Below are 56,402 nucleotides of genomic sequence, written 5' to 3'. Positions count from 1 at the left end.
GCATGACCAGGATCAAATTCTTCAAAATAGTCAACTCCTTACATTGATGGACGAACTAACCTGTCCTGTTTGAGCCACACCGCCACGTTCAAATTAATCTACGAAAACCCTTCAACGTTACCTCGGTCCGACTTCAACCGGTAGCCCACTTTTCCGCCACCCTTGCATGTGCCCCTCAAGGGAGTATACCTGCTTGAAATCCTGAAAATAGAGACTGATCCCGGCAAGCCCGGCTCTCGGGCCATGTTCACAGTAGATCACGACCGGTTTTTCTTTCGGAAAGGCACGCTGTTCCAGGCCTGAAGCAATGGCGTAGAAAGGTATATGAATCGCGCGGGGGATATGACCGGCGTTGTACTCGCCTTCGGTACGGACATCGACAACCAGCGGTGCAGGACTCTCCAGAAGTTTTTGCTGCAGTTCCGAGCGCACGATTGTAGTGGAACACGCCGTCAGAAACAGGGCTGACAGAACTGCCAGCAACAAATATTTATCTAATCGCATGAAGGTTTTCATGATGTTCCTGATGCTCTGTACCGTATCTGCACACAGCTGGTTCGCCGCTGGTTATGCACTAGATTCATTGAGCCTTTCCCCACACAATGGGCAATAATTTATTCCATAAGAATGCAAGGACATGACTTCTCCTATGTCTTCAGCTTCGCCATCATAAACTTCTTGTTCATCAGCCAGCCAAATGTGAAAATATCCCCAAGTTGGGTCAGTTTTCTCGTATGAATTATAGAATATAGCCGCATCTTGAGTAATTAATTGATTTTGACATATTTCGTCTTTACACCAATGTCGTTTGAAAATCTCACAGCCAAACCATTCTTCCCAGCATTTGTTATCGTTTTTCATTTCCGTTAGTTTTGAATGCTCAACATATTTGATTCGCAAGCTTTGATCTCCTTATGCATAACGGGGCTGAGGCACCACCGGCTTGACCGGTGTTGCCGATGGTTGGAACTCACTCTTTCTCCATGGCACACCTTACGCATAACACATCTCTGGCAGGTGTGTCATGCAAAACTCCGTTGCGCCATACAGCCCGCGCAATCCCCGGTTATCCGACTATTACCGCTGTGTTGAGGATTATTTCGAGGAGCTGGAGCGGGTACACGAGGAGCGGTATCAGTCCCGTTTCGGGTATCTGAGACCTGAAATCAGGTTAACGATCTTTCGTTACCTAGACTGCGGCTGTCTGCACAATGGTTTCGCCCGTGTGAAGTGCGATGACTGCGGTCACGAATATCTGGTCGCTTTTTCCTGCAAGCGCCGTCACTTCTGCCCGTCATGCCATCAGAAACGGGTGGTGGAGTTCGGCGAATGGTTTCTCGATGATCTTGCCGTCACCGTACCACATCGTCACATTGTCTTCTCCATCCCCAAGCTGATCCGCCGCTGTTTCCTGTTTGATCGCACACTTCTTGCCGATCTAAGCCGCACCGCCTGGGAGACGCTGAGAGAGTACATGACAGGCACAGACAACTCCATGCCCGGCTGCGCCTGCTCCATCCAGACCTTCGGCGACTTCCTCGGTTTCAACCCTCACTGCCACATCATAATATCCGATGGCACCTTTGACGAGCATGGCATCTTCCACATCACTCCGTATTACGATTTCCACGCACTGGAACAGCTCTTCCGGCACAAGGTCTTGAAGATGCTGCTGGATAAGGGTGCCATCACCCAGTGGCACATTGATCTGCTCATGTCCTGGCATCACAGCGGCTTCAACGTACATATCTGCGAGCCGATAGCGGCTGATGACCGCGACGCCTTGGAGAAGCTGGCCCATTACATCATCCGCTGCCAGTTCTCGCAGGAGCGGATGACCTACATTGAACAGAGCGGCACGGTCATCTACCGCTCAAAAGACGGCCACACGACCAAAAGCTTCAGCGCCCTTGACTGGCTGGCTATGATCATCAGCCACATTCCGCGGCATGGCGAGCAGATGGTGCGCTACTACGGCTACTACAGCAACGCCGCCAGAGGCAAGCGCAGGAAGCTAGGGATGGACGACAACGACACACCGCAGATTGTCGAACAAGAGGCCGACACACCATATCGCAAAAAGTGCCGTGCCAACTGGGCCAGGCTGATCCAGAAGGTCTACGAGACCGATCCGTTGACCTGCCCGAACTGCAAAGGTGTCATGCGGATACTGGCGTTTATCGAAGAAGAGCCGGTGATCCGCAGGATTCTGGATCATCTGGGGTTGTGGGATGTCCCGAAGCGGCAACCGCAATGTGGCAGGGGGCCGCCGGTAATAGTGGAAGCTGAACCAGCGCTGGTGTACGCCGACAGCCAGATTATTGAGTATGAAGAGGCGTACTTCATCCCGGAATACCTGTGAAGCCGGATAATACGGGGCGTTGCAGCAGGAATGGTGTGTGTTGAAAATGGCGAAAATGTGGTTTTTTGCTGGTCAGGCGGCGGCAATTGCAAACAATGATGCAGATTGAACCGTCATCAGGCCAGAATCTCCCCGGATAGTTCCCGATTTCCCCCCAAAAGTCCCGATAATCCATTGACGTAATCCCATTTCCAGTGGTATACAGTCTGCATCGAAAAAGCAAATTCCTATTCCTCGGTGGTGGTAATAATCTTAAAAGATAGGATAGATTAACTTGCCAAATTGATTTTTAGCAAATAGTCTATTGTTTTTTTTCGTAAATACGATGCCAGTAAAAAATTGATGTCCATAAACTCTTCGGGGAGTTGACCGTTTTGTCGGCTTTCGTTAATTCGCTTTTCAAGATATTTGATTTCATCCGGAGTAAGATTTATCTCTTCTTTCTCAATAACAGAATTTATCATAAGTTCCCAGAGAATCCTTCTGGATGCCTCTTCCTTACATTCGGCCAGCAATTGGTCTGCGGTTATTTTTCTATGGATCAAATATTCCATAAGTTCCATATCATCAACTATTTTGAGTTCTTCAGTAAATTTCTTATATAAATCTTCAGCAGCTGAATCCAATTCTTCTTCATCAAATTCATACTTACATTGTTTAACTAAAGCTTGAAAAATCAAGAGAATATTTGCCTCCCGTTCCTTCCCCTCTTTTTCGTGAGTGATTTTTAGGGCAAGCATATTTTTTAAGTCTTCCAGGTTTTTTAGATCAGGTTCAACTTTCCTAATTAATTCTTCAGTCAATTCTGGTTTCTTCACCACAAAAACGCTCTTAATCTTAACGGTAAATGTAAACTCGCTTCCCCACCAACGCTGAAATTCTAAGGCATCGGGCTGAATAACAGTCTCAAAGGTCACTGTGTCGCCCATTTTCTTCCCTAGGAGATTTGCACTAACTTCTCGAAATACACCTTCACTGCCGACTATTAATTTTGTATCGATGTTTCTTATAACCGGTACTGTTGCATCCTTTTCATAACCGTCAATATCCACGATTACATAATCGTTTGTTTTAATAGGCTCATTTCTTTTTTCTTCTTCAATTTCATCAAAAGAGCCTATGATATAATCTAAGGCTTGCTGAATCTCCTCTTCTTGGACTGTTGTATCAAAACGCTTCACATTTAGACCCTTATATTGTCCAAGTTCGAACTGCTTCATTATCACGATTCCTCCCTCATTATGTCTACTTGATACGCTACTTTCTCAGGAAAATTTCAACGGTCAGCCCTGAGGATTCCCACTGACTGAAGCATTACAAAAAAATGAGCGATTGCGAAAATAAGGATCAGGAGTGTGAAGACAAGGTCTCTTGTTTTTCCTTTTTTTTGCGCTTCAATCGATCTAATCTCTGTTTTCATATTCTTACCTCCTTATTTCGCCAACGGTTAAGCAAATTGTAAATAAATCCTACCGGACAGAAGAATTTACAATAAAAACGGCTAATAAATAAGCTCATAAACAAGAAGATTGGTAACATCAACCACATTAACCATACCGATTTGAACAGGAAAAGCGCGCCAAAAGGCTGGTAATCCAATGTCCCATAGTCACCCAGTAATGTGCCCAGCAGAAGTGCAACCCATAAAATGGTCGGAGCCACCAGCCTGAGTATTTTAATAGTCTTCTGGGAAATATTCAGAGATTTGAACCCTGCAGCCTTGTTAAGAATCTCTTGTACTGCTCCAAAAGGACAAATCCAAGCGCAATACAGATTTTTTCCCAAAAGGATAATAAATCCGAGAGACCCGGCCATAAGCACATACCATTTCAGGTTAGTTATCCTGGGAATCTGCAACGTAATTGCTGAAAGAAGCAAGCTGCCTGTCACAAACTGATTAACGAGAAAACCAAGCACCACGACACTAACCAGCAGGAATGCCAGACGTATTTTTACGAGCTTCTTGATAAAGGCTGAGGCAAACGCAATTAAAAACATCGCAATCATGGCCATATCCTTCCAGCTAAGCTGGAATAAATCGTAAGGGTTGGCCCATTGGGTGTTAAAAAATTGCCCTGATAAATAAGAATTCCCTTTGTTCACAGCCTCAGCCACAGCATGTGACGACACTGTTGAACCTGTTACCGCGTCAATATAATTATTTGTTTTTATACTACCCAGATATCCCGAATATCCATATGCTCCTCCCAAATAAATAGGCTCCTTGATTGCAAGACCTTGAAAGCCGTCAAAATACTTTTGGTTTGTGAGCCTTTCAAAAAAAACCGGAGTCTCTCCCTGTTTCGTAATAATAACTTTCTCTATAAGGCCCTTTTCGTTGACGATAGTCATAGCCTCAACTTTGGATTGATATCCTATAGCCGAATCACATACTGCATAGAAACGTCCCTGTGCCGTATCGATTTTATAGGCATGCTGATTCCCCATCATTTTTTCTATGGATATAACGCCGAGAACATTTTTTTGGATGATTCCCTTGTAATCAACCGATTGAGGAGCCCAGAACACACCATATAAAATAGCTATTATGGCAGTGAGAAGTAAAGAAAATTGATAATAGTATTCCCATCCTCTTCTATTTTCCAACACTGCTTTATTTTTCTTTGTTTTCACAGCTTATGAACCTCTTAAAAAATTATGAAGATTATAGAGATGAGCCAGTAAGTATCTGAAGAGACACTTACTGGCCTCATTAACCCTATGGCTTGATACTCTAATTGCTAAGCAGAAATAGAATCCGAACTTTCTCTGATTTTTTTTGCCGGATGGTTAGCCAGCCTGTAAGTAATAATCGCAGGAATAAGTGCCGTGCCTCCGAAGAAGATAAATCCCATGCCAATAGCTTGGTATTCACGCTCCGAAAAGCTGGAATATCCCCAGGCCAAAGCAAATATAAAGAAAAAGTTGGCGAGGAACCCGCAGATTTGAAGAGGTATGGTATCTTTGCCCTTCCCTTTCAGATACCGCCAGATTCCGTATTGGATAAGCAATGCAATCATACCCAGTGCCATCCAAATCAGCACATCATATATATTCATAATACCTTTCACTCCTTATAATAATTTTCTTTTCTTTGTTTTCACAGCTTATGAACCTCTTAAAAAATTATGAAGATTATAGAGATGAGCCAGTAAGTATCTGAAGAGACACTTACTGGCCTCATTAACCCTATGGCTTGATACTCTAATTGCTAAGCAGAAATAGAATCCGAACTTTCTCTGATTTTTTTTGCCGGATGGTTAGCCAGCCTGTAAGTAATAATCGCAGGAATAAGTGCCGTGCCTCCGAAGAAGATAAATCCCATGCCAATAGCTTGGTATTCACGCTCCGAAAAGCTGGAATATCCCCAGGCCAAAGCAAATATAAAGAAAAAGTTGGCGAGGAACCCGCAGATTTGAAGAGGTATGGTATCTTTGCCCTTCCCTTTCAGATACCGCCAGATTCCGTATTGGATAAGCAATGCAATCATACCCAGTGCCATCCAAATCAGCACATCATATATATTCATAATACCTTTCACTCCTTATAATAATTTTCTCCTTATGATTAATATATTTGACATTGAAATCACTATTGTTTTATAGACTCAGGATTATTCCAGAAGTCTTTGACCATGTTCTGAACATAACCCGATGCAAGTCTTTCATCAGGGTTTACAGGCCCGCCATAGCCGAACCATTCATCAAACTTGCGGGCTGCATCCTGAAGCAATGGTATTCGAGTGGCTATTCTGGCCACATCGTGGTTCCAGCTCTCGATTTTGTTATACGAACATACAGCTACACAATTTTCGCAGAGACCACCGTTATAGGCCCAGTAAGAGCCGCAACGCTTGGAATCAACATGCCATTTTTCAGTATATGGATTTTCGGATTCCTCACAATCCTCTGGCTGCAGAACCTTAGGGTCTGTCTCATGGGAGATGGCCTGGGCGGGGCAGGCATCCGCACATTTTTTGCACAGGCGGCAGAACTCGCGTACCCCGAATTTTCTCGGCTTGTCCGGAGCAAGTTCCAGGTCGGTGTAGACTTTGGCGATGCGATTTCTCGGACCGAATTTCTGGGTAATTAAAAGTCCGTTTCTGCCTGCTTCTCCAAGCCCGGCCTGAACGGCCATAGGAACATTCAATCCGGTATCGTTTCCTGACGGCGCTGCATAATAGCCAAGCTTCCTCAGAAAAACCGCGATTTTGTAAGATACTCCTCCCAGACTGGAGTAAACTTTCCCCGTCGCGGCATTGGCAATGACTGACGGTGAGGTGCGCAAAGCTTCGTAATCCTCTTCAAGAACGAAGACAATCACACTTTTTGGTTTGAAACCTGCATACTTCTCCCAATCAGGTTCAAGTTTTGCATGTCCGAAAACTTCTACTCCCCCGCCTGACAGCGCCTTTGGCAAATCCCATGGCCATAATTTGGTTCTGCCGTTGGGCATTTTACAAGGTTTTGGAATCTTCCTGCACCAGGTAGAATAGGTCCAACGCTCGTCATAGGGTGCGATGCCGACCAGATCGGCTCCCAGGAAACAGGCTGCCTTTTTAACCATTTTACTGGCTTCTTCCTTTGATTTGAATTTCCACTGTTGGCCTTGTTGTCGCACACTTTCAACATCGATATTGTCCCAGTTGTACAAACCGGGTACCACGACAGGCTCATTAGCTATTTCATTGGTCATAGGATTTATGGGATAACGCGTGATTACAGTTCCCGGACCACCATCTGTTGCGTTAAATCCGTGAAAATCAAATTCTACAGCCCAGACTCCGGCTTGCAAGGCGTAATCCAACAAGGTATTGCCTGTTTCTTTACTGCGCAGGTTGCGCAGGTGTGGCATGACACCCGTATGCGCACCTAACCAAAGAACGCCTGTTTCTGTATGTGTCGCCGGACGCCCTTTGATCCCAAGTCTTTCCGCATTAAGCGTGGGCAGGTCTTTCCCCGTATCTTTCTTGCCTGTGATTTTGGAAACATCGTCGTTATGAAACTTAATAGGAGTCTTGTTTTCTTCCGGATCGAAAATCTTTTCAAAGAAGTTCTTCATACAATTGTAACGCTGGTACTTTGCATCCACCTTGTATGGAAATTCTGAGGTTTCCGTGATCGGAGCCACGATGTCCGCAGCATCAGCCACCAAGGGACTAACGACCCCCTTCACCACAGATGCCGAGGCTACAGCAGCTGCAGCTGCTCCAAGCATCGAGGCTTTTAAAAAATTCCTCCTGTTGATTTCTCCCATTCGAATCTTCCTCCTTAATAATAATTGCACGTGCCTTATAATTATTATAAAACTACTCTATTGATAGTGTCAAGAAATGTTCGCAAAAACCATCAGAACCCCTTAAGGCTAAATGTTTTATGTAAAAGCGTAAGTTGGGAAGAGTGTCAAGGGTGATGCGAGGGATACCGGAGGCCGTCAGGCCGAGGATATGCTCGGCATCATCCCATTGACACGTGCACCCTACCAAAACGCTTGAAGACGGCAAAGTCTCTTTCACCCCAAAGAGTAACCCTAAATCAAAGAGAGTTTGCTTGGCTAGCGCCGAGCGTCATGCTTTTCTGAATTAATGATTAAGGCTTACGCAGCTTTTGAACGTTCCTGCTCAATCGAAGTGATGATTTTTGGATTGATATAGGATCGGCCACTGCACCAGTCTTCGCTATACTCAATAAGGTAGCTGGTTACTAGCCGAATATAGGAATCCATACTTGGGAATATCCCAACCACCCGGGTTCTTCTACGTACTTCTCGGTTGAGTCTTTCCAGCAGGTTGGTTGACGCGATCTTTCTTGAATCAATCTCTGCAAAGCTGAAAAACTGTAGTGAGTCTTCCAACCCTTCTTCCAGAGTTTTAATGGCTTCAGGATATTTGGCCTCAAACTCATCCATCAGAGAATTAGCGTATTTCTTTGCACTGCTATTTAATCAAGTTCAACGGGGCTGAGGCACCACCGGCTTGACCGGTGTTGCCGATGGTTGGAACTCACTCTTTCTCCATGGCACACCTTACGCATAACACATCTCTGGCAGGTGTGTCATGCAAAACTCCGTTGCGCCATACAGCCCGCGCAATCCCCGGTTATCCGACTATTACCGCTGTGTTGAGGATTATTTCGAGGAGCTGGAGCGGGTACACGAGGAGCGGTATCAGTCCCGTTTCGGGTATCTGAGACCTGAAATCAGGTTAACGATCTTTCGTTACCTAGACTGCGGCTGTCTGCACAATGGTTTCGCCCGTGTGAAGTGCGATGACTGCGGTCACGAATATCTGGTCGCTTTTTCCTGCAAGCGCCGTCACTTCTGCCCGTCATGCCATCAGAAACGGGTGGTGGAGTTCGGCGAATGGTTTCTCGATGATCTTGCCGTCACCGTACCACATCGTCACATTGTCTTCTCCATCCCCAAGCTGATCCGCCGCTGTTTCCTGTTTGATCGCACACTTCTTGCCGATCTAAGCCGCACCGCCTGGGAGACGCTGAGAGAGTACATGACAGGCACAGACAACTCCATGCCCGGCTGCGCCTGCTCCATCCAGACCTTCGGCGACTTCCTCGGTTTCAACCCTCACTGCCACATCATAATATCCGATGGCACCTTTGACGAGCATGGCATCTTCCACATCACTCCGTATTACGATTTCCACGCACTGGAACAGCTCTTCCGGCACAAGGTCTTGAAGATGCTGCTGGATAAGGGTGCCATCACCCAGTGGCACATTGATCTGCTCATGTCCTGGCATCACAGCGGCTTCAACGTACATATCTGCGAGCCGATAGCGGCTGATGACCGCGACGCCTTGGAGAAGCTGGCCCATTACATCATCCGCTGCCAGTTCTCGCAGGAGCGGATGACCTACATTGAACAGAGCGGCACGGTCATCTACCGCTCAAAAGACGGCCACACGACCAAAAGCTTCAGCGCCCTTGACTGGCTGGCTATGATCATCAGCCACATTCCGCGGCATGGCGAGCAGATGGTGCGCTACTACGGCTACTACAGCAACGCCGCCAGAGGCAAGCGCAGGAAGCTAGGGATGGACGACAACGACACACCGCAGATTGTCGAACAAGAGGCCGACACACCATATCGCAAAAAGTGCCGTGCCAACTGGGCCAGGCTGATCCAGAAGGTCTACGAGACCGATCCGTTGACCTGCCCGAACTGCAAAGGTGTCATGCGGATACTGGCGTTTATCGAAGAAGAGCCGGTGATCCGCAGGATTCTGGATCATCTGGGGTTGTGGGATGTCCCGAAGCGGCAACCGCAATGTGGCAGGGGGCCGCCGGTAATAGTGGAAGCTGAACCAGCGCTGGTGTACGCCGACAGCCAGATTATTGAGTATGAAGAGGCGTACTTCATCCCGGAATACCTGTGAAGCCGGATAATACGGGGCGTTGCAGCAGGAATGGTGTGTGTTGAAAATGGCGAAAATGTGGTTTTTTGCTGGTCAGGCGGCGGCAATTGCAAACAATGATGCAGATTGAACCGTCATCAGGCCAGAATCTCCCCGGATAGTTCCCGATTTCCCCCCAAAAGTCCCGATAATCCATTGACGTAATCCCATTTCCAGTGGTATACAGTCTGCATCGAAAAAGCAAATTCCTATTGACAACCTCCAAGTTCTGGCTGGTGGTTCTCAATGAGCTGAAAAACCGATCGGAAAGGGCTCAAAGTTATCTATTGTAAAGGAGATTAATAGCTAAAAGCACAAAATAATTGACAGACCCCGAAATGACCTATAGTGGTGTTACAAATCTAATTGACTATTTCACTATTTGATCTACTCTTTCATGTCTGTTAACATACCATTGGCATGGAAATAAGTTAGTCCCCAATTCCCCATAGAGCTTATAACATCACAAAATTTCTCTCCAAGAGGTGTTAATGAATACTCAACTTTCGGAGGAATAATTTGATAGACTTCACGATGAACGATTCCGTCTAGCACAAGCTCCTTCAGTTGACTGTTTAATGTTGCTTGAGTGCAGGGGATGAGTCGATTTAACTGACTGAACCTTTTAGTTCCTTGTTGAAGATGCCAGAATATCAATAATTTCCACTTTCCCATAATAACTTTTTGTGCCATGCAATATGGACACAGTTGCATTTTTACATCATTACTGATTTTACATTCGGAACATTCTTCTAAGTATTTAGAATTCATAAGCACTCCTTAATGAAAAGATATATACTATCAATTATGATAGTATATATCTTTATTAATAGTATTTGCATAATTTGTAATGCATGCTATGATTATATCATGTTAAAGATAAATAACAAGTTTATCTATCAAGAAAAGGAGAATGATCATGGAAAATGTTAATGTAGTAGCAAAGTATTTGCAGGACAGCAAAGTGTGGTATCTGGCAACGAATGGTGAAGCCGGTCCTGATGTAAGACCAATGGGTATTGCTATACCTTACAATGGAAAACTGTACTTCATCCTCGCTAAGCCAATGAACCTTCACAAACAGCTCCAGATCGATGGCAAAGTAGCAATATCTGCTTATTATGATGAGAAAATATTAAGACTTTATGGAGCTGCAGTCCTTGATGATACTGATGAGACAAAGGATGCTTTCATCAGTATGAGTGAACAGATTGAACAGATGTTCCCGAAAGAAGTCATTGCACCTTACTATCTAAAAGATACTAAAGCAAGCATTGGTTCCATGGGCGGAGAATCAGAAAGCTACGAATTTTAAAAACAATCAACCGTTTTATGACTGTCAGGAGTCGAATCAAACTAGCAAGTGCGATTCGGCTACCTGACTTCATTGATTCTAATCCAACAATATAAGGAGAATAAATATTTTGCTTGGCTAGCGCCGAGCGTCATGCTTTTCTGAATTAATGATTAAGGCTTACGCAGCTTTTGAACGTTCCTGCTCAATCGAAGTGATGATTTTTGGATTGATATAGGATCGGCCACTGCACCAGTCTTCGCTATACTCAATAAGGTAGCTGGTTACTAGCCGAATATAGGAATCCATACTTGGGAATATCCCAACCACCCGGGTTCTTCTACGTACTTCTCGGTTGAGTCTTTCCAGCAGGTTGGTTGACGCGATCTTTCTTGAATCAATCTCTGCAAAGCTGAAAAACTGTAGTGAGTCTTCCAACCCTTCTTCCAGAGTTTTAATGGCTTCAGGATATTTGGCCTCAAACTCATCCATCAGAGAATTAGCGTATTTCTTTGCACTGCTATTTAATCAAGTTCAACGGGGCTGAGGCACCACCGGCTTGACCGGTGTTGCCGATGGTTGGAACTCACTCTTTCTCCATGGCACACCTTACGCATAACACATCTCTGGCAGGTGTGTCATGCAAAACTCCGTTGCGCCATACAGCCCGCGCAATCCCCGGTTATCCGACTATTACCGCTGTGTTGAGGATTATTTCGAGGAGCTGGAGCGGGTACACGAGGAGCGGTATCAGTCCCGTTTCGGGTATCTGAGACCTGAAATCAGGTTAACGATCTTTCGTTACCTAGACTGCGGCTGTCTGCACAATGGTTTCGCCCGTGTGAAGTGCGATGACTGCGGTCACGAATATCTGGTCGCTTTTTCCTGCAAGCGCCGTCACTTCTGCCCGTCATGCCATCAGAAACGGGTGGTGGAGTTCGGCGAATGGTTTCTCGATGATCTTGCCGTCACCGTACCACATCGTCACATTGTCTTCTCCATCCCCAAGCTGATCCGCCGCTGTTTCCTGTTTGATCGCACACTTCTTGCCGATCTAAGCCGCACCGCCTGGGAGACGCTGAGAGAGTACATGACAGGCACAGACAACTCCATGCCCGGCTGCGCCTGCTCCATCCAGACCTTCGGCGACTTCCTCGGTTTCAACCCTCACTGCCACATCATAATATCCGATGGCACCTTTGACGAGCATGGCATCTTCCACATCACTCCGTATTACGATTTCCACGCACTGGAACAGCTCTTCCGGCACAAGGTCTTGAAGATGCTGCTGGATAAGGGTGCCATCACCCAGTGGCACATTGATCTGCTCATGTCCTGGCATCACAGCGGCTTCAACGTACATATCTGCGAGCCGATAGCGGCTGATGACCGCGACGCCTTGGAGAAGCTGGCCCATTACATCATCCGCTGCCAGTTCTCGCAGGAGCGGATGACCTACATTGAACAGAGCGGCACGGTCATCTACCGCTCAAAAGACGGCCACACGACCAAAAGCTTCAGCGCCCTTGACTGGCTGGCTATGATCATCAGCCACATTCCGCGGCATGGCGAGCAGATGGTGCGCTACTACGGCTACTACAGCAACGCCGCCAGAGGCAAGCGCAGGAAGCTAGGGATGGACGACAACGACACACCGCAGATTGTCGAACAAGAGGCCGACACACCATATCGCAAAAAGTGCCGTGCCAACTGGGCCAGGCTGATCCAGAAGGTCTACGAGACCGATCCGTTGACCTGCCCGAACTGCAAAGGTGTCATGCGGATACTGGCGTTTATCGAAGAAGAGCCGGTGATCCGCAGGATTCTGGATCATCTGGGGTTGTGGGATGTCCCGAAGCGGCAACCGCAATGTGGCAGGGGGCCGCCGGTAATAGTGGAAGCTGAACCAGCGCTGGTGTACGCCGACAGCCAGATTATTGAGTATGAAGAGGCGTACTTCATCCCGGAATACCTGTGAAGCCGGATAATACGGGGCGTTGCAGCAGGAATGGTGTGTGTTGAAAATGGCGAAAATGTGGTTTTTTGCTGGTCAGGCGGCGGCAATTGCAAACAATGATGCAGATTGAACCGTCATCAGGCCAGAATCTCCCCGGATAGTTCCCGATTTCCCCCCAAAAGTCCCGATAATCCATTGACGTAATCCCATTTCCAGTGGTATACAGTCTGCATCGAAAAAGCAAATTCCTATTGACCAGGAACCCTGACTGCCAGCGGCGGCGGTAAGCAAAGAACTTTCAACTTCGAGATCTCGCCTTTCGACAAGGCTCTGGTCCTTGCTGGAGGCTGGGTTGATTACGCCGATCAGAAATACTGATCTCACAACGGTTCTGAATAAGAAAAGCCCCGTTTCGGGGGCTTTTCTTATTCAGAACCGTTTACTCAATCCCAGATGAAAAGTAACATCCGGTGCGGTGGCAACCGCCACATCCTCCGCAACACCAATGTCCACCAGATACTCTCCTGGAAGCCTGAGATCTCCACCGAAAATCAGCATCATCGAATTTTTCCCAAGCTCATCCAGCGAACTGTCCCGATACATGGGAGTGTTCGCGTTCAACTGCACCTTAAATGATATCCATGATGCCGGCCCCCAGCCCAAACCGAATGTGCCAAACCCCGCGAGCGTTCTATGCTGATCCCTCAGCACATCACCTTTTGACATGACCAGAGCACCGGCGGAACCGTACACCCCCAGAGAGCCCCACTCGCTGTAGTTGGTTGAACTTCCGCACAGTTGCAGCATGGCGTCAGTCCCCCCGCTGCCGCCGAGGTATGAGCTGTCTCCGGTGGGAAGCTTGATAGCTCCCTTAAGCGCCAGGCTGTCATGACGATCTTCATCGAGAACATCATACAGTCTGGCGCCGCCTGTCAGGCTGATATCACCGATCCCTGACCCTGAATGGTCTACCTGCAGCTTCTGGACGCCATCCTTGCGGTAGCTGTAATTCATAAGGTTTTTGGGAGCGCTGTCACGTCCCCCCTTCGGTAGCCCGAAGGTGTTGTGCCAGTCGATGACAAAACTGTCGAGGAAACCTCCTCCCTGGAAAATGTAGGGAATTTCGACCCCGACCTCCCATCCGGGAATTATGCCGTAACGAGCCGCAAGGGCCAGTCGGTAGCTCTCACCATCGAGCGTTATCTGTTCACGCTGGTTGCTATTGACTGTGTAGTTGCTGGCAAGATCCTGGTTCAGGGCGATGTGGAACTTTCCGGCCGGGGTGATGTCGGCGCCAGTATCATGAGGAAGCCCGTAGATCATGACCAGCGGACTCTGATTGAAGGTACTGAAGGGGGTGATCTCCATATCCCCGGCCGCGGCGACCCCTGCGGAACAGAACAGGATTAAAATCGAAAGTACACACTTTCCCATAAGCATCAGATCTCCATAACGTTCTCTGCATGAATCCGCACATCAGCGGTCTTGCTGCTGCCCGGTTGTATTCCGATATTAAAAAGCGACCGGTTGAGTCACGCGTCGCCGCACTTGATTTTTTTTCACGTCAATGCGATAGTGCCCAAAGTCTGTACACACTTGCTGCAGAGGAGGCACAATGTTTGGTTTTGGCATGCCGGAATTAATAATCATACTTGTCATCGTCCTGGTTGTTTTCGGGGCTGGGAAGCTCCCCGAAATCGGCGGAGCACTTGGCAAAAGTATCCGCAACTTTAAAAAAGCGTCGGATGGCAAGGATGAGATCGAAATTAAACCCAAGAACGATGACAACGACAAGAAAGCCTGATCAGTCCACATTTTAATTGCAGAAAAACGGGGGTGAGGCATATACATCACTCCCATTTTCCTTCATCCGGTCACAAATCCTCAGGAACTCAGGTACTCCCCTATTTTCTCCGCCAGTGTGCTGTAAATACGGCGGCACTCATTCTCGTTCTTCTCCAGCAGCGTCACCCGGAAACCCTGCAACGGTGTCGAAAAGGAAGACAGTGGCACTACACAGATGCCGGTAGTTGCCAGGATCTGGTATACAAAGCGTTTATCAGGGGATACTCCCGGCTGGTTGATCAGCCCCTCAACAAGTTCCCGGACCTCCTGATTTGCAATCGGAATTGACTGCCTGCTGTTCAATAGGCCATCCTTGAATGCCACGGCCATGTAAAAGGCCCCATTGGTGCGATTCACTTGCAGCGCGGGCACCTGGCTGAGACAGTCGTAGGTAATACGGCTCATCCGTTCGTAACTGGCGATACGCTGGGCAAGATAAGCGGCATATTCCGGATGGCTGACTATTTCGGGGATGACCGTCTGCGGCAGAGTCGTAGAACAGACCTCGTTCATCTTCCCGGTGAGTATCAGGTTGATATATTTTTTGAAGCGCTCGTCTTTATCGCCGTTATATACTTCAATCCAGCCGCAGCGTGACCCGGGCCACGGGAACTCCTTGGAGATACCTTTCAATGAGATGGCAGGAACATCGCCGATCACATCACTGATCGGCACCGTGCTTTTGCCGTTATAGACGATATTGATGTAAACCTCATCAGCAATGATGAAGAGATCGTTTTCACGGGCTACCGCAACGATTTCTGAAAATCTCACAGCCAAACCATTCTTCCCAGCATTTGTTATCGTTTTTCATTTCCGTTAGTTTTGAATGCTCAACATATTTGATTCGCAAGCTTTGATCTCCTTATGCATAACGGGGCTGAGGCACCACCGGCTTGACCGGTGTTGCCGATGGTTGGAACTCACTCTTTCTCCATGGCACACCTTACGCATAACACATCTCTGGCAGGTGTGTCATGCAAAACTCCGTTGCGCCATACAGCCCGCGCAATCCCCGGTTATCCGACTATTACCGCTGTGTTGAGGATTATTTCGAGGAGCTGGAGCGGGTACACGAGGAGCGGTATCAGTCCCGTTTCGGGTATCTGAGACCTGAAATCAGGTTAACGATCTTTCGTTACCTAGACTGCGGCTGTCTGCACAATGGTTTCGCCCGTGTGAAGTGCGATGACTGCGGTCACGAATATCTGGTCGCTTTTTCCTGCAAGCGCCGTCACTTCTGCCCGTCATGCCATCAGAAACGGGTGGTGGAGTTCGGCGAATGGTTTCTCGATGATCTTGCCGTCACCGTACCACATCGTCACATTGTCTTCTCCATCCCCAAGCTGATCCGCCGCTGTTTCCTGTTTGATCGCACACTTCTTGCCGATCTAAGCCGCACCGCCTGGGAGACGCTGAGAGAGTACATGACAGGCACAGACAACTCCATGCCCGGCTGCGCCTGCTCCATCCAGACCTTCGGCGACTTCCTCGGTTTCAACCCTCACTGCCACATCATAATATCCGATGGCACCTTTGACGAGCATGGCATCTTCCACATCACTCCGTATTACGATTTCCACGCACTGGAACAGCTCTTCCGGCACAAGGTCTTGAAGATGCTGCTGGATAAGGGTGCCATCACCCAGTGGCACATTGATCTGCTCATGTCCTGGCATCACAGCGGCTTCAACGTACATATCTGCGAGCCGATAGCGGCTGATGACCGCGACGCCTTGGAGAAGCTGGCCCATTACATCATCCGCTGCCAGTTCTCGCAGGAGCGGATGACCTACATTGAACAGAGCGGCACGGTCATCTACCGCTCAAAAGACGGCCACACGACCAAAAGCTTCAGCGCCCTTGACTGGCTGGCTATGATCATCAGCCACATTCCGCGGCATGGCGAGCAGATGGTGCGCTACTACGGCTACTACAGCAACGCCGCCAGAGGCAAGCGCAGGAAGCTAGGGATGGACGACAACGACACACCGCAGATTGTCGAACAAGAGGCCGACACACCATATCGCAAAAAGTGCCGTGCCAACTGGGCCAGGCTGATCCAGAAGGTCTACGAGACCGATCCGTTGACCTGCCCGAACTGCAAAGGTGTCATGCGGATACTGGCGTTTATCGAAGAAGAGCCGGTGATCCGCAGGATTCTGGATCATCTGGGGTTGTGGGATGTCCCGAAGCGGCAACCGCAATGTGGCAGGGGGCCGCCGGTAATAGTGGAAGCTGAACCAGCGCTGGTGTACGCCGACAGCCAGATTATTGAGTATGAAGAGGCGTACTTCATCCCGGAATACCTGTGAAGCCGGATAATACGGGGCGTTGCAGCAGGAATGGTGTGTGTTGAAAATGGCGAAAATGTGGTTTTTTGCTGGTCAGGCGGCGGCAATTGCAAACAATGATGCAGATTGAACCGTCATCAGGCCAGAATCTCCCCGGATAGTTCCCGATTTCCCCCCAAAAGTCCCGATAATCCATTGACGTAATCCCATTTCCAGTGGTATACAGTCTGCATCGAAAAAGCAAATTCCTATTCCTTGCATCGAAAAAGCAAATTCCTATTCCTAATTCCTATTCCTTGAAACCGGCTGGAGTGATCTGCGAGATCATGAACGAGGACGGCAGCATGGCCCGCATGCCGCAGTTGAAAGAATTTGCCCTGCGGCACGGCATCCGAATCTGCTCGGTGGCTGATCTGGTGGCCCATCGCCTGCATCACGAATCACTGGTGCGGCCGGTGGCTGAGGCAAAACTGCCCACCTTTGCCGGGCAGTTCCGCGTGATCGCCTTTGAGAATGATATTGACGGCTTGGAACATCTCGCCCTGGTCAAGGGCGAGATCGACCCGGATAAGCCAGTACTGGTCAGGGTGCATTCGGAGTGCCTGACCAGTGACGTGTTCGGTAGCATCCGCTGTGACTGCGGTGGGCAGCTGAGCCGGGCCATGGACCAGATCGAGCAGGAGGGTTCAGGAATCCTGTTGTATATGCGGCAGGAAGGCAGGGGGATCGGCCTGATCAACAAGCTTAAAGCCTATGAACTGCAGGATCAAGGCTGCGATACCGTTGAGGCCAACGAGGCACTGGGATTCAAGGCTGATCAGCGTGATTACGGCATTGGCGCCCAGATGCTGAGGGCGTTGGGAGCCAGAAAGATCCGCCTGATGACCAACAACCCCAAGAAGATGATCGGGCTGGAAGGGTATGGCCTGAATATTGTTGAACGGATACCGATCGAGATGAAGGCGTTGAGTACCAATATCCGCTACCTGCAGACGAAACGGGAAAAGCTCGGGCACCTGCTGGCTGCCTGCTGAAGAGATGGGGGAAGTCATGGCCGTCCGCAACCAGCAGTTGTTCCAAGGGTTGTTTCTGATCAACTTTCTGATCTCGCTGGGGTTCGGTGTCAGCGACGCCTTTTTCCCGCTCTATTGCCAGAGCATCGGGGCCCGGGGCCTGCTGCTGGGTGTAGCGGTTGGCGGGTATGCGCTGTCCAAGATCATCTTCAGCCCGATCATGGGGTCGCTGGCAGACCGTTTTGGACGACGACAGCTGGTTATTACCAGTCTGCTGGTGTACCTGCTGGTTTCATACAGTTACCTGGTGACCGACAACCTGGTTGTGGTGGTCTGCCTGCGCCTGTTGCAGGGTGCCGGTTGCGCCATGTTCCGCCCGGTGGTGCAGACCCTGATTGCTGATCATACCAGCAGCCAACAATGGGGCAAGGCCATGGGCAGTTTTGACATCTCTTTCTACGCCGCACTCAGCTGCGGCCCGATCATCGGCGGCATCATCATGGATCAGGCAGGCTTTCAGGGGCTGTTCAGCGCCCTGATCATCTGCAGCATGGCCGCGCTGGGACTGGCCCTTGCCATAATCCCGCGACAGTTGAGACCATCTCAGACATCTGCAGAGATTCCTGTACAGCCTGGAATCAGCGCCCTGTACCGCCAGAGCGGCACGCTGCAGGGGCTACTGCTGTTCATCTTCGGCAGGGCCTGCGGTATCACGGCCTGCGGGACATTTCTGCCGATCCTGCTTTCATCAAAATTGGGGATGAGCGGGGTACAGGTGGGGATCATCATGGCCTCAGCCACCCTGATCATGACGTTGCTGCTGCGCCCGGCAGGCCGGATTGCCGACCGGGTTCCCCGCAGACTGCTGGTGATCTGCGGCGGTACGGTGGTACCCTTACTCTATATGCTGCTGCCCGTTGCAGCCGACTTCATGCAGATGCTCGGCGTAACGCTGGGGATCGGCGCCTTCAGCGCCCTTTCACAGCCAGCCACCAGCGCCCTGCTGGCTGAAGAGGGACAGCGGCTGGGGATGGGGACCTCGATCGGCACCTTTCATGCCTTTTTAAACCTGGGATTTGTAGCGGGTCCGCTGGTGGGGTCACTATTACAGAGTTCAGCAGGGCTGCAGGGGGTGTTTATCGCCATCGGCCTGATCGGACTCTGCACTGTTGCCGGGTTTATCCTGAATAAGCCGATGCGAAAACTGGCTGTTGCGCGAGTTTAACGCCTGAATTCGCACGGTTCCAGACCGTACAGCCAATCACCGGTAACTGACCGTCCCCTACAATTGCTCCACAATCAGCTGCCGCGCCAACTCTAACTCCTCATCCTTTGACGCGATCAAACCATCTAGCCGCGCTGCCAGCAATCGCTCTTTCATGGTGCGGATGGCTGGCCCCCGTGGCACTCCCAAGGCTTGCAATTCTGTACCGCTTACCAGCGACTTTACTTCAGCAAGTCTGGTCAGGTAGTGGGACACCAACCGCCGCAACTCGTCCTGACCACTGCGGGCCAGACCGTACAGCAGCAGCTCGAGCGGCATGCCATGCAGTAGGGTATAAAGCTGGCTATTGGAGATTTCCTGCCCACGCCCCACAGCCTGCCGTAAGTGCTGCAACCGTTTCAAGGCCTTGTGCCGATGACCGAAGATCCGCTCCATCAAGCGTTCCGGCATCATCAACCGCTGGCAGACCTCCAGATACTGAGGAGAATCAAGGCGATCCATCAGTGCCAGAAACCAGACGGTCCACGGTTCAAGCGGCGTATCCAGATAAAGCAGCTGGTACCAGGCCAGTACCCGTTCCAGCTCTGCAAACAGTTGCTCACTGTCTGGTCCAAACCGCAGCCCGCTATGGATGCAGGGCAGCAACCCCAGCTGGGCCATCCGCTTGACCGCCAGGGTCGGTTCCTGCTCTTTCAGGATCTGGATCAATTCCCCCATCAAGCGCTTGCCACCAACCCGCTCAACCAGTCCGGCCCGCACTGCAGAACGCAGCAGACCTTCGGTGTGGGGATCAAGCTGAAAGCCCAGTCGCTGCTCAAAGCGGATCGCCCGGAAGGCACGGGTCGGGTCTTCCACAAAGGAGAGGTTATGCAGCACCCGCACTGTCTTTTCCTGCAGATCTTTTTGGCCACCGAAAAAATCAAGCAGGATACCGAAACGATCCTGATTCAGACAGAGCGCCAGGGTGTTGATGGTAAAATCACGGCGATAGAGATCGTGACGCAGTGAGGCCCGCTCCACCGTAGGCAGTACGCCGGGTGAATCATAGTATTCCAGCCGGGTGCTGGCCACATCCAGCTTGCGGCCATCGGGAAAGACCACCACTGCGGTGCCAAAGGCCTGGTGGGGTCGCACCCTGCAACGGTGCTGCTCGCCAAAGGTCTCGGCAAAAAAGATCCCATCCCCCTCTATCGTAATATCAAGATCAAGGTTGGGCAGATCCAGCAGCAGATCCCGCACAAAGCCGCCCACCGCATGCACCGCCACCCCTTGTTCATCACCACTGTTACCCAGCAGTTCCAGCAGTTGGACCGAATCAGCGGGAAGACGTCTTCTGAGCAGGGTGGCCAAATCCCGCTGCTTTGGTTCAGGAGAAAGTCGCTCCAGATCGTAGAGGGTCTCGCCATCCCTGCTGCTACCGTGCAGATGACGCAACAGATCAGTGCGAGTCACCACTCCCACCAGCTGGTCACCGTCAAAGACCGGCACAAAACGGCGGTCACCACCCACCATATGGTCCATGACCGTTGTCAGCGGTGTATCAGGGGTGGCATGCATCACTGCGGTGTGCATCACCTCGGTTACCGGACGATCACCCAGGCCATGGTAGACGGTCTTTTCCGCCACCTTGCGGGTGATGATCCCCAGCAGTTGTTCACCCTGCAGCACCGGCATGGCGCTGTAGTTGTAGCGCACCAGCAGATCCCGGGCCCCCAGTACTGTGGTTTCTGCGGGCAAACTACGTACCGGTGATGACATAATCTGTCCCACCGTCTTGCGGGGATGCACAATCAGCAGTAGATTACGTTCAAGACGCTCCAGCACAGCAGACAACGGCTCGCCCTTAACCGTTGCCGAGGCAGCAGAGGCATGGCCACCGCCGCCAAAGAGACGCAGCAGCTCCCCCACATCCACCTCAGGCACGCGGCTACGGGCCACCAGATAGATCCGGTCTGCCATGGCCACGGCCAGCACCAGCAGATCCAGGTTTTCCATATCCCGCATCATATGGGCCAGACCGGCAATATCCCCCACGTACCAGGGGCGACTGGCATGGGCCACAGAGATCCGCACTCCGCTGACCTCACTGGTCTTCAGGGTTGAAAGCAGATCATGCAGCAGCTCTACCTGCGGTGTAGTCAATTCCGGCGACAGGATCTCATCAGCCAGATGCAGCCGTGCGCCCCGCTCCAGCAGCCAGGCAGCAGCCCGATAGTCCTCTGGCGTGGTCGTGGGGAACAGCAACCGTCCGGTGTCTTCATGGATGCCCAGCAGCAACAGGGTTGCCTCTGCAGGGGTTGGCTCTATTCCCCGCTCACGCAGCAGCTCAGTCATAATGGTGCTGGTGGCACCAACAGGTCGGACAATGCCGTCTGAAGCCGTAATACTGTCAACAGTGGCTGGATGGTGATCATAGAGGTGGACTGTCAGGCCGGGACGTTCCAGCAGTTCTGCAAAACGACCAATACGAGAGGGCTGTTGGCAGTCAACAATAATCAGACGGGTGATGCTGGAGAGATCAATATCTTTGGAACGAACAAGCAGCGGAAGCAGATCAGGATGACGGGCAGAAAAATCGCGCAGATTTTTTTCCTGGGAACCGGGAAAGGAAAGCAGGGCTCCAGGATACAGCCGCCCGGCAGCTGCCAGGGAGCCCAGACAGTCAAAATCAGCATTCAGATGTGAGATGACCAGATCCATGGGCTTCACCGCTTTTCTGTACTAAAAACATAAATCAGCGCCAAGAAAGTTACCATTAAGCAAGACAGAGAAGCTGTAGAACTTATTCCCCAATCAGTATCAGCTCGTACCCGGTGCTGCGACCTGCCGCCTCTGATCTGCGGAGTAATCCATGTTCCAGCAGCTGGGTAATATCACGCAGGGCAGTATCTTGAGAGCAGTTGGCCAGTTTGGCCCATTTAGAACTGGTCAGCTTGCCTTCAAAACCATCCAGCAGGCGATTCAGCAGCATGATCTGACGCTGGTTGAGACTACGCGTTTTGCACTGTTCCCAAAACCGGGCTCTAATCAATACCTGAGCCAGAGTTATTTCAGCCTGTTGTAGCGCCTGGCCCAGGGTTTTCAAAAACCAGTCAAGCCAGCGAGTGATATTCAAACCACCCTTCTGGGTCTGTTCAAGCATCCGGTAGTAGCCGCTACGGTTATAACGAATCCGAGCTGACAGGCTGTAAAAACGACGATTGGTTCCTTCGGAACGGGCCAGCGCCATGTCGCCAATGGCCCGTGCAATTCTGCCGTTGCCGTCTTCAAAAGGGTGTAGCGTGACAAACCAGAGGTGAGCTAACCCGGCTTTTAGCACCGGGTCAATCCCTGAGTCTTCTGAATTAAACCAGACAAGAAAGCGATCCATTTCAGCGTCAAGGCAGGCGGCAGGCGGGGCTTGATAATGTACTTTTTCATGGCCAAAGGCACCTGAAACAACCTGCATCGGACCTGCTGCGTCATCCCGCCATTGCGCTACACGCAGTACAGTCAGACCGCTGCGTCCAGCAGGGAAAAGGGCGCCGTGCCAGGCAAACAGGCGTTCTTTGGTAAGCGGTTGTGCATACTGACGGGTGGCATCAAGCATCATCTCAACCACGCCATCAATGTGACGATCAACCGGTGCCAGCGCCCCGATTTCAACCCCCAGACGGCGTGCTAACGAGGAGCGCACCTGTTCTGCATTGAGTTGCTCCCCCTCTATTTCACTACTTTTTATGACATCCTGGGTCAGTGTGGAAAGTTCTGCCTGATCTTGCAGAGGAAAGCCCAGTGCTTCCATCCTGCCGATCAGACGTCCCTGAACATGCCGCGTGTCGGCCAATGCTCCGGCAAGACGAAGCATATCAAACTGCCAATCAGGCCACTGTGGTAACTCCCAGATATACATACACAGAATCTTTCACCGCAATTTTTGCGGCGATACTAACCTCTATTCACCGCAGGAGCAAGGGTTTTCAAGACCGGGCACCCCGAAACCAGATCTCTACATCTTCGCCAGTTTACTCTCCCAGCGCCAGGCATCTTCGACAATAGTCTGCAGTGAATCAAAGCGTGGCCGCCAGTCAGTCAGCTGCTTGATTTTTTCCGCCTGGGCAATCAAACAGGCTGGATCGCCGGGGCGACGCCCCTCTTCAACCACCTTGAAGTCAACACCACTGACCTGTTTAACCATGGCCAGCACCTCCCGCACGCTACCGCCTTTGCCATAGCCCACATTGATGGCAGTGGACTCACCACCCTTGTCCAGGTAGCCAAGGGCTGCCAGGTGGGCTGCGGCCAGGTCTTCAATATGGATATAGTCGCGGATACCGGTACCGTCCGGCGTGGGGTAGTCCGTACCGTAGATGGCGGCCTGCTGACGCTGGCCAAGGGCGGTCTGGCAGGCGATCTTTATCAGGTGGGTAGCTTCAGGCGTACGCTGACCAATCCTAGCCTGGGGATCAGCCCCGGCAACGTTAAAGTAGCGCAGGGCCACATATTTAAGGCCGTGGGCTGCAGCGGTATCTCGCAGCATCCACTCGCTCATCAACTTGGAGGTGCCATAGGGGTTGATCGGTGCCAGCAGGGTCTCTTCCGAGGCACTGCCCCCTTCAGGAAAACCGTAGACCGCAGCGGTACTGGAGAAGATAAAGCGCTCAACGCCGTGTCGCACACAGGTCTCCAGCAGCCCGAGGGTATTACGGGTATTGTTGCCGTAATATGTAAGCGGCAGAGAGACCGATTCCGGCGCCACAATGGCGGCGGCAAAATGCAGCACAGTCTTAAAGCAGTGCTTTTGAAAAGTCGCTTCCAGAGTTGCATGATCGGCCAGTTCAGCCTGAATCAGCTCTTCACCATGCAGCAGGGCATCCCTGAATCCGGTGGATAGGTTGTCATAAACCACCACCTGGTGGCCTGCCTCGGAAAGCTGTCGCACGACATGGCTACCAATATAGCCACATCCACCGGTTACCAGAATTTTGTCTGACATACGTTGTCCTATAGATAGCGTTGAATTGCCTGCATTGATCGTTCTAAACGTTCACGACTGTGGGCCTCAAGGGTCCAGACCGCCTGGGGAGCATACTGTTTCAACAGGTCGGTTACCTTCTGGAAGTCAATTTCCCCTTCCCCAACCGGCAGGTGTTCATCAGCCACGCCATGATTATCATGCAGATGGCTTTCAATAATAAAGCTGCCCAGGGAAGTGAACCACTCTTCCAGCGACACGGTACAGAACATATTAAAATGGCCGCTGTCAAAACAATGCCCAAAGAGGGTCCTATCAAGCTGGTTCAGAACCTGCACCAGGGTTGAGGGTTCTTCTTCAAAGATATTTTCCAGGGCCACCTTGCAACCGGCCTGCCGGATGCGGGGCAGTTGCTGTTGCCAGAAGGAGACCGTATTGGCAACCCAGGTAGCAACTGCAGAACCATAGGACAGCCGACTATAACCGGGATGAAACACCACCACCCGGGCCTTGAGTATTTCCGCACAATTCAGAGTCTGTTCAACCCGTTGGCGGGTGGTTTCACGCACTGCCCGATCAACCGAGCCGGGATTCAGATCCATAAAGGTGGCGTGGATGGTACAGGACAGGCCATGGCTGACCAGGTCACTGGCCAGGGTCTGCAGATCCGCTGCATTCAACGTATCCAGGGAATCTGCCGGCAGGTACAGCTCCGGGTTGATCCGTTCATCCAGCAGGTATGAACGGTGTTCTTCAAGACGGGGCCAGGGTATATGGGCGCAAAGCAGGCTAGGCATGGGTAGCATCCCCCTGTTTACGACGGGCGCTATGGCCCGGCTCTATCCTGCGTTTAACCAGTTCCTCAAGTTTATCCACCGACTCAGGATCTCCCAGCACAATCAGAGTATCCCCTTCATCAATGGCAGCCTGAGGGTTGGGGTTAAAGACCATGTGGCCATGGGATTTCTTGATGCCGACAATAATGACACCGGTCTCTTTGCGAAAGCCGGTGCTTACCAGGGTGTGGCCGGCAAACTCGGAATCATGGGGGATGCTGATCTCTTCCATCTGCAGATCGAGGTGTTCACTGGCGGTGGCAATCTCGATAAAATCAACCACGTTGGGACGCAGGATTGACTGGGCCATCCGCATACCGCCAATGGCATAGGGAGAAACCACCTTGTTGGCCCCGGCGCGCTTCAGTTTCAGCTCTGTCCCTTCTTCACCGGATCGGGCCAAAATATGCAGATCCGGGTTCAACCCCCGGGCGGTCAAGGTAATATAGACGTTCTCAGAATCCGAGGTGACCACCGAGACCAGACCTGTGGCCCGCTGAATACCGGCCCGGATCAGGGTTTCATCAAGGGTGGCATCCCCCCTCATCCAAAGGTACCGATTATCCTCAATCTGCTCCACCACATCGGTATTGCGCTCTACAATCACAAACGGGACGTCATTGGCAGCCAGCTCGCGACAGATCATGGAGCCGATCCGGCCAAAACCACAGATGATGTAATGGTCCTTGAGAGCATCTATCCTTTTTTCCACCTTTTTCCTCCCGATGATCCGCTGAATCTGCCCTTCAAACATCAGCTGGGCCACGCTACTGACCAGGTAGCCCAGGGTACTGACTCCAAACACGATCAGAACCATGGTAAAAAGTTTGCCCTGATCAGTCAGATCATGAACCTCTTTAAATCCAACAGTAGCCAGCGTAATTACGGTCATATAGAGAGCGTCCAAAAGACTCCAACCCTCAATAACCGTATATCCACTGGCCCCCATGGTCAGCAGCAGCAGCAGTATACCAATCGATATTTTAAGCCGTCGGACCGGATCCATGCACAAACCTCTACCTGATTCAGATGCTGCACCCTACTACCTGAACCAGTAAAATTCAAGCGACTTTGGTGCATTCAGCACCATAACAAACCAGCTTTACAGGCAGAACTCATGAAAATGAAATCGATTCAATTGACAAACAGTGCATACTGTATACAATAATACCACTATCTTTGGGAGCTGCCACCGGACACCATGAAACGATTAAAAGAAAAACACCTGACTCTGCGGGAAAAGATTCTTGAAACCATCCGAGATGCCATCATCTCCGGCACCATAAAATCAGGTAGCCGCGTATCAGAACCGGATCTTGCCGAGCGATTCGGCATCAGCCGGACCCCGATCCGGGAGGCATTCCGACAGCTTGAGTCAGAAGGCTATCTTACCGTGATCCCACGCAAGGGAGCGGTGGTCAGTGCCTTTACCCAGAAGGATGTAGAGGAATTTTACGCCATTAAAAGCATCCTGGAAGGGTATGCTGCCCGGCTGGCCTGCAGCAAGCTAAGCGCCAAGGAGATCGACCGGCTCCAGACCATCAATGAACGCCTTGCAGAGCTGTGCGAACATGCTGACATCAAACAGTTCTTCAAGGTCCACAACGATTTTCACGATCTTTTTATCAAGGCGGCTGACAACGACAAACTGCGGGAGATGATTAACCTGCTGGTGACCCGTTTCCAGCGGCTGCGTCTGATGTCGCTCTCGCAACCGGGACGGATGGCGGTTTCCGTACAGGAACACGCTAAAATCATCAGCGCCTTCCGTGAACGCAACTGTGAGGCTGCCGAACTGCTGGTACGTAAAAACGCCGAGTACGGCGGCAAGGTACTGTTGGACGAAACCGCCTGCCAGCCAGGCGAGGCAATGGATCTGTAGGGTACATACATGAGCGGATCATTACTGGATACCAGACGTAAGCTGCCCAAAATGGACAAGGTACTGTCCTGGCCTGAAATAGCGTCACTGAGATCGCTAACCAGTCATGTAGGCCTGAAAAATGCAGTCCGTAACGTGCTTGATCAGCTTCGCAGTTCACTTGCCGCCAACCCGGCAACCGATCTCACCCCCAACTCCATCAGCCATCTGGTACGCAACCAGATTCGCATAGCGGAGACCCCCAGCTTACGTCGGGTCATCAACGGCAGCGGCGTAGTGGTACATACCAACCTGGGACGCTCGCCACTGGCCCATACAGCAGAAGCAGCACTGCGTGACACTGCCTGGGGTTACAGCAACCTTGAATTCGATCTTGAACAGGGAGAACGTGGCGAGCGTTACAGCCATGTGGAAAACCTGATCTGCGAACTGACCGGCGCTGAAGCTGCTCTGGTGGTTAACAACAATGCTGCTGCCGTGATGCTGGCCCTCTCAAGTCTGGCATCCGGGCAGGAGGTAATCGTATCCCGTGGTGAACTGGTTGAGATTGGCGGGTCATTCAGGATTCCCGATGTCATGCGCCAGAGTGGTGCGACGCTGGTTGAGGTGGGCACCACCAACCGGACCCACCCCCGTGATTACATCGGGGCAATCAGCGAGCAAACCGCGCTGATGCTGAAGGTCCATACCAGCAACTTTGCCGTGGTCGGTTTTACTGCAGAGGTAGCTACTGACGCCCTGGTACGGATCGGCCGGGAAGCAGGAGTCCCTACCATGGTGGATGCCGGAAGCGGCTGCTTGATTGATCTTGCCCGTTTTGGCATCAATGGCGAAGCCACGGTTCAGCACCATCTACAAGCTGGAGCCGACATCGTTACCTTCAGTGGCGACAAGCTGCTGGGTGGCCCCCAGGCCGGGCTGATTGCAGGACGCCGCGATCTGGTTGAGAAGATGAAACGGCATCAGTTGTTACGGGCACTACGGATTGACAAGCTGACCCTGGCTGCGCTTGAGGCAACCCTGCGACTGTATCGGGATGAGCAGGTGGCGCTGACTGAAATCCCAACCCTGCGAATGCTGACCATGCCGGCGGATAGTATCTCCAGCCAGGCACGCCGGATGCTACGTCGCTTACGCGCCCTCCTACCCCAACAGCTTACCCTGGCTCTACAGGATGGCTTCTCAAGTCCGGGAGGCGGCACCTATCCGCTCCTGCAGCTTCCCAGCCGTTTGATAGAGGTAAGCGCTGAGGGTGTGCCGGCAAAGCGTCTGGAAGAGCTGCTACGCAGCACCACCCCACCGGTAGTGGGACGGCTCCAGAAAGACCGCTTTCTGCTGGATGTACGCACCCTGACTTCTTGAAAAACTGTCCGGCGTGCGGACGTTTGACGGCAGCCCCTACTTTTTTACGCTGATTCGTGGCGAGAGCATGGAAAAGGGCTGCCTGCGCTGCCACAGCATCCCGGACAAGGCGCCGGGCAAGATGGTTGCAACCTACGGTGCCACGCGCAGCTTTAACCGTACGGATGGCGAACTGGTTTCGGCCATATCGATCAGGATTCCGTTACACGAGGCCTACCAGGATGCCAACCGGTTTTCCGCCCAACTATCGCTGCTGCTGCTTGGCATCCTGATGGTGACCTATTACCTGCAAAACCGGCTGATAACCGGTCTGGTCATCGCCCCGCTTGACCGGTTCCGTTCCCAGGCCGAATCTATTGCGCAGAATACTGAACAGGTCGGCGCCCAGATACCGGATGAGCATTCATTGGAGATGAACGATATCGCCCGCTCCTTCAACAACATGTCAACCCGGATCAAGTCATTTGTTGACCGGCTTGAGCAGACAATTCAGGAACGCACCGCACAACTGGCTGAAAGCGAGGCCAAGTTCAGGCTGTTATTCGAGAACATGACCAACGGTTTTGCCCTGCACCAGATGCTGTATGATGAGCAGGGCAAGCCGTCGGACTACCGCTTTATTGAGGTAAACCCGGCCTTTGAAACGCTGACCGGTCTGTCGGCATCCGGGGTGATCGGCAAGACCGTGAAGGATGTTATCCCTGAAACAGAGGACTACTGGCTGGAGATCTACGACACGGTTGCCGGTTCCGGCGCACCGGCCTCGTTTGATCATTTTTCAGAAGGACTGCAGCGCTATTACAAAGTATGGGCCTTTTGCCCCCAGCCAGGCTACTTCGCTACCATATTCAACGATATTTCCGATCTGGTTCAGCTTGAAGACCAGCTTCGGCAGTCACAGAAACTTGAGGCGATCGGACGTCTTGCCGGCGGTGTTGCCCATGACTTCAACAACAAGCTGATGGTGATCCTCGGCAATGCCGAACTGATCCAGATGGCACTGCCCGACACCGGCAAACTGCCGGAACGGTTGCAGCACATCATCCAGGCTGCTGAGCAGTCGCGGGACATCACGACTCAATTGCTGGCTTTTTCACGACAGCAACTGACCTCCCCCCGCCCGGTTGAACTGAACCCGATTGTCCAGTCAACGGTTACCAGTCTGGCGGTGTTGATCGGTGATGCTGTCCGGATGACCTTCATCCCGGGACAGGAGTCAGGGCGGGTTCACATGGATCCGGTCCAGCTTGACCAGATCATTATGAATCTGGTCCTGAATGCCCGCGATGCCATGCCGGACGGCGGTGCTATCACCATTACGACAGCACGGACAACCATTGATACGCAATCACGCCTCCCGTGCAAAGAAGCGGTGCCGGGCGAGTATCTGCTGCTGGGTATCAGGGATGACGGCGCAGGGATTGAAACAGAGACCCTTGAACATATCTTTGAACCGTTTTTTACCACCAAAGAGGTAGGCAGCGGCACCGGACTCGGCCTTGCGACCGTCTACGGGATAGTCGCTCAAAACAAAGGCTTCATCGACGTCAGCAGCCAGGTCGGCGTCGGGACGGTCTTCACTATTTACCTGCCTGCCCTTCCGGCTGCGCTGGATTGACGGCAATCAGGGCTTCGTGTAGTGTTGCTGCTGCTGAAATGCTCAGCAACTGCAGGACCGAAAGGGGTATCATGTCAGAGAAGATTGCAATAGATACCGACTTCATCAAGCTGGACAGTTTTCTGAAGCTTGCCGGTGTCGTGATGAGTGGCGGCGAAGCCAAGGAGATGAAACTCTGCTCCCCGGCATAACGCACCCAGTCATGCGCTACAAATCCAGGAATGCTTGTCCAAGGTGCTGGGTACATTCTATGGTCGGCGCCCATACCGGGCAATGCATGGATCATAAAGTTACCGGTTAACGGGGCTGAGGCACCACCGGCTTGACCGGTGTTGCCGATGGTTGGAACTCACTCTTTCTCCATGGCACACCTTACGCATAACACATCTCTGGCAGGTGTGTCATGCAAAACTCCGTTGCGCCATACAGCCCGCGCAATCCCCGGTTATCCGACTATTACCGCTGTGTTGAGGATTATTTCGAGGAGCTGGAGCGGGTACACGAGGAGCGGTATCAGTCCCGTTTCGGGTATCTGAGACCTGAAATCAGGTTAACGATCTTTCGTTACCTAGACTGCGGCTGTCTGCACAATGGTTTCGCCCGTGTGAAGTGCGATGACTGCGGTCACGAATATCTGGTCGCTTTTTCCTGCAAGCGCCGTCACTTCTGCCCGTCATGCCATCAGAAACGGGTGGTGGAGTTCGGCGAATGGTTTCTCGATGATCTTGCCGTCACCGTACCACATCGTCACATTGTCTTCTCCATCCCCAAGCTGATCCGCCGCTGTTTCCTGTTTGATCGCACACTTCTTGCCGATCTAAGCCGCACCGCCTGGGAGACGCTGAGAGAGTACATGACAGGCACAGACAACTCCATGCCCGGCTGCGCCTGCTCCATCCAGACCTTCGGCGACTTCCTCGGTTTCAACCCTCACTGCCACATCATAATATCCGATGGCACCTTTGACGAGCATGGCATCTTCCACATCACTCCGTATTACGATTTCCACGCACTGGAACAGCTCTTCCGGCACAAGGTCTTGAAGATGCTGCTGGATAAGGGTGCCATCACCCAGTGGCACATTGATCTGCTCATGTCCTGGCATCACAGCGGCTTCAACGTACATATCTGCGAGCCGATAGCGGCTGATGACCGCGACGCCTTGGAGAAGCTGGCCCATTACATCATCCGCTGCCAGTTCTCGCAGGAGCGGATGACCTACATTGAACAGAGCGGCACGGTCATCTACCGCTCAAAAGACGGCCACACGACCAAAAGCTTCAGCGCCCTTGACTGGCTGGCTATGATCATCAGCCACATTCCGCGGCATGGCGAGCAGATGGTGCGCTACTACGGCTACTACAGCAACGCCGCCAGAGGCAAGCGCAGGAAGCTAGGGATGGACGACAACGACACACCGCAGATTGTCGAACAAGAGGCCGACACACCATATCGCAAAAAGTGCCGTGCCAACTGGGCCAGGCTGATCCAGAAGGTCTACGAGACCGATCCGTTGACCTGCCCGAACTGCAAAGGTGTCATGCGGATACTGGCGTTTATCGAAGAAGAGCCGGTGATCCGCAGGATTCTGGATCATCTGGGGTTGTGGGATGTCCCGAAGCGGCAACCGCAATGTGGCAGGGGGCCGCCGGTAATAGTGGAAGCTGAACCAGCGCTGGTGTACGCCGACAGCCAGATTATTGAGTATGAAGAGGCGTACTTCATCCCGGAATACCTGTGAAGCCGGATAATACGGGGCGTTGCAGCAGGAATGGTGTGTGTTGAAAATGGCGAAAATGTGGTTTTTTGCTGGTCAGGCGGCGGCAATTGCAAACAATGATGCAGATTGAACCGTCATCAGGCCAGAATCTCCCCGGATAGTTCCCGATTTCCCCCCAAAAGTCCCGATAATCCATTGACGTAATCCCATTTCCAGTGGTATACAGTCTGCATCGAAAAAGCAAATTCCTATTGACTAAAAGGGACTCCTGTACCCGCAGACCATGGGCCTCCAGCAGACGGCAATCAGCAGGAACCACGCTACCAGCCTCCAGCAGCACAACATCTCCCGGTACTAGCTGGCTGGAAGGAATATCCTGTACCGTCATATCCCTTCGCACCCGCACCAGCGGCACGGCCATCCGCTTCAGGGCGGCAATGGCCCGCTCAGCCCGAAAATCCTGGGCAAACCCCAACAGCGCAAACAGGATCACGATCGCAAAGATGGTGCCTGCATCCTTGAACGATCCCACCAGACCGGAAACCACGGCAGCAGCGGTCAGGATCAAGGCCATGGTAGAGGTAAACTGTTCCCAGAGGATCTGCCAGGGGCTACGTCCGGCCTGCTCGGTCAGCTCGTTCTGCCCGTACTGCTGCAAACGCCGGTCAGCCTGCTCTGCTGTCAAACCGCTTTCGACAACCGTTTGCAGCTGCTCAAGTGCCTGATCCACGCCAAGGGTATGCCATATTGTCTTTTGTTCACTGTTCATGTCTGCCAGTATACCACCAATGCTTCACTTTTCAGCCTGATGACAAGGGAATTATCTACTACACCGCAATACAAAAAGGGAGAGCCGATACCGACTCTCCCTTTTGTCAAATCCAGATTGTGCAACAAACCACTGGCAACTCTATCTCATAGCTACCAGCCTGTGGTCAAAAGGAATACTGTGCGCTAACAACCGGCCCGCCGCCTAGTCCCACCAGTTTTTTATTATGCCTGTCACCGGCATTGGTATAGGCCGCCACCAAGGTCAGATTCTTATTGACAAAATACCCGGCATGCACATTCCAGTAATCAGCATCTTTCCACGCCCCGTAGTCAGGCCCCTGCTTATATTCAAACCCGAGAGCCAGCCAGCTGACCGGGATCACATCGATGTTACCAAAGAACACTTCTTTCCTTTTGTTGTCAAAGCCCAGGATACCGTTGACATAGCCCTGTGTCGTGAGGACACCGGCAGAGAAAATCAATGGCACAGGTGTTTGCGTGATGGTTTTGGAGGCAACCAGATAGGCATCAAAACCGTTCTTGTCTGAACCTACGACCTGACCGGTAGTCTGCTTAAAGACGGCACCAACAGAGACCGCTGGTATCCAAGCCTGGCCGAAGGCATTTTCATCCAGGACACATACTTTAGCGCCAACGTTGCTCTTGTGGATGTTCTTTACCCCGCCGATTGCAATTAGCTCATAGCCATACGACACCTCAACTCTCTTGTTGATGGCCGTAGCGATTCCCATTGTACCCCAGTCAATGTCCTTATCGTTGAGGTTTACATAGAAAGCGCCGATCCTGGGCTTGGCAATCTCCACCACAGAACCTGCCTTGAATCCAGGTTCATCGGCCGGAGCCGCAACATATGCCAATGGGTTGAAGGCGATGCCGCCATACCCCTCAAGGCTGACAAAAGGCGCCCCGGCAAATGCAACGCCGCCGCATAACGTCGCTGCCAGAGCTACAGCCATTGCCACTATAATTTTATTCATTTTTTTCATCATGTTTGTGTTTCCCCCTCCTTCTGAATTTCAATCGTCATTATGCAACCAGATAGGCCCGTAAGTTCTTCAGACTATTGTAACGTTGGTACTTTGCATCCACCTTGTATGGAAATTCTGAGGTTTCCGTGATCGGAGCCATAATGTCCGCAGCCTCAGCCACCAAGGGACTAACGGCCCCCTTCACCGCAGATGCCGAGGCTACAGCAGCTGCAGCTGCTCCAAGCATCGAGGCTTTTAAAAAATTCCTCCTGTTGATTTCTCCCATTCGAATCTTCCTCCTTAATAATAATTGCACGTGCCTTATAATTATTATAAAACTACTCTATTGATAGTGTCAAGAAATGTTCGCAAAAACCATCAGAACCCCTTAAGGCTAAATGTTTTATGTAAAAGCGTAAGTTGGGAAGAGTGTCAAGGGTGATGCGAGGGATACCGGAGGCCGTCAGGCCGAGGATATGCTCGGCATCATCCCATTGACACGTGCACCCTACCAAAACGCTTGAAGACGGCAAAGTCTCTTTCACCCCAAAGAGTAACCCTAAATCAAAGAGAGTTTGCTTGGCTAGCGCCGAGCGTCATGCTTTTCTGAATTAATGATTAAGGCTTACGCAGCTTTTGAACGTTCCTGCTCAATCGAAGTGATGATTTTTGGATTGATATAGGATCGGCCACTGCACCAGTCTTCGCTATACTCAATAAGGTAGCTGGTTACTAGCCGAATATAGGAATCCATACTTGGGAATATCCCAACCACCCGGGTTCTTCTACGTACTTCTCGGTTGAGTCTTTCCAGCAGGTTGGTTGACGCGATCTTTCTTGAATCAATCTCTGCAAAGCTGAAAAACTGTAGTGAGTCTTCCAACCCTTCTTCCAGAGTTTTAATGGCTTCAGGATATTTGGCCTCAAACTCATCCATCAGAGAATTAGCGTATTTCTTTGCACTGCTATTTAATCAAGTTCAACGGGGCTGAGGCACCACCGGCTTGACCGGTGTTGCCGATGGTTGGAACTCACTCTTTCTCCATGGCACACCTTACGCATAACACATCTCTGGCAGGTGTGTCATGCAAAACTCCGTTGCGCCATACAGCCCGCGCAATCCCCGGTTATCCGACTATTACCGCTGTGTTGAGGATTATTTCGAGGAGCTGGAGCGGGTACACGAGGAGCGGTATCAGTCCCGTTTCGGGTATCTGAGACCTGAAATCAGGTTAACGATCTTTCGTTACCTAGACTGCGGCTGTCTGCACAATGGTTTCGCCCGTGTGAAGTGCGATGACTGCGGTCACGAATATCTGGTCGCTTTTTCCTGCAAGCGCCGTCACTTCTGCCCGTCATGCCATCAGAAACGGGTGGTGGAGTTCGGCGAATGGTTTCTCGATGATCTTGCCGTCACCGTACCACATCGTCACATTGTCTTCTCCATCCCCAAGCTGATCCGCCGCTGTTTCCTGTTTGATCGCACACTTCTTGCCGATCTAAGCCGCACCGCCTGGGAGACGCTGAGAGAGTACATGACAGGCACAGACAACTCCATGCCCGGCTGCGCCTGCTCCATCCAGACCTTCGGCGACTTCCTCGGTTTCAACCCTCACTGCCACATCATAATATCCGATGGCACCTTTGACGAGCATGGCATCTTCCACATCACTCCGTATTACGATTTCCACGCACTGGAACAGCTCTTCCGGCACAAGGTCTTGAAGATGCTGCTGGATAAGGGTGCCATCACCCAGTGGCACATTGATCTGCTCATGTCCTGGCATCACAGCGGCTTCAACGTACATATCTGCGAGCCGATAGCGGCTGATGACCGCGACGCCTTGGAGAAGCTGGCCCATTACATCATCCGCTGCCAGTTCTCGCAGGAGCGGATGACCTACATTGAACAGAGCGGCACGGTCATCTACCGCTCAAAAGACGGCCACACGACCAAAAGCTTCAGCGCCCTTGACTGGCTGGCTATGATCATCAGCCACATTCCGCGGCATGGCGAGCAGATGGTGCGCTACTACGGCTACTACAGCAACGCCGCCAGAGGCAAGCGCAGGAAGCTAGGGATGGACGACAACGACACACCGCAGATTGTCGAACAAGAGGCCGACACACCATATCGCAAAAAGTGCCGTGCCAACTGGGCCAGGCTGATCCAGAAGGTCTACGAGACCGATCCGTTGACCTGCCCGAACTGCAAAGGTGTCATGCGGATACTGGCGTTTATCGAAGAAGAGCCGGTGATCCGCAGGATTCTGGATCATCTGGGGTTGTGGGATGTCCCGAAGCGGCAACCGCAATGTGGCAGGGGGCCGCCGGTAATAGTGGAAGCTGAACCAGCGCTGGTGTACGCCGACAGCCAGATTATTGAGTATGAAGAGGCGTACTTCATCCCGGAATACCTGTGAAGCCGGATAATACGGGGCGTTGCAGCAGGAATGGTGTGTGTTGAAAATGGCGAAAATGTGGTTTTTTGCTGGTCAGGCGGCGGCAATTGCAAACAATGATGCAGATTGAACCGTCATCAGGCCAGAATCTCCCCGGATAGTTCCCGATTTCCCCCCAAAAGTCCCGATAATCCATTGACGTAATCCCATTTCCAGTGGTATACAGTCTGCATCGAAAAAGCAAATTCCTATTGACAACCTCCAAGTTCTGGCTGGTGGTTCTCAATGAGCTGAAAAACCGATCGGAAAGGGCTCAAAGTTATCTATTGTAAAGGAGATTAATAGCTAAAAGCACAAAATAATTGACAGACCCCGAAATGACCTATAGTGGTGTTACAAATCTAATTGACTATTTCACTATTTGATCTACTCTTTCATGTCTGTTAACATACCATTGGCATGGAAATAAGTTAGTCCCCAATTCCCCATAGAGCTTATAACATCACAAAATTTCTCTCCAAGAGGTGTTAATGAATACTCAACTTTCGGAGGAATAATTTGATAGACTTCACGATGAACGATTCCGTCTAGCACAAGCTCCTTCAGTTGACTGTTTAATGTTGCTTGAGTGCAGGGGATGAGTCGATTTAACTGACTGAACCTTTTAGTTCCTTGTTGAAGATGCCAGAATATCAATAATTTCCACTTTCCCATAATAACTTTTTGTGCCATGCAATATGGACACAGTTGCATTTTTACATCATTACTGATTTTACATTCGGAACATTCTTCTAAGTATTTAGAATTCATAAGCACTCCTTAATGAAAAGATATATACTATCAATTATGATAGTATATATCTTTATTAATAGTATTTGCATAATTTGTAATGCATGCTATGATTATATCATGTTAAAGATAAATAACAAGTTTATCTATCAAGAAAAGGAGAATGATCATGGAAAATGTTAATGTAGTAGCAAAGTATTTGCAGGACAGCAAAGTGTGGTATCTGGCAACGAATGGTGAAGCCGGTCCTGATGTAAGACCAATGGGTATTGCTATACCTTACAATGGAAAACTGTACTTCATCCTCGCTAAGCCAATGAACCTTCACAAACAGCTCCAGATCGATGGCAAAGTAGCAATATCTGCTTATTATGATGAGAAAATATTAAGACTTTATGGAGCTGCAGTCCTTGATGATACTGATGAGACAAAGGATGCTTTCATCAGTATGAGTGAACAGATTGAACAGATGTTCCCGAAAGAAGTCATTGCACCTTACTATCTAAAAGATACTAAAGCAAGCATTGGTTCCATGGGCGGAGAATCAGAAAGCTACGAATTTTAAAAACAATCAACCGTTTTATGACTGTCAGGAGTCGAATCAAACTAGCAAGTGCGATTCGGCTACCTGACTTCATTGATTCTAATCCAACAATATAAGGAGAATAAAAAATGAAGGTTAACATCATCGTATTTTCGCAAACTGGAAACACCAAAAAAGTTGCCGAAGTTATGGCCAAAGAGATGCAACAGCATGAAAATGTTGATGTCAGCTTAATTCCGTTTAAAGAACTGAGTATGGATGATTTTCAAAATGCGGATCTGATCGGTGTGGGTTCTCCCTGCTTTGAAAGTCAGGCTCCGACTCCTGTACGACAATTCCTTGCGAAGATTTCCTCTATGAAGGGAAGGGATGTTTTTGTTTTTTCCACGTCGGGCGGTGCTCCAGGCCGTGTTTTGCGAGATCTGGCTAAGCCACTTGAAAAAAAAGGAGCGAATGTCCTTGGAGCGTTCATTTGCAAAGGAACCAATGCTCATCCCCTCCCATGCATTAATGGGCAAAGCCCCGGCAGGCCAAATCAAAGCGATCTGGAAAAGGCTAAGAGCTTTGCAGGTTCTTTAATTGAAGACATACATAATGGAGCCTTAATCACAACGAAAGAGGCTAGAAACGATCTCTTAAAACCCAGCTTAAACCTGTATAGCGTTGCTGGCCTATTACTGAAAGAACCCCTGCTCAGATTGTTGCTCCCCAAACCAAAAGCACAAGCAGGGCGCTGTAATCAATGTCAATGGTGTGTTCACGAATGCCCGACACAAAGCATAACTGTCCGCTCGGAACCTGAAATTAAAAGCACCTGTATCAGATGTTACAGATGCATGAACGGCTGTCCACAGCAAGCGTATTCAGTCAAGTGGGGAATCAGCAATTTCGTTGTTTGGAGTCTGTACAACGAAACCTTTGCCCGCACTTTCGGGAATCTTAAGGATAACGAATAAAACATTCACCAAGTATGACAATGAAAAAGTTATGAGCATAGAACAAAAATCAACCTGATTAGCACTAATCTTCCGCCGGGTCATGGTTGTGACGTAATCTGACATACGTGGAAGGTAAATTCATGGCACTACTCTCAGGGAGGCATGCCATGAAGATGAATCGAATTCAGTTTCAGACCGGGATGAGCCTGAACCAGTTTCTGGCCAATTATGGCACCGAGTCCCAATGCGAGGACACACTTGAAAGATCTCGATGGCCTCAAGGGTTCCAGTGTCCGAAGTGCAAAACAAAGGAGCACTCACTGTACCGTCGAGGTCGCGTGAAGATTTTTCAGTGCCGTGTCTGTCGAACCCAGACAACGCTGACCGAGGGAACGATTTTTCACTCGACAAAGTTATCGCTAACCCGGTGGTTCCAAGCCATGTACTTTCTCAGCCAAACCAAAAATAACGTTTCTATTCTGGAGCTGCGACGCCTGACGGGCCTTAGTTATCCGGCAGCCTGGCGGATGAAGCACAAGCTCATGCAGGTCATGGTTGAACGAGAAAATTCCACCCGACTCTCAGGCCGCGTTGAAGTGGACGATGCCTACCTGGGTGGCGAATATCCCGGCGGCAAGGTAGGTCGCGGATCCGAGAACAAAGTTCCGTTCATTGCTGCCGTTCAGACCAACGACAAGAACAACCCTTTGTACGTTGTCTTCTCCAGAGTCAAGGCATTCAGCAACGATGAAGTCAAGGCGTGGGTCCACCGGACACTGGTCCCGTCAACGACGGTTGTTGAATGCCCGCGATGCCATGCCGGACGGCGGTGCTATCACCATTACGACAGCACGGACAACCATTGATACGCAATCACGCCTCCCGTGCAAAGAAGCGGTGCCGGGCGAGTATCTGCTGCTGGGTATCAGGGATGACGGCGCAGGGATTGAAACAGAGACCCTTGAACATATCTTTGAACCGTTTTTTACCACCAAAGAGGTAGGCAGCGGCACCGGACTCGGCCTTGCGACCGTCTACGGGATAGTCGCTCAAAACAAAGGCTTCATCGACGTCAGCAGCCAGGTCGGCGTCGGGACGGTCTTCACTATTTACCTGCCTGCCCTTCCGGCTGCGCTGGATTGACGGCAATCAGGGCTTCGTGTAGTGTTGCTGCTGCTGAAATGCTCAGCAACTGCAGGACCGAAAGGGGTATCATGTCAGAGAAGATTGCAATAGATACCGACTTCATCAAGCTGGACAGTTTTCTGAAGCTTGCCGGTGTCGTGATGAGTGGCGGCGAAGCCAAGGAGATGAAACTCTGCTCCCCGGCATAACGCACCCAGTCATGCGCTACAAATCCAGGAATGCTTGTCCAAGGTGCTGGGTACATTCTATGGTCGGCGCCCATACCGGGCAATGCATGGATCATAAAGTTACCGGTTAACGGGGCTGAGGCACCACCGGCTTGACCGGTGTTGCCGATGGTTGGAACTCACTCTTTCTCCATGGCACACCTTACGCATAACACATCTCTGGCAGGTGTGTCATGCAAAACTCCGTTGCGCCATACAGCCCGCGCAATCCCCGGTTATCCGACTATTACCGCTGTGTTGAGGATTATTTCGAGGAGCTGGAGCGGGTACACGAGGAGCGGTATCAGTCCCGTTTCGGGTATCTGAGACCTGAAATCAGGTTAACGATCTTTCGTTACCTAGACTGCGGCTGTCTGCACAATGGTTTCGCCCGTGTGAAGTGCGATGACTGCGGTCACGAATATCTGGTCGCTTTTTCCTGCAAGCGCCGTCACTTCTGCCCGTCATGCCATCAGAAACGGGTGGTGGAGTTCGGCGAATGGTTTCTCGATGATCTTGCCGTCACCGTACCACATCGTCACATTGTCTTCTCCATCCCCAAGCTGATCCGCCGCTGTTTCCTGTTTGATCGCACACTTCTTGCCGATCTAAGCCGCACCGCCTGGGAGACGCTGAGAGAGTACATGACAGGCACAGACAACTCCATGCCCGGCTGCGCCTGCTCCATCCAGACCTTCGGCGACTTCCTCGGTTTCAACCCTCACTGCCACATCATAATATCCGATGGCACCTTTGACGAGCATGGCATCTTCCACATCACTCCGTATTACGATTTCCACGCACTGGAACAGCTCTTCCGGCACAAGGTCTTGAAGATGCTGCTGGATAAGGGTGCCATCACCCAGTGGCACATTGATCTGCTCATGTCCTGGCATCACAGCGGCTTCAACGTACATATCTGCGAGCCGATAGCGGCTGATGACCGCGACGCCTTGGAGAAGCTGGCCCATTACATCATCCGCTGCCAGTTCTCGCAGGAGCGGATGACCTACATTGAACAGAGCGGCACGGTCATCTACCGCTCAAAAGACGGCCACACGACCAAAAGCTTCAGCGCCCTTGACTGGCTGGCTATGATCATCAGCCACATTCCGCGGCATGGCGAGCAGATGGTGCGCTACTACGGCTACTACAGCAACGCCGCCAGAGGCAAGCGCAGGAAGCTAGGGATGGACGACAACGACACACCGCAGATTGTCGAACAAGAGGCCGACACACCATATCGCAAAAAGTGCCGTGCCAACTGGGCCAGGCTGATCCAGAAGGTCTACGAGACCGATCCGTTGACCTGCCCGAACTGCAAAGGTGTCATGCGGATACTGGCGTTTATCGAAGAAGAGCCGGTGATCCGCAGGATTCTGGATCATCTGGGGTTGTGGGATGTCCCGAAGCGGCAACCGCAATGTGGCAGGGGGCCGCCGGTAATAGTGGAAGCTGAACCAGCGCTGGTGTACGCCGACAGCCAGATTATTGAGTATGAAGAGGCGTACTTCATCCCGGAATACCTGTGAAGCCGGATAATACGGGGCGTTGCAGCAGGAATGGTGTGTGTTGAAAATGGCGAAAATGTGGTTTTTTGCTGGTCAGGCGGCGGCAATTGCAAACAATGATGCAGATTGAACCGTCATCAGGCCAGAATCTCCCCGGATAGTTCCCGATTTCCCCCCAAAAGTCCCGATAATCCATTGACGTAATCCCATTTCCAGTGGTATACAGTCTGCATCGAAAAAGCAAATTCCTATTCCTTTAATTTACGTAAGGAAGGAGATAGTATTTATGTTTGGCTTTGGTGTTCCAGAACTTCTCATTATTGCATTTATGGTAATGTTAATCTTTGGTGTAGGAAAGTTGCCAGAGATAGGAGGATCATTTGGCAAAGCAATCAGTAACTTCAGAAAATCGGCAGAAGGTAAAGATCAGGTAGAGTTAAATCCAAAGGATACTTAAACGATTTCAAATCCAACAGTATCGTAACAAGACTAAGACCGGACGCTTACGTCAGGTAAGCATCCTCCTTAGGTGGTGCAATGGGGGGAGAGCGATCTCCCCCAATTTTTCAGCAGACACCAGTTCTCTTCAGTCACAGGCAAAGGAGCACAGAGCGATGGCACGATCCTCCATAGAACAGGCGATCAGGGATATCCGCAACGGCAGAATGGTTATTCTGGTTGATGATGAAGATCGGGAAAATGAAGGCGATCTGACCATGGCAGCCGAGCATGTCACCCCGGAGGCGATCAATTTCATGGCCAAATACGGCCGGGGCCTGATCTGTCTGACCCTGACCGAAGAGCGCTGTGACCAGCTTGAGCTGCCGCCGATGGTTTCAGAGAACAACTCACCATTCCAGACCGCCTTTACGGTTTCCATTGAGGCACGCCACGGGGTAACCACCGGCATCTCGGCAGCGGACCGGGCCCAGACCATCCTGACCGCCATTGCCGACAACACCGGGCCGGAGGATCTCTCCCGCCCCGGCCATATCTTTCCGCTGCGTGCACGGGCCGGCGGTGTGCTGGTACGCACCGGTCAGACCGAAGGTTCGGTGGATCTGGCCCGTCTGGCCGGACTGAAACCGGCCGGCGTGATCTGCGAGATCATGAACGAGGACGGCAGCATGGCCCGCATGCCGCAGTTGAAGGAGTTTGCCCTGCGGCACGGCATCCGGATCTGCTCGGTGGCCGATCTGGTGGCCTATCGCCTGAATCATGAATCACTGGTACGGCCGGTGGCAGAGGCAAAGCTGCCCACCTGGGCCGGCAAGTTCCGCGTGATCGCCTTTGAGAACGATGTCGACGGCCTGGAGCATATCGCCCTGGTCAAGGGAGAGATCAGACCGGACGAGCCGGTGCTGGTCAGGGTGCATTCGGAGTGTCTGACCAGTGACGTGTTCGGCAGCATCCGCTGTGACTGCGGCGGGCAGCTCAGCCGGGCCATGGACCGCATCGAACGGGAAGGCACAGGCATCCTGTTGTACATGCGGCAGGAAGGCAGGGGGATCGGGCTGATCAACAAGCTCAAGGCCTATGAACTGCAGGATCAGGGCTGCGATACCGTTGAGGCCAACGAGGCACTGGGATTCAAGGCGGATCTGCGGGATTACGGCATTGGCGCCCAGATGCTCAGGGCGCTGGGAGCCAGAAAGATCCGCCTGATGACCAACAACCCCAAGAAGATGATCGGACTGGAGGGATACGGCCTGCATGTTGTTGAACGGGTACCGATCGAGATGAAGGCGTTGAGTACCAATATGCGCTACCTGCAGACCAAGCGCGACAAGCTCGGGCACCTGCTGGCCGCCTGACATAAGAATCTGGAGGATGCTATGTGCATAGAATCCGCTGACTGTGCAGTTACAAATCCGCCCCCCCTTTCCCTGCATTGGGATGCAAAGCAGCATGACAGTCGATATGTCAATTTGCTCAACCGTATCGACACAATAATCGCCCACGTCTCACACAGCCCTGCATGCCACTTGAGCGTACTTATTGGCGAACTGCACAACATGACACTTAACCAAACCTTCTCAGAAGAAGCGCATATGGTGTCGATTCGCTACCATGGCTATGGACACCATCTTCATGACCACCATCGACTCGCTATAGCCACTGCCAGACTACGCAATGAGGCGGAACTTGGATTATGCACCGTGCAGGAGTTGCAAACGCTCCGTGAACAGTGGGTTCAGCACATTCAGTGCTTTGACAATGCACTGGAGAGCCACCTTATTGCGAATCAAGCTCAAGCCGGGCTAGATGACAAAAACTCTTAACAATCTGATCAGGCAAATTCAACAGAAGCATGACTGGTCATATCCCCGGATCTAGTCTAGCGACATATTGATCATAAGCCAACTATGCATGATTAAACATGAAAGGAGACCGCCCAATGTTCGGTTTTGGTGTACCAGAATTACTCATAATTTCAGCCATTGTGATGATGATATTTGGAGTGGGAAAGCTGCCGGAGATAGGTAGCTCATTTGGTAAAGCAATCAGTAACTTCAAGAAAGCAGTGAATGATAAAGACAAAAATGAGTTAAGCCCCAAAAATGATACTAATTCGAGTAGCTCAACCTGATGTTGCCACTTTCTCCAACAGAGAAACCGCTCCGGTCTGCCTATTCAACCCAGCTGACAATGTGAGTTCACAAGAAAATCCGTTATCACTTAAATGCACACAGCCGTATTGGTACTAATCGAACTTTTCATCCACAAAATTCTACCAGCTTCAAGGCGAGTCCAATGAACAGGCACATTATCACGTTCTCCGCAGCAGCTATGACCATGCTTATGTCTGCCTCTGCACAAGCCACGGATATCTTATTCCGTCTTAAAAACGCTAAAGTCGTTGCCTTCAACCACGATACACACTTTGAAAAGTTCAAGGACTGCAAGGTCTGCCACAATGCAATCTTCGATCGTTCCAAGAAGCGTTCCTATCCCATGGCAGAAATGGAGAAAGGATTTGCCTGTGGTGCATGACGTAGCGCTTTCACGCTGATAGAGTTCGTCATGATGCGTGTATAAGGAACAGTAGGGAGCGCTATATGCATGTTGCTGTACAAAAATTAGATCAAATTGCCCGCAACGTCTTTGCGCCGGTGTATTACCTGCTTGCACAACAGATACTTGATCGTACCGGCATTGAAAGCGGTTTTTGTCTGGATCTGGGCAGCGGGAGCGGTTATCTGGGGCTGGCCCTGGCCTGGAACAGTAAGCTGCAGGTCTGTCTGTTGAATGAGTCCAGTGAGATGAAGAAGTTAGCGGAGCAAAACATTGCCCAAAAGATGCTTGAAGACCGGGTGACGGCAGCTTGCGGAGATCTTCATTACCTGCCGTTTGAAGATGACAGCGTCGATCTGGTTGTCAGTCGCGGCTCTGTCTATTTCTGGAATGATCTGCCTCAGGTGTTGCGCGAAATCTGGCGGGTGTTGGCTCCGGGTGGCCAGGCTTTCATCGGTGGTGGATTTGGTTCACGGGAAGTGCGCAACGAGGTAATTGAAAAGATGCGCAAAATTGAACCTGACTGGCAACCCAAATGCCATAACTTTGACGATACTCTTTTTGATGCAGCCCTGGCTGCGGCAAAGATCAGGGGTTCTCTGGTTCTGCGTAATGAAAACGGCATCTGGATTCGCTTTAGAAAATCTGCGAACGGCTTTCACAGTAGGCTTGAGAACAATTTTATACCCTCCCGCACGCACAAATAATATCTGAATGAAATAAAGGAGTTAACCATGTTCGGAATTGGAATGCCTGAGCTTGTTATTATTATGGTGCTTGCCCTGATCGTTATAGGACCACAAAAATTGCCTGAACTCGCCAAGTCGCTGGGCAAGGGATTGGGTGAATTCAAGAAGGCCACTGATGACTTCCAGCGTAGTGTTCAGGTGGAGACCAAGGGCGAAGAGCAGAAAGAGCAGCAACCCACAGTGACAAGTTCTGTGCCTGAACATGCGACAACAATTGGACCGGTCGAGTACGATACCGTAGACAAGCAAGAAGCAGTTAATAAACCGCCCACTATACCTGATATGATAAAGATTAATGCGGTTTAATCAATAACATCGGAAAGCCAACTGTTTGTTCCACTTCTAAACAATCAAATATACGACACGATGCATCACCTACGGCAGAAAAGAGCCCCATGAACAGAGAAAAAGAAAACGTTGCGTCATTCATTGAACACTTGACCGAACTGCGCAAGAGACTGATAATCATAGTCTTTTCAGTAGTTATAGGCATGGGGATCGCCTGGAACTTTTCCGGCCCGGTCCTTACCTTCGTGGAAAAGCCCCTGACCGGCAAGACCTACCTGACCGAGATCAAGAAGAAGGTCTACGCCAAGGTCAAAGAACAGGCCCCCCGGCTTTATACCTACTATAAGCTGGACCAGGAGATCAGCACCCCGGAAAAAATGCGTCCGCTCAACTACAGTGCCCCACTGGAACCGTTTTTCATCCAGTGCAAGATCTCAATGTTACTCGGGTTTGTATTTGCCTTACCGGTGGTTTTCCTGCAGCTATGGCTGTTTATAGCTCCAGGACTCACTGACAAGGAGCGGCGCATGGTGGTTCCTTTTGTCACCGCCGCCACCCTCACCTTCTGCGCCGGTGCCATGTTCTTTCTGGTTGTCATCTGGCCGGTCATCATCAACTTCTCGCTTTCCTATGAAGTTGAAGGCTTACAAAGTTGGTTCAACATCAGTGCCTATATAAACTTTTGTCTGCGCCTGATCCTGATCTTTGGTCTGATCTTCGAACTTCCGGTTCTGACCCTTCTTCTGTCCCGCTTTGGCATTGTCAGCTACAAAATGCTGGCTCCTAAACGTAAATATGCCTTGCTGGCCAGTTCTATTATAGCCGCCTTCCACGCAGACTTAATCACCATGTTCGTCATCATGATTCCCATGTACCTGATGTATGAAATCAGCATCTGGGTCGCATTGATCTTCGGAAAGAAAAAGGCCGCAGATCCGGCGGAGATGGACAATTTCCCTATTACTTCAGCGGCATAAAGTGTAGACGATGGACACATCACCACTGGCCGTCTCACAAAAAGTCCATCTTTTTCTCAGATAATCTCCGGTAAAGATGAATATTAACTTCATCGAAACTGCATGATTGATATTTTGGATGAGAGTAACCCTCTACATATATTAGTTTTTATTAGTAAATTAAAATAGCTACAATATTTCTAATAATCAGGAATTATACTTAACATTACTTGTATGCAAACTCCATTTGGTATATATTTTCGACCCACTATGCGACGACTTGCCCTCCCTTTGAACCTGCTGTTTTCTGTTGTTATCCTGATAACAGCCGCGCGCATTCTGGCGGATATCGCCTCTTACAAACTGGGGACCTCCCCGGCAAAGCTGCAGACAAAGGGCGCACAGCAGTCAAATCTGCCGTTTCAACAACAGACACAACTGCAAGGCTTTGCCTTAATCCTTGAAAAGGCCCTGTTCGGACCGGCAACCAAAGGGATACTGACCCCGGCCCTGCAGCCGTCTGCCAATACTCCCCCCCCTGTTTCCCAAAGCGACCTGAGCCTGCTTGGCACCGCCATCGGCTCTCCCCGGACAAGCTTTATCCTGGTACGCCGCACCAGCAGCAACGAAGAACGGGTCTTCAAACTTGGCGAAAAGGTCTTTGATCTTGGCACGTTGATCGCCATCAAAAAGGAAACGGCAGAACTACGCTCAGGATCTCAACTGATCACCCTGCGCACCCCCTCTGCCCCGGCCGAACCGGCAAAACCTGCCCAGTCTGCGACCGCCGCAACCGGCGTGACCCAGGCACTACCCGGCGGTTCAGGCATTATTGATCAACGGGCCCTGAATGCCGCCCTGGACAACATCGGCCAGGCCATGACCGATGCCCGCCTGCTGCCCAGTGTCAAGGATGGTAAAGTCGAAGGTTTCAAGGTCTCCGAAGTAAAACCCCAGGGGGTCTTTGCTGCCGTGGGCCTAAAAAACGGCGATGTCCTGATGAAAATCAACGAATTTCCCATAGATTCGCCTGAAAAGGCGATTCAATCCTTTGTGACCTTGAAAGGCCAGAGCCGGATCAAGCTTGATCTGATTCGTGACGGCGCCCCCACTTCGCTGGCCTATGATATTCGCTAACCCTGGAGGTTGTGCGTGAAACAATTGAAAGCGCTACTGATTGCTCTGTTGCTTATGACGCTCTGCAGCTCGCCGCTCCATGCAGCGGCCCAGGGGGTGATCATGAACTTCACCGATGTCGAGATCGCCACCATGGTGAAGTTTATCAGCGAGTTGACCGGCAAAAACTTCGTCCTGGATGAACGGGTAAAGGGCAAGGTCTCTGTCTTCTCCCCTTCAAAGTTGTCGCAGGACGAGGCCTTTGCCCTGTTCACCTCCGTACTTGAATTAAAAGGATTCACCTTGATACAGGCTGGTAAGGTTTACAAGGTGGTGCCGACCGGCAGCGCCAAACAGGCCGGTATGAAGCTGGCTGACAAGGAACGGATTCCCCTGGGCGATGCCTTTCTGGCCCGGGTCTTCCCGCTTACCCAGATCTCCTCCCAGGAGGCACTGACCTTCCTGCAGCCGATCATTTCAAAGGAAGGGCATATCGGTTCCTTTGGCCCCGGCAACATGCTGCTGGTGGTGGATGCTGCCTCAAACCTGCAAAAGGTGGCCGACATCCTCTCCCTGATCGATACACCGCAGCGACGCGAAGGGGCAGAACTGGTCTACCTCAAGCACGGTTCTGCAGAAGGGGTCACCAAGGTTCTGCGACATTCGCAAGGCCGGGCTGACCCAGGCGGCCGGCGTCTTCCTCGGTAAGTATCGCAACGAGTACCTGCGCCATGAAGGCCCGGAACATGTCCTGACCTTTGCACCGACCCGTAGCGGTAAAGGCGTCGGCCTGGTGGTGCCCACGCTGCTGTCGTGGCCCGCGTCGGTCGTCATCCACGACATCAAGGGAGAGAACTGGCAGATCACCGCCGGCTGGCGTTCGCGCTTCTCGCATTGTCTGCTGTTCAACCCGACCGATGCGAAGTCAGCAGCCTACAACCCGCTGCTGGAGGTTCGGCGCGGTGCGCATGAAGTGCGCGACGTTCAGAACATCGCCGACATCCTGGTCGATCCCGAAGGCGCGCTGGAGAAGCGCAATCACTGGGAGAAGACTTCGCACGCGCTGCTGGTCGGGGCCATCCTGCATGTGCTCTATGCCGGCGAGGACAAGACACTGCGCGGTGTTGCCAATTTCCTCTCCGACCCGGCCAGCCCGTTCGAGCTGACCTTGCATCGGATGATGACGACGAAGCACCTGGGCGATGCACCGCATCCGGTGGTCGCATCCGCTGCCCGCGAAGTGATGAACAAGTCGGACAACGAACGGTCGGGCGTGTTGTCCACGGCCATGTCGTTCCTGGGGCTGTACCGCGACCCCACGGTGGCTGAAGTCACCTCGCGCTGCGACTGGCGCATCGCCGACCTGATCGCGTCCGAGCATCCGGTGTCGCTGTATCTGGTGGTGCCGCCTTCGGACATTTCGCGCACCAAACCGCTCATCCGCCTGATCCTCAACCAGATCGGCCGGCGGCTCACCGAATCGCTCGACGGCAGCGACGGCATCGAGCGCCGCCACAAGCTGCTGCTGATGCTTGACGAGTTCCCGGCCCTGGGTCGGCTCGATTTCTTCGAGACGGCCTTGGCCTTCATGGCGGGCTACGGCATCCGCAGCTTCCTCATCGCGCAGTCGCTCAACCAGATCGACAAAGCCTACGGACAGAACCATTCCATCCTCGACAACTGCCATGTCCGGGTGACTTTCGCTACCAACGACGAAAGGACAGCGAAAAGGATTTCCGAAACGCTCGGCACGGCCACCGAGCTGCGCGCGCAGCGCAACTACGCCGGCCACCGGCTCGCGCCGTGGCTCGGGCACCTGATGGTGTCGCGCCAGGAGACGGCCCGCCCGCTGCTGACGCCCGGCGAAGTCATGCAACTACCGCCCGACGAATCGGTGGTCATGGTTTCCAGCATGGCACCGATCAAGGCGAAGAAGCTGCGCTACTACGCCGACGCGAATTTCAAGAACCGCGTATTGCCGCCGCCCGCGCTCGCGGCTGGGCAAATCACTGGACGTTATGCCGATGCGCCACCGGCCCGGCCCGACGACTGGAGCGGCCTGGCGATTCCAGCCGTGCCAACGGCCCCGGCTGCGGGCCTGTCAAGCGATGGCGCGGGCACCGCCGACGACGGCGGGCCGCGCCGCCAGCCAGAGCTATCTGAAGTCACCGAATACAGCCCCGAACCACAGCCTGCCGGCAACGACCTGGCGCTGCTCGATGACGACGACGACCTACCGCTGCCTGGTTTTGCATCTTTCCCCGGCCAGCTCGACCCGGCCATGCAGCGCACGGCCCGGCTGGCTTCCCTCGACCCCAACGACGGAATCGACTTATGAGCCAATACCGCCTCAACCTGTTCATCCAGCCTGAGCACGCCAAGCGTCTCGAAGAACTGGCCGCCAAGAAGGGCGTGTCCAAGTCGTCCATCGTCGCGGCGGCTCTCGCATCGTGGCTATCGCCCGATGCCGGCGACCAGCGCGAGGCCGCCATCGCCAAGCGGCTGGATCGCCTGTCGCGGCAGACCGAACGCCTGGAGCGCGACCAGAACATCCAGATCGAGACGCTGGCGCTGTTCATCCGCTACTTCCTGACCGTCAGCACGCCGGTGCCCGAGGCCCATCAGGATGCGGCCCGCGCCCAGGGCAAGGCGCGCTTCGAGCAATTCGTGGAACAGCTTGGCCGCCACCTGCTGCGAGGCCGAAGCCTGGTGCGCGACGTGGTGGAAGAACTGCACCCCGACCCGATACGGATGGACGACGCGGCGGCGCTGGCCGAAGCCCATGAACGTGCTGCGGAGCGTGCCTCATGAGCGCCGTTCCGCAAACCCCGCCCGAACGCTCCTCCATCGCCGCTTCGATGGATCGCCGCATCCAGATGCTGCGCACGGCGATGGGGCCAGTCATCGCCGCCGCGCTGGCCGACCCGGACGTGGTGGAAATCATGCTCAACCCCGACCGCACCCTATGGGTGGATCGGTTGTCGTCGGGCCGCACGCCGTTGGGCGTGGAACTGTCCGAAGACGATGGCGAACGCATCATCCGGCTGGTGGCCGCGCACGTCGGCGCGGAGGTGCATCGCGGCCGACCGCTGCTGACCGCCGAGCTGCCCGAAACCGGCGAACGCTTCGAGGGCATCCTGCCCCCGGCCGCACCCGGCCCGGCCTTCGCGCTGCGCAAGCGCGCCGTGAGCATCATCGGCCTGGATCGCTACGTCGCCGACGGCATCCTGACCACAGGCCAAGCGGACTTCCTGCGCCGCGCCGTGCGCGAGCGCCAGAACATCCTGATCGCGGGCGCGACCAGCAGCGGCAAGACCACGCTCGCCAATGCCTTGCTGGCCGAGATTGCCGCCACCGGCGACCGCGTGCTGGTGCTCGAAGACACCATCGAGCTGCAATGCGCAGCCCGCGACCATGTGCCGCTGCGCACCCGCGCCGGCGTGGTGTCCATGACCGAGTTGGTGCGGGCCACGATGCGCCTGCGGCCCGACCGCGTGATCGTCGGCGAAGTGCGCGGCGGCGAAGCCCTGGACTTGGTGAAGGTATGGGGCACCGGCCATCCCGGCGGCATTGCCACCATCCATGCCGGTTCCGCGCTGGGTGCGTTGCTGCGCCTGGAGCAACTGATTCTCGAAGTGGCGGTGAACCCGCCCCGCGCCCTGATCGCCGAGGCGGTCAACGTGGTGATCCACATCGCCGGACGCGGCCGCAAGCGCCGCGTCGAAAGCATCGCCCGCGTCGTCGGTTTCGACGGTGTGGGCTACCGGCTGGCGGATGCACTGGAAACGCCGTTTCCCGAGCTGACGCCGGTTCCTCTTGCAGCCGATGCCGCTGCGCCTTCCCCATCCCTTGACCAACCTGGAGAACTGCCATGACGCAGATGCACGTTCCTGCTTTCCGCTTTTCCGTAAATCCGCTTCCCCACCTGTCCAGCCTGGCACGGCTGCGCAGCCTGGCCCGCCCTGCGGGGCAAGGGCTGCTGCTGGCCGCGCTGCTGTTGTTCCTGGCCGGAACGGCGCAGGCCGCCGGTTCCTCGATGCCGTGGGAAGGCCCGCTGCAATCCATCCTCGAATCCATCCAGGGGCCGGTGGCGCGCATCGTCGCGGTCATCATCATCATCGCCACGGGCCTCGCGCTGGCCTTCGGCGACACATCGGGGGGCTTTCGCAAGCTGATCCAGATCGTGTTCGGCCTGTCCATCGCGTTCGCGGCTTCGAGCTTCTTCCTGTCGTTCTTCAGCTTCTCCGGCGGGGCCGTCGTATGAGCGGGCCGGACAGCTTCGCGGCCGGCTTTGAAGTGCCGCTGCATCGTTCGCTGACCGAACCGCTCTTGATGGGCGGCGCACCGCGTACCGTGGCGATCGCCAACGGCACGCTGGCAGCCGCCGTCGGGCTGGGCCTGCAACTCTGGATTCCTGGCGTCGTGCTCTGGATCGTCGGCCACTCGCTGGCGGTCTGGGGGGCGCGCGTCGATCCGCAGTTCATGCAGGTCTTCGCCCGGCACATCAAGCACAAGCCGCTGCTGGACGTGTAGGGGGATGCCGCCATGCTGAACCTTGCCGAATACCGCCAGCGGCCCGCCTTGCTGGCCGACTGGCTGCCCTGGGCAGGGCTGGTCGCGCCGGGTGTCGTCTTGAACAAGGACGGCAGTTTTCAGCGCACGGCGCGCTTTCGCGGGCCGGATCTGGACAGCGCCACGCAGGGCGAGTTGATCGCCACCACGGCGCGGCTGAACAACGCGCTGCGCCGGCTGGGATCGGGCTGGGCGCTGTTCATCGAGGCCGAGCGCCGGCCGGCGGCGGATTACCCGCATTCCGACTTCCCCGAACCGCTGTCTTGGCTGGTGGACGAGGAACGCCGCGCCTGACCTATACCTATACGCGCCAGCATTTTGCAGAGGTCATGAAATCAGTAAATGAAGACCACGTTCCCGTGGTGGTGACCAGCCAGCGCGGCAAACCGGTTGTCATCCTTTCCCTCGACGATTTCCACGCTTATGAAGAAACCGCCTATCTGCTCCGTAATCCCCAAGGGGCCAAACGGTTGCTTGAATCTGTGGAGGAACTGCGTGCAGGCGGAGGGCAGACCAGAGACCTGACGGAATGATGATAAAATTCTCAACCGCAGCATGGGAGGACTATCTCTACTGGCAGACTACCGACAAGGCGATGCTGAAACGGATCAATCAACTTATCCGGGATATCCAGCGAGAACCGTTTGCCGGTATCGGCAAGCCGGAACCGCTCAAACATCAATTGGCCGGTTTCTGGTCACGCAGAATAGACAGCTGCCACCGCTTGGTCTATGCGGTTGAAGGTGATACGCTCCTGATTGCACAGTGTAGAGATCATTATTGAATAGCAGTTACTTGATACAGTGTATAAACCGTTTTCTGCTTCTAAATCAGCACACCGCCGCCAGAATCCCCCATGATAAACGCCGCACATTCTGCTGCGTGCGACATTGAGATCAAGTGACCCCCGTCAATCAGAAGATCAACCGTCTTCGGAGGCGGGATCACCAAGTCATGACTTCCGTGAAGCCGTATGACCTTGGTTGTACTCGGACCAAGCCCCTCCCAGTTGAAAATGGCAACACACATAGCCCGGACGAATCCGGGCTCGGCGCTGGTGAACATCTGTGCCAATTCCATCGGGATCTTACCTGCCAAAATCCGTAGCCAGTCAAGCGGGGCAATCTGAGCCAACGGGTGAAGGGCCGTAAGCAGCGTGCTGATTTCTTCTTTACGGGCTGCGCTGCCAATCAAATACAGGCGGGAGATGTCCCGGATCTTGCTAATCTCGCAGGCGACCATTCCCCCGAGGGATGCGCCAATCAAGACATCTCCATCGTTGATATGGTATGAGTCGCACATGGAGTGAGCAACCTCGCTCAAACTCTGCTCCCCGGCATAACGCACCCAGTCATGCGCTACAAATCCAGGAATGCTTGTCCAAGGTGCTGGGTACATTCTATGGTCGGCGCCCATACCGGGCAATGCATGGATCATAAAGTTACCGGTTAACGGGGCTGAGGCACCACCGGCTTGACCGGTGTTGCCGATGGTTGGAACTCACTCTTTCTCCATGGCACACCTTACGCATAACACATCTCTGGCAGGTGTGTCATGCAAAACTCCGTTGCGCCATACAGCCCGCGCAATCCCCGGTTATCCGACTATTACCGCTGTGTTGAGGATTATTTCGAGGAGCTGGAGCGGGTACACGAGGAGCGGTATCAGTCCCGTTTCGGGTATCTGAGACCTGAAATCAGGTTAACGATCTTTCGTTACCTAGACTGCGGCTGTCTGCACAATGGTTTCGCCCGTGTGAAGTGCGATGACTGCGGTCACGAATATCTGGTCGCTTTTTCCTGCAAGCGCCGTCACTTCTGCCCGTCATGCCATCAGAAACGGGTGGTGGAGTTCGGCGAATGGTTTCTCGATGATCTTGCCGTCACCGTACCACATCGTCACATTGTCTTCTCCATCCCCAAGCTGATCCGCCGCTGTTTCCTGTTTGATCGCACACTTCTTGCCGATCTAAGCCGCACCGCCTGGGAGACGCTGAGAGAGTACATGACAGGCACAGACAACTCCATGCCCGGCTGCGCCTGCTCCATCCAGACCTTCGGCGACTTCCTCGGTTTCAACCCTCACTGCCACATCATAATATCCGATGGCACCTTTGACGAGCATGGCATCTTCCACATCACTCCGTATTACGATTTCCACGCACTGGAACAGCTCTTCCGGCACAAGGTCTTGAAGATGCTGCTGGATAAGGGTGCCATCACCCAGTGGCACATTGATCTGCTCATGTCCTGGCATCACAGCGGCTTCAACGTACATATCTGCGAGCCGATAGCGGCTGATGACCGCGACGCCTTGGAGAAGCTGGCCCATTACATCATCCGCTGCCAGTTCTCGCAGGAGCGGATGACCTACATTGAACAGAGCGGCACGGTCATCTACCGCTCAAAAGACGGCCACACGACCAAAAGCTTCAGCGCCCTTGACTGGCTGGCTATGATCATCAGCCACATTCCGCGGCATGGCGAGCAGATGGTGCGCTACTACGGCTACTACAGCAACGCCGCCAGAGGCAAGCGCAGGAAGCTAGGGATGGACGACAACGACACACCGCAGATTGTCGAACAAGAGGCCGACACACCATATCGCAAAAAGTGCCGTGCCAACTGGGCCAGGCTGATCCAGAAGGTCTACGAGACCGATCCGTTGACCTGCCCGAACTGCAAAGGTGTCATGCGGATACTGGCGTTTATCGAAGAAGAGCCGGTGATCCGCAGGATTCTGGATCATCTGGGGTTGTGGGATGTCCCGAAGCGGCAACCGCAATGTGGCAGGGGGCCGCCGGTAATAGTGGAAGCTGAACCAGCGCTGGTGTACGCCGACAGCCAGATTATTGAGTATGAAGAGGCGTACTTCATCCCGGAATACCTGTGAAGCCGGATAATACGGGGCGTTGCAGCAGGAATGGTGTGTGTTGAAAATGGCGAAAATGTGGTTTTTTGCTGGTCAGGCGGCGGCAATTGCAAACAATGATGCAGATTGAACCGTCATCAGGCCAGAATCTCCCCGGATAGTTCCCGATTTCCCCCCAAAAGTCCCGATAATCCATTGACGTAATCCCATTTCCAGTGGTATACAGTCTGCATCGAAAAAGCAAATTCCTATTCCTGAGATGGCGATAAACCTGCCGATGTATGTTGGTCAAGACCTCAAGGGTTTCCTCTGCATCAGTACCTGCCGGGGTAATCAACTCCAACATGGCCTCGGCAAAATCAGTGGTTATCTGCTCATGGGTCAAGGCCGAGCCAAGCGAAACGGGATGGGAGGTAGTTACCAAACGGGCATCCCCATCTACCCGTAACGATTCCCGCTCAATACCGCGACGAATTCCTTTTAACGCCGCAATATGCTCTGGTTGTGACAAGGCTTCCAGATGAGAGTACCGCGAAAATTCCAGATTCATTTCATTGTTCCGCTTCATCGACTTGCCAATCCCAGTTCGATACTGTCCATCATTTTGCCACTGATATTAACGTCAAAAGCTGCTTCGATTTCACGGATACAGGTCGGACTCGTGACATTGATTTCAGTCAGTTTGTCACCAATGACATCGAGGCCGACGAAATAGAGTCCCTTTTCCTTAAGTACCGGTGCTACAGCTTTGGCAATTCGCCAATCGGTTTCCGACAAAGGGCGTGCCTCACCACGGCCACCCGCTGCCAGGTTGCCGCGGGTCTCACCGTTGGCCGGAATGCGCGCCAGACAATACGGAATCGGTTCGCCGTTGACCACCAGAATCCGTTTGTCGCCATCACTGATTTCCGGAATATATTTCTGCGCCATGGCATAACGTTTGCCATGTTGGGTCAGGGTCTCAATGATGACACTTAGATTACGATCTCCCGGTTTTATGTGAAAAATGGAAGCACCGCCCATGCCATCAAGAGGTTTGAGAATAATGTCATTGTGTTCTGCATAAAACTGACGCAGCTTAAATGGATTCCGGCTGACCAGAGTTTCTGGCGTCAGTTCGGAAAACCAGGCGGTAAACAGCTTCTCGTTGGCATCGCGCAGGCTGCGGGGGTTGTTAACAATCAGCACCCCTTCAGCTTCAGCACGCTCCAACATATAAGTAGCGTAGATAAACTCGGTATCGAATGGAGGATCTTTACGCATCAGGATCACATCCAGATCTGCCAATGGAGCATCCAACCCTTGTCCAAGCCGATAAAAATCGCTGCTTTTCTGCTCAACCTGCAAAGGCTTCATCGTCGCATGGGCACGGCCATTCAACAGATAAAGGTCCTCCATCTCCATGTAATAGAGCTCGTACCCACGAGATTTGGCTTCAAGCAGCATGGCCAGACTGCTGTCCTTCTTGACATTGATTTGACTGATGGGATCCATGACGATACCAAGTTTAATAGTCACAATTTCTTCCTAACCTCGTTGCCATTAAATGTTTTTTCTATTCAAAAACTGGAGCCACTATTGAATAGTGGCTCAGTAAGGTTCCAATATTGTGTCAGGGTTAAATCAGGAAATAAGCGATTGCCAATCCGACCGTAGCGGTAAGCAGCAAGAGTGTCCAAATGAGTCCTGAGCCTTTACCCCGAACGATCATTTCAGCCATAACGACAAGACATACGCCACCGACACTCTTAATCAGGACGAAGATG

Annotated in this window: 59 protein-coding genes and 9 pseudogenes (2 of these 68 cut by a window edge); 40 read left to right on the top strand and 28 right to left on the bottom strand. The window is 52.4% G+C overall.

Annotated features, from left to right (window positions below):
* The 3 genes from FY034_RS18580 to FY034_RS18570 form a co-directional block, all read right to left on the bottom strand.
* Positions 1–4, bottom strand: partial view of a hypothetical protein gene (locus FY034_RS18580; protein ID WP_265555387.1) — the 5' portion only. 629 nt of this gene lie to the left of the window's left edge; 4 of the gene's 633 nt are visible here — the first part of the coding sequence; it begins with the start codon at positions 2–4; its stop codon lies beyond the left edge, outside the window.
* Positions 5–117: 113 nt separating this feature from the next.
* Positions 118–516, bottom strand: coding sequence for a rhodanese-like domain-containing protein (locus tag FY034_RS18575; RefSeq protein WP_265555386.1), 399 nt, complete (start codon positions 514–516; stop codon positions 118–120).
* Between the two features lie 51 nt (positions 517–567).
* Entirely contained in the window at positions 568–900 is a 333-nt protein-coding gene (locus FY034_RS18570; RefSeq protein ID WP_265555385.1) for a hypothetical protein, read from the bottom strand.
* A 124-nt stretch (positions 901–1,024) separates the two neighbouring features.
* Between FY034_RS18570 and FY034_RS18565 the strand changes: the two genes are divergently transcribed.
* A complete protein-coding gene (locus FY034_RS18565; protein ID WP_224963446.1) occupies positions 1,025–2,362 on the top strand; it encodes a transposase in 1,338 nt (445 codons plus the stop codon).
* A 269-nt stretch (positions 2,363–2,631) separates the two neighbouring features.
* Here the strand turns inward: FY034_RS18565 and FY034_RS18560 are convergent, their stop codons facing one another.
* From FY034_RS18560 to FY034_RS18530, 7 genes and pseudogenes are all read right to left on the bottom strand, one after another.
* The gene (locus FY034_RS18560; protein ID WP_015261906.1) at positions 2,632–3,582 is read right to left on the bottom strand and encodes a trigger factor; all 951 of its coding nucleotides are present in this window, start codon (positions 3,580–3,582) and stop codon (positions 2,632–2,634) included.
* A gap of 56 nt (positions 3,583–3,638) precedes the next feature.
* A complete protein-coding gene (locus tag FY034_RS18555; protein WP_265555383.1) occupies positions 3,639–3,782 on the bottom strand; it encodes a hypothetical protein in 144 nt (47 codons plus the stop codon).
* The gene (locus FY034_RS18550; protein WP_265555381.1) at positions 3,779–4,996 is read right to left on the bottom strand and encodes a 4Fe-4S binding protein; all 1,218 of its coding nucleotides are present in this window, start codon (positions 4,994–4,996) and stop codon (positions 3,779–3,781) included. The genes FY034_RS18555 and FY034_RS18550 overlap by 4 nt, the downstream gene beginning before the upstream one ends.
* A gap of 107 nt (positions 4,997–5,103) precedes the next feature.
* Positions 5,104–5,421 carry a hypothetical protein gene (locus FY034_RS18545; protein WP_015043729.1) on the bottom strand — a complete coding sequence of 106 codons (318 nt, stop codon included), beginning with the start codon at positions 5,419–5,421 and terminating at the stop codon, positions 5,104–5,106.
* A 152-nt stretch (positions 5,422–5,573) separates the two neighbouring features.
* Positions 5,574–5,891: a hypothetical protein gene (locus FY034_RS18540; RefSeq protein ID WP_015043729.1), complete on the bottom strand. Its 318-nt coding sequence runs from the start codon at positions 5,889–5,891 to the stop codon at positions 5,574–5,576.
* 62 nt (positions 5,892–5,953) lie between these two features.
* A complete protein-coding gene (locus FY034_RS18535; RefSeq protein ID WP_265555376.1) occupies positions 5,954–7,618 on the bottom strand; it encodes a reductive dehalogenase in 1,665 nt (554 codons plus the stop codon).
* A 339-nt stretch (positions 7,619–7,957) separates the two neighbouring features.
* Positions 7,958–8,299: pseudogene (locus FY034_RS18530) on the bottom strand (transposase); the annotation flags it as partial.
* A gap of 118 nt (positions 8,300–8,417) precedes the next feature.
* Between FY034_RS18530 and FY034_RS18525 the strand changes: the two are divergent.
* Positions 8,418–9,755 (top strand): transposase, encoded by a 1,338-nt coding sequence (locus FY034_RS18525; RefSeq protein WP_224963446.1) that lies wholly within the window; start codon positions 8,418–8,420, stop codon positions 9,753–9,755.
* Between the two features lie 405 nt (positions 9,756–10,160).
* On the opposite strand, the gene FY034_RS18520 is transcribed toward FY034_RS18525, so the two are convergent.
* Positions 10,161–10,544 (bottom strand): helix-turn-helix domain-containing protein, encoded by a 384-nt coding sequence (locus FY034_RS18520; RefSeq protein ID WP_322573247.1) that lies wholly within the window; start codon positions 10,542–10,544, stop codon positions 10,161–10,163.
* A gap of 148 nt (positions 10,545–10,692) precedes the next feature.
* On the opposite strand from FY034_RS18520, the gene FY034_RS18515 reads away from it, so the two are divergent.
* Positions 10,693–11,088, top strand: a complete 396-nt coding sequence (locus tag FY034_RS18515; protein ID WP_015261803.1) for a pyridoxamine 5'-phosphate oxidase family protein — start codon at positions 10,693–10,695, stop codon at positions 11,086–11,088.
* Between the two features lie 159 nt (positions 11,089–11,247).
* Here FY034_RS18515 and FY034_RS18510 read toward each other — a convergent pair.
* Positions 11,248–11,589: pseudogene (locus tag FY034_RS18510) on the bottom strand (transposase); the annotation flags it as partial.
* A 118-nt stretch (positions 11,590–11,707) separates the two neighbouring features.
* Between FY034_RS18510 and FY034_RS18505 the strand changes: the two are divergent.
* Entirely contained in the window at positions 11,708–13,045 is a 1,338-nt protein-coding gene (locus FY034_RS18505; RefSeq protein ID WP_224963446.1) for a transposase, read from the top strand.
* Between the two features lie 240 nt (positions 13,046–13,285).
* A pseudogene (locus FY034_RS18500) lies at positions 13,286–13,402 on the top strand (3-isopropylmalate dehydratase small subunit); the annotation flags it as partial.
* A 51-nt stretch (positions 13,403–13,453) separates the two neighbouring features.
* On the opposite strand, the gene FY034_RS18495 reads toward FY034_RS18500, so the two are convergent.
* Positions 13,454–14,464 carry a DUF3187 family protein gene (locus FY034_RS18495; protein WP_265555375.1) on the bottom strand — a complete coding sequence of 337 codons (1,011 nt, stop codon included), beginning with the start codon at positions 14,462–14,464 and terminating at the stop codon, positions 13,454–13,456.
* Between the two features lie 175 nt (positions 14,465–14,639).
* Between FY034_RS18495 and FY034_RS18490 the strand changes: the two genes are divergently transcribed.
* Complete coding sequence (locus FY034_RS18490; RefSeq protein ID WP_265555374.1) at positions 14,640–14,828, top strand: twin-arginine translocase TatA/TatE family subunit; 189 nt, start codon at positions 14,640–14,642, stop codon at positions 14,826–14,828.
* Between the two features lie 80 nt (positions 14,829–14,908).
* Here FY034_RS18490 and FY034_RS18485 read toward each other — a convergent pair.
* Positions 14,909–15,631: pseudogene (locus FY034_RS18485) on the bottom strand (aminotransferase class I/II-fold pyridoxal phosphate-dependent enzyme); the annotation flags it as partial.
* A gap of 215 nt (positions 15,632–15,846) precedes the next feature.
* On the opposite strand from FY034_RS18485, the gene FY034_RS18480 reads away from it, so the two are divergent.
* The 3 genes and pseudogenes from FY034_RS18480 (at position 15,847) to FY034_RS18470 (ending at position 19,401) form a co-directional block, all read left to right on the top strand.
* Positions 15,847–17,184, top strand: a complete 1,338-nt coding sequence (locus FY034_RS18480) for a transposase (RefSeq protein ID WP_224963446.1) — start codon at positions 15,847–15,849, stop codon at positions 17,182–17,184.
* Between the two features lie 275 nt (positions 17,185–17,459).
* A pseudogene (gene ribA / locus FY034_RS18475) lies at positions 17,460–18,197 on the top strand (GTP cyclohydrolase II); the annotation flags it as partial.
* Between the two features lie 16 nt (positions 18,198–18,213).
* The gene (locus tag FY034_RS18470) at positions 18,214–19,401 is read left to right on the top strand and encodes an MFS transporter (protein ID WP_265555373.1); all 1,188 of its coding nucleotides are present in this window, start codon (positions 18,214–18,216) and stop codon (positions 19,399–19,401) included.
* A gap of 57 nt (positions 19,402–19,458) precedes the next feature.
* Here the strand turns inward: FY034_RS18470 and FY034_RS18465 are convergent, their stop codons facing one another.
* The 5 genes from FY034_RS18465 to FY034_RS18445 form a co-directional block, all read right to left on the bottom strand.
* Positions 19,459–22,101, bottom strand: a complete 2,643-nt coding sequence (locus FY034_RS18465; protein ID WP_265555372.1) for a CBS domain-containing protein — start codon at positions 22,099–22,101, stop codon at positions 19,459–19,461.
* A gap of 82 nt (positions 22,102–22,183) precedes the next feature.
* Complete coding sequence (locus FY034_RS18460; protein WP_265555370.1) at positions 22,184–23,293, bottom strand: Fic family protein; 1,110 nt, start codon at positions 23,291–23,293, stop codon at positions 22,184–22,186.
* A 96-nt stretch (positions 23,294–23,389) separates the two neighbouring features.
* Positions 23,390–24,376, bottom strand: a complete 987-nt coding sequence (galE, locus tag FY034_RS18455) for a UDP-glucose 4-epimerase GalE (protein ID WP_265555368.1) — start codon at positions 24,374–24,376, stop codon at positions 23,390–23,392.
* Positions 24,377–24,384: 8 nt separating this feature from the next.
* The gene (locus tag FY034_RS18450; RefSeq protein ID WP_265555367.1) at positions 24,385–25,152 is read right to left on the bottom strand and encodes a sugar phosphate isomerase/epimerase family protein; all 768 of its coding nucleotides are present in this window, start codon (positions 25,150–25,152) and stop codon (positions 24,385–24,387) included.
* Entirely contained in the window at positions 25,145–26,197 is a 1,053-nt protein-coding gene (locus FY034_RS18445) for a potassium channel family protein (protein WP_265555366.1), read from the bottom strand. Before FY034_RS18445 ends, FY034_RS18450 begins: the two co-directional genes overlap by 8 nt.
* Before the next feature lie 195 nt (positions 26,198–26,392).
* Between FY034_RS18445 and FY034_RS18440 the strand changes: the two genes are divergently transcribed.
* The 5 genes from FY034_RS18440 (at position 26,393) to FY034_RS18420 (ending at position 31,794) form a co-directional block, all read left to right on the top strand.
* Complete coding sequence (locus FY034_RS18440; RefSeq protein WP_265555364.1) at positions 26,393–27,073, top strand: GntR family transcriptional regulator; 681 nt, start codon at positions 26,393–26,395, stop codon at positions 27,071–27,073.
* 9 nt (positions 27,074–27,082) lie between these two features.
* On the top strand, positions 27,083–28,435 hold the full coding sequence (gene selA / locus FY034_RS18435) for an L-seryl-tRNA(Sec) selenium transferase (RefSeq protein ID WP_265555363.1): 1,353 nt from the start codon (positions 27,083–27,085) through the stop codon (positions 28,433–28,435).
* Positions 28,436–28,448: 13 nt separating this feature from the next.
* Positions 28,449–30,053 (top strand): ATP-binding protein, encoded by a 1,605-nt coding sequence (locus tag FY034_RS18430; protein WP_265555362.1) that lies wholly within the window; start codon positions 28,449–28,451, stop codon positions 30,051–30,053.
* A 71-nt stretch (positions 30,054–30,124) separates the two neighbouring features.
* Positions 30,125–30,244: an RNA-binding S4 domain-containing protein gene (locus FY034_RS18425; protein WP_416222789.1), complete on the top strand. Its 120-nt coding sequence runs from the start codon at positions 30,125–30,127 to the stop codon at positions 30,242–30,244.
* A 212-nt stretch (positions 30,245–30,456) separates the two neighbouring features.
* On the top strand, positions 30,457–31,794 hold the full coding sequence (locus FY034_RS18420; protein WP_224963446.1) for a transposase: 1,338 nt from the start codon (positions 30,457–30,459) through the stop codon (positions 31,792–31,794).
* Here the strand turns inward: FY034_RS18420 and FY034_RS18415 are convergent.
* The 4 genes and pseudogenes from FY034_RS18415 to FY034_RS18400 form a co-directional block, all read right to left on the bottom strand.
* On the bottom strand, positions 31,775–32,542 hold the full coding sequence (locus FY034_RS18415) for a cation-transporting P-type ATPase (protein WP_265555361.1): 768 nt from the start codon (positions 32,540–32,542) through the stop codon (positions 31,775–31,777). The genes FY034_RS18420 and FY034_RS18415 overlap by 20 nt on opposite strands.
* Positions 32,543–32,708: 166 nt before the next feature.
* A complete protein-coding gene (locus FY034_RS18410; protein ID WP_265555360.1) occupies positions 32,709–33,554 on the bottom strand; it encodes a DUF3034 family protein in 846 nt (281 codons plus the stop codon).
* 37 nt (positions 33,555–33,591) lie between these two features.
* The gene (locus FY034_RS18405) at positions 33,592–33,819 is read right to left on the bottom strand and encodes a twin-arginine translocation signal domain-containing protein (protein WP_416222790.1); all 228 of its coding nucleotides are present in this window, start codon (positions 33,817–33,819) and stop codon (positions 33,592–33,594) included.
* Positions 33,820–34,158: 339 nt separating this feature from the next.
* Positions 34,159–34,500, bottom strand: a pseudogene (locus FY034_RS18400) (transposase); the annotation flags it as partial.
* A 118-nt stretch (positions 34,501–34,618) separates the two neighbouring features.
* Between FY034_RS18400 and FY034_RS18395 the strand changes: the two are divergent.
* Positions 34,619–35,956 (top strand): transposase, encoded by a 1,338-nt coding sequence (locus FY034_RS18395; RefSeq protein ID WP_224963446.1) that lies wholly within the window; start codon positions 34,619–34,621, stop codon positions 35,954–35,956.
* 405 nt (positions 35,957–36,361) lie between these two features.
* Here FY034_RS18395 and FY034_RS18390 read toward each other — a convergent pair whose 3' ends face one another.
* Positions 36,362–36,745 (bottom strand): helix-turn-helix domain-containing protein, encoded by a 384-nt coding sequence (locus FY034_RS18390; RefSeq protein ID WP_322573247.1) that lies wholly within the window; start codon positions 36,743–36,745, stop codon positions 36,362–36,364.
* 148 nt (positions 36,746–36,893) lie between these two features.
* Here FY034_RS18390 and FY034_RS18385 point away from each other — a divergent pair, with 148 nt between their 5' ends.
* The 24 genes and pseudogenes from FY034_RS18385 to FY034_RS18270 all read left to right on the top strand — a co-directional run bounded on the left by FY034_RS18385 (position 36,894) and on the right by FY034_RS18270 (position 52,549).
* Positions 36,894–37,289, top strand: a complete 396-nt coding sequence (locus FY034_RS18385; protein ID WP_015261803.1) for a pyridoxamine 5'-phosphate oxidase family protein — start codon at positions 36,894–36,896, stop codon at positions 37,287–37,289.
* A gap of 107 nt (positions 37,290–37,396) precedes the next feature.
* Entirely contained in the window at positions 37,397–38,224 is an 828-nt protein-coding gene (locus tag FY034_RS18380) for an EFR1 family ferrodoxin (protein ID WP_265555359.1), read from the top strand.
* Positions 38,225–38,373: 149 nt separating this feature from the next.
* Positions 38,374–39,006: pseudogene (locus tag FY034_RS18375) on the top strand (IS1595 family transposase); the annotation flags it as partial.
* Positions 38,954–39,349, top strand: coding sequence for a sensor histidine kinase (locus FY034_RS18370; protein WP_322573246.1), 396 nt, complete (start codon positions 38,954–38,956; stop codon positions 39,347–39,349). The pseudogene FY034_RS18375 and the gene FY034_RS18370, both read left to right, overlap by 53 nt.
* A gap of 71 nt (positions 39,350–39,420) precedes the next feature.
* Entirely contained in the window at positions 39,421–39,540 is a 120-nt protein-coding gene (locus FY034_RS18365; protein WP_416222789.1) for an RNA-binding S4 domain-containing protein, read from the top strand.
* A gap of 212 nt (positions 39,541–39,752) precedes the next feature.
* Entirely contained in the window at positions 39,753–41,090 is a 1,338-nt protein-coding gene (locus FY034_RS18360) for a transposase (RefSeq protein WP_224963446.1), read from the top strand.
* 265 nt (positions 41,091–41,355) lie between these two features.
* Positions 41,356–41,526, top strand: coding sequence for a twin-arginine translocase TatA/TatE family subunit (locus FY034_RS18355; protein WP_265555358.1), 171 nt, complete (start codon positions 41,356–41,358; stop codon positions 41,524–41,526).
* 157 nt (positions 41,527–41,683) lie between these two features.
* Positions 41,684–42,883, top strand: a complete 1,200-nt coding sequence (locus tag FY034_RS18350) for a bifunctional 3,4-dihydroxy-2-butanone-4-phosphate synthase/GTP cyclohydrolase II (protein ID WP_265555357.1) — start codon at positions 41,684–41,686, stop codon at positions 42,881–42,883.
* A gap of 21 nt (positions 42,884–42,904) precedes the next feature.
* Entirely contained in the window at positions 42,905–43,351 is a 447-nt protein-coding gene (locus FY034_RS18345) for a hypothetical protein (RefSeq protein ID WP_265555356.1), read from the top strand.
* Between the two features lie 116 nt (positions 43,352–43,467).
* Complete coding sequence (locus FY034_RS18340; protein ID WP_265555354.1) at positions 43,468–43,659, top strand: twin-arginine translocase TatA/TatE family subunit; 192 nt, start codon at positions 43,468–43,470, stop codon at positions 43,657–43,659.
* A 164-nt stretch (positions 43,660–43,823) separates the two neighbouring features.
* Positions 43,824–44,063: a c(7)-type cytochrome triheme domain-containing protein gene (locus FY034_RS18335; protein WP_265555352.1), complete on the top strand. Its 240-nt coding sequence runs from the start codon at positions 43,824–43,826 to the stop codon at positions 44,061–44,063.
* Positions 44,064–44,128: 65 nt separating this feature from the next.
* Positions 44,129–44,791 carry a class I SAM-dependent methyltransferase gene (locus FY034_RS18330; protein WP_265555351.1) on the top strand — a complete coding sequence of 221 codons (663 nt, stop codon included), beginning with the start codon at positions 44,129–44,131 and terminating at the stop codon, positions 44,789–44,791.
* A 27-nt stretch (positions 44,792–44,818) separates the two neighbouring features.
* Complete coding sequence (locus FY034_RS18325) at positions 44,819–45,139, top strand: twin-arginine translocase TatA/TatE family subunit (RefSeq protein ID WP_012469354.1); 321 nt, start codon at positions 44,819–44,821, stop codon at positions 45,137–45,139.
* A gap of 89 nt (positions 45,140–45,228) precedes the next feature.
* Positions 45,229–46,098, top strand: coding sequence for a twin-arginine translocase subunit TatC (gene tatC / locus FY034_RS18320; protein ID WP_012469353.1), 870 nt, complete (start codon positions 45,229–45,231; stop codon positions 46,096–46,098).
* A 249-nt stretch (positions 46,099–46,347) separates the two neighbouring features.
* Positions 46,348–47,214 (top strand): type II secretion system protein N, encoded by an 867-nt coding sequence (locus FY034_RS18315; protein WP_265555349.1) that lies wholly within the window; start codon positions 46,348–46,350, stop codon positions 47,212–47,214.
* 54 nt (positions 47,215–47,268) lie between these two features.
* A complete protein-coding gene (locus FY034_RS18310; protein ID WP_416222797.1) occupies positions 47,269–47,901 on the top strand; it encodes a secretin N-terminal domain-containing protein in 633 nt (210 codons plus the stop codon).
* Positions 47,852–49,531, top strand: a pseudogene (locus tag FY034_RS18305) (conjugal transfer protein TraG); the annotation flags it as partial. The gene FY034_RS18310 and the pseudogene FY034_RS18305, both read left to right, overlap by 50 nt.
* Positions 49,528–50,004 carry a ribbon-helix-helix protein, CopG family gene (locus FY034_RS18300; protein ID WP_041111016.1) on the top strand — a complete coding sequence of 159 codons (477 nt, stop codon included), beginning with the start codon at positions 49,528–49,530 and terminating at the stop codon, positions 50,002–50,004. The pseudogene FY034_RS18305 and the gene FY034_RS18300, both read left to right, overlap by 4 nt.
* Positions 50,001–51,068 carry a P-type conjugative transfer ATPase TrbB gene (gene trbB, locus FY034_RS18295; protein ID WP_041111014.1) on the top strand — a complete coding sequence of 356 codons (1,068 nt, stop codon included), beginning with the start codon at positions 50,001–50,003 and terminating at the stop codon, positions 51,066–51,068. Before FY034_RS18300 ends, trbB begins: the two co-directional genes overlap by 4 nt.
* Positions 51,065–51,457 (top strand): TrbC/VirB2 family protein, encoded by a 393-nt coding sequence (locus FY034_RS18290; protein ID WP_041111012.1) that lies wholly within the window; start codon positions 51,065–51,067, stop codon positions 51,455–51,457. The genes trbB and FY034_RS18290 overlap by 4 nt, the downstream gene beginning before the upstream one ends.
* Complete coding sequence (locus FY034_RS18285; protein ID WP_004883097.1) at positions 51,454–51,726, top strand: VirB3 family type IV secretion system protein; 273 nt, start codon at positions 51,454–51,456, stop codon at positions 51,724–51,726. The genes FY034_RS18290 and FY034_RS18285 overlap by 4 nt, the downstream gene beginning before the upstream one ends.
* A 12-nt stretch (positions 51,727–51,738) precedes the next feature.
* Positions 51,739–52,056 (top strand): annotated as a pseudogene (locus FY034_RS18280) (conjugal transfer protein TrbE); the annotation flags it as partial.
* Positions 52,029–52,298, top strand: coding sequence for a type II toxin-antitoxin system Phd/YefM family antitoxin (locus FY034_RS18275; RefSeq protein ID WP_416222788.1), 270 nt, complete (start codon positions 52,029–52,031; stop codon positions 52,296–52,298). The pseudogene FY034_RS18280 and the gene FY034_RS18275, both read left to right, overlap by 28 nt.
* Positions 52,295–52,549: a Txe/YoeB family addiction module toxin gene (locus tag FY034_RS18270; protein ID WP_265552565.1), complete on the top strand. Its 255-nt coding sequence runs from the start codon at positions 52,295–52,297 to the stop codon at positions 52,547–52,549. The genes FY034_RS18275 and FY034_RS18270 overlap by 4 nt, the downstream gene beginning before the upstream one ends.
* A 41-nt stretch (positions 52,550–52,590) precedes the next feature.
* Here the strand turns inward: FY034_RS18270 and FY034_RS18265 are convergent, their stop codons facing one another.
* Entirely contained in the window at positions 52,591–53,181 is a 591-nt protein-coding gene (locus FY034_RS18265; protein ID WP_416222796.1) for a hypothetical protein, read from the bottom strand.
* 138 nt (positions 53,182–53,319) lie between these two features.
* Between FY034_RS18265 and FY034_RS18260 the strand changes: the two genes are divergently transcribed.
* Positions 53,320–54,657, top strand: coding sequence for a transposase (locus tag FY034_RS18260; protein WP_224963446.1), 1,338 nt, complete (start codon positions 53,320–53,322; stop codon positions 54,655–54,657).
* Here FY034_RS18260 and FY034_RS18255 read toward each other — a convergent pair.
* From FY034_RS18255 to FY034_RS18245, 3 genes are all read right to left on the bottom strand, one after another.
* The gene (locus tag FY034_RS18255) at positions 54,638–55,204 is read right to left on the bottom strand and encodes a hypothetical protein (RefSeq protein WP_265555346.1); all 567 of its coding nucleotides are present in this window, start codon (positions 55,202–55,204) and stop codon (positions 54,638–54,640) included. The genes FY034_RS18260 and FY034_RS18255 overlap by 20 nt on opposite strands.
* A complete protein-coding gene (gene gshB, locus FY034_RS18250; protein WP_265555344.1) occupies positions 55,201–56,154 on the bottom strand; it encodes a glutathione synthase in 954 nt (317 codons plus the stop codon). Before gshB ends, FY034_RS18255 begins: the two co-directional genes overlap by 4 nt.
* A gap of 100 nt (positions 56,155–56,254) precedes the next feature.
* Positions 56,255–56,402 carry the 3' portion of a DUF1516 family protein gene (locus FY034_RS18245; protein WP_265555342.1) on the bottom strand. The gene runs 188 nt beyond the window's last position, so only the last 148 of its 336 coding nucleotides appear in the window; its start codon lies beyond the right edge, outside the window; its stop codon occupies positions 56,255–56,257.

It is taken from the genome of Trichlorobacter lovleyi (assembly GCF_015239775.1).
GTDB lineage: Bacteria > Desulfobacterota > Desulfuromonadia > Geobacterales > Pseudopelobacteraceae > Trichlorobacter > Trichlorobacter lovleyi_B.
Note: the sequence above shows the minus strand (reverse complement) of the source record. Positions and strands in the feature narration are given on the sequence as shown.

Bases quoted from the DNA above. Each gene is read 5' to 3' on its own strand.
- FY034_RS18575 (WP_265555386.1), bottom strand. From the start codon at position 516: ATGAAAACCTTCATGCGATTAGATAAATATTTGTTGCTGGCAGTTCTG.
- FY034_RS18565 (WP_224963446.1), top strand. From the start codon at position 1,025: ATGCAAAACTCCGTTGCGCCATACAGCCCGCGCAATCCCCGGTTATCC.
- FY034_RS18560 (WP_015261906.1), bottom strand. From the start codon at position 3,582: ATGAAGCAGTTCGAACTTGGACAATATAAGGGTCTAAATGTGAAGCGT.
- FY034_RS18555 (WP_265555383.1), bottom strand. From the start codon at position 3,782: ATGAAAACAGAGATTAGATCGATTGAAGCGCAAAAAAAAGGAAAAACA.
- FY034_RS18545 (WP_015043729.1), bottom strand. From the start codon at position 5,421: ATGAATATATATGATGTGCTGATTTGGATGGCACTGGGTATGATTGCA.
- FY034_RS18540 (WP_015043729.1), bottom strand. From the start codon at position 5,891: ATGAATATATATGATGTGCTGATTTGGATGGCACTGGGTATGATTGCA.
- FY034_RS18535 (WP_265555376.1), bottom strand. From the start codon at position 7,618: ATGGGAGAAATCAACAGGAGGAATTTTTTAAAAGCCTCGATGCTTGGA.
- FY034_RS18525 (WP_224963446.1), top strand. From the start codon at position 8,418: ATGCAAAACTCCGTTGCGCCATACAGCCCGCGCAATCCCCGGTTATCC.
- FY034_RS18520 (WP_322573247.1), bottom strand. From the start codon at position 10,544: ATGAATTCTAAATACTTAGAAGAATGTTCCGAATGTAAAATCAGTAAT.
- FY034_RS18515 (WP_015261803.1), top strand. From the start codon at position 10,693: ATGGAAAATGTTAATGTAGTAGCAAAGTATTTGCAGGACAGCAAAGTG.
- FY034_RS18505 (WP_224963446.1), top strand. From the start codon at position 11,708: ATGCAAAACTCCGTTGCGCCATACAGCCCGCGCAATCCCCGGTTATCC.
- FY034_RS18495 (WP_265555375.1), bottom strand. From the start codon at position 14,464: ATGCTTATGGGAAAGTGTGTACTTTCGATTTTAATCCTGTTCTGTTCC.
- FY034_RS18490 (WP_265555374.1), top strand. From the start codon at position 14,640: ATGTTTGGTTTTGGCATGCCGGAATTAATAATCATACTTGTCATCGTC.
- FY034_RS18480 (WP_224963446.1), top strand. From the start codon at position 15,847: ATGCAAAACTCCGTTGCGCCATACAGCCCGCGCAATCCCCGGTTATCC.
- FY034_RS18470 (WP_265555373.1), top strand. From the start codon at position 18,214: ATGGCCGTCCGCAACCAGCAGTTGTTCCAAGGGTTGTTTCTGATCAAC.
- FY034_RS18465 (WP_265555372.1), bottom strand. From the start codon at position 22,101: ATGGATCTGGTCATCTCACATCTGAATGCTGATTTTGACTGTCTGGGC.
- FY034_RS18460 (WP_265555370.1), bottom strand. From the start codon at position 23,293: ATGTATATCTGGGAGTTACCACAGTGGCCTGATTGGCAGTTTGATATG.
- galE (WP_265555368.1), bottom strand. From the start codon at position 24,376: ATGTCAGACAAAATTCTGGTAACCGGTGGATGTGGCTATATTGGTAGC.
- FY034_RS18450 (WP_265555367.1), bottom strand. From the start codon at position 25,152: ATGCCTAGCCTGCTTTGCGCCCATATACCCTGGCCCCGTCTTGAAGAA.
- FY034_RS18445 (WP_265555366.1), bottom strand. From the start codon at position 26,197: ATGGATCCGGTCCGACGGCTTAAAATATCGATTGGTATACTGCTGCTG.
- FY034_RS18440 (WP_265555364.1), top strand. From the start codon at position 26,393: ATGAAACGATTAAAAGAAAAACACCTGACTCTGCGGGAAAAGATTCTT.
- selA (WP_265555363.1), top strand. From the start codon at position 27,083: ATGAGCGGATCATTACTGGATACCAGACGTAAGCTGCCCAAAATGGAC.
- FY034_RS18425 (WP_416222789.1), top strand. From the start codon at position 30,125: ATGTCAGAGAAGATTGCAATAGATACCGACTTCATCAAGCTGGACAGT.
- FY034_RS18420 (WP_224963446.1), top strand. From the start codon at position 30,457: ATGCAAAACTCCGTTGCGCCATACAGCCCGCGCAATCCCCGGTTATCC.
- FY034_RS18415 (WP_265555361.1), bottom strand. From the start codon at position 32,542: ATGAACAGTGAACAAAAGACAATATGGCATACCCTTGGCGTGGATCAG.
- FY034_RS18410 (WP_265555360.1), bottom strand. From the start codon at position 33,554: ATGATGAAAAAAATGAATAAAATTATAGTGGCAATGGCTGTAGCTCTG.
- FY034_RS18405 (WP_416222790.1), bottom strand. From the start codon at position 33,819: ATGGGAGAAATCAACAGGAGGAATTTTTTAAAAGCCTCGATGCTTGGA.
- FY034_RS18395 (WP_224963446.1), top strand. From the start codon at position 34,619: ATGCAAAACTCCGTTGCGCCATACAGCCCGCGCAATCCCCGGTTATCC.
- FY034_RS18390 (WP_322573247.1), bottom strand. From the start codon at position 36,745: ATGAATTCTAAATACTTAGAAGAATGTTCCGAATGTAAAATCAGTAAT.
- FY034_RS18385 (WP_015261803.1), top strand. From the start codon at position 36,894: ATGGAAAATGTTAATGTAGTAGCAAAGTATTTGCAGGACAGCAAAGTG.
- FY034_RS18380 (WP_265555359.1), top strand. From the start codon at position 37,397: ATGAAGGTTAACATCATCGTATTTTCGCAAACTGGAAACACCAAAAAA.
- FY034_RS18370 (WP_322573246.1), top strand. From the start codon at position 38,954: ATGAAGTCAAGGCGTGGGTCCACCGGACACTGGTCCCGTCAACGACGG.
- FY034_RS18365 (WP_416222789.1), top strand. From the start codon at position 39,421: ATGTCAGAGAAGATTGCAATAGATACCGACTTCATCAAGCTGGACAGT.
- FY034_RS18360 (WP_224963446.1), top strand. From the start codon at position 39,753: ATGCAAAACTCCGTTGCGCCATACAGCCCGCGCAATCCCCGGTTATCC.
- FY034_RS18355 (WP_265555358.1), top strand. From the start codon at position 41,356: ATGTTTGGCTTTGGTGTTCCAGAACTTCTCATTATTGCATTTATGGTA.
- FY034_RS18350 (WP_265555357.1), top strand. From the start codon at position 41,684: ATGGCACGATCCTCCATAGAACAGGCGATCAGGGATATCCGCAACGGC.
- FY034_RS18345 (WP_265555356.1), top strand. From the start codon at position 42,905: ATGTGCATAGAATCCGCTGACTGTGCAGTTACAAATCCGCCCCCCCTT.
- FY034_RS18340 (WP_265555354.1), top strand. From the start codon at position 43,468: ATGTTCGGTTTTGGTGTACCAGAATTACTCATAATTTCAGCCATTGTG.
- FY034_RS18335 (WP_265555352.1), top strand. From the start codon at position 43,824: ATGAACAGGCACATTATCACGTTCTCCGCAGCAGCTATGACCATGCTT.
- FY034_RS18330 (WP_265555351.1), top strand. From the start codon at position 44,129: ATGCATGTTGCTGTACAAAAATTAGATCAAATTGCCCGCAACGTCTTT.
- FY034_RS18325 (WP_012469354.1), top strand. From the start codon at position 44,819: ATGTTCGGAATTGGAATGCCTGAGCTTGTTATTATTATGGTGCTTGCC.
- tatC (WP_012469353.1), top strand. From the start codon at position 45,229: ATGAACAGAGAAAAAGAAAACGTTGCGTCATTCATTGAACACTTGACC.
- FY034_RS18315 (WP_265555349.1), top strand. From the start codon at position 46,348: ATGCGACGACTTGCCCTCCCTTTGAACCTGCTGTTTTCTGTTGTTATC.
- FY034_RS18310 (WP_416222797.1), top strand. From the start codon at position 47,269: ATGACGCTCTGCAGCTCGCCGCTCCATGCAGCGGCCCAGGGGGTGATC.
- FY034_RS18300 (WP_041111016.1), top strand. From the start codon at position 49,528: ATGAGCCAATACCGCCTCAACCTGTTCATCCAGCCTGAGCACGCCAAG.
- trbB (WP_041111014.1), top strand. From the start codon at position 50,001: ATGAGCGCCGTTCCGCAAACCCCGCCCGAACGCTCCTCCATCGCCGCT.
- FY034_RS18290 (WP_041111012.1), top strand. From the start codon at position 51,065: ATGACGCAGATGCACGTTCCTGCTTTCCGCTTTTCCGTAAATCCGCTT.
- FY034_RS18285 (WP_004883097.1), top strand. From the start codon at position 51,454: ATGAGCGGGCCGGACAGCTTCGCGGCCGGCTTTGAAGTGCCGCTGCAT.
- FY034_RS18270 (WP_265552565.1), top strand. From the start codon at position 52,295: ATGATGATAAAATTCTCAACCGCAGCATGGGAGGACTATCTCTACTGG.
- FY034_RS18265 (WP_416222796.1), bottom strand. From the start codon at position 53,181: ATGGGCGCCGACCATAGAATGTACCCAGCACCTTGGACAAGCATTCCT.
- FY034_RS18260 (WP_224963446.1), top strand. From the start codon at position 53,320: ATGCAAAACTCCGTTGCGCCATACAGCCCGCGCAATCCCCGGTTATCC.
- FY034_RS18255 (WP_265555346.1), bottom strand. From the start codon at position 55,204: ATGAAGCGGAACAATGAAATGAATCTGGAATTTTCGCGGTACTCTCAT.